At 68.4% G+C, this 55,021-nt stretch carries 55 protein-coding genes and 1 pseudogene; 36 read left to right on the top strand and 20 right to left on the bottom strand.

The window, feature by feature from the left end:
• The 3 genes from MRY84_RS18405 to MRY84_RS18415 all read left to right on the top strand — a co-directional run.
• Positions 1 to 439: PfkB family carbohydrate kinase (locus MRY84_RS18405; protein ID WP_291507146.1), on the top strand; the 439-nt coding region annotated here is incomplete at its 5' end.
• A complete protein-coding gene (rbsD, locus tag MRY84_RS18410) occupies positions 436 to 825 on the top strand; it encodes a D-ribose pyranase (protein ID WP_291507147.1) in 390 nt (129 codons plus the stop codon). The genes MRY84_RS18405 and rbsD, both read left to right, overlap by 4 nt.
• A 108-nt stretch (positions 826 to 933) precedes the next feature.
• On the top strand, positions 934 to 1,866 hold the full coding sequence (locus MRY84_RS18415; RefSeq protein WP_291507148.1) for an MBL fold metallo-hydrolase: 933 nt from the start codon (positions 934 to 936) through the stop codon (positions 1,864 to 1,866).
• 137 nt (positions 1,867 to 2,003) lie between these two features.
• Here MRY84_RS18415 and MRY84_RS18420 read toward each other — a convergent pair whose 3' ends face one another.
• Both MRY84_RS18420 and MRY84_RS18425 read right to left on the bottom strand, forming a co-directional pair.
• Positions 2,004 to 2,579 (bottom strand): DUF4124 domain-containing protein, encoded by a 576-nt coding sequence (locus MRY84_RS18420; RefSeq protein ID WP_291507149.1) that lies wholly within the window; start codon positions 2,577 to 2,579, stop codon positions 2,004 to 2,006.
• A 101-nt stretch (positions 2,580 to 2,680) separates the two neighbouring features.
• Positions 2,681 to 4,666 (bottom strand): annotated as a pseudogene (locus MRY84_RS18425) (transglycosylase SLT domain-containing protein).
• 14 nt (positions 4,667 to 4,680) lie between these two features.
• Between MRY84_RS18425 and MRY84_RS18430 the strand changes: the two are divergent.
• Positions 4,681 to 5,253, top strand: a complete 573-nt coding sequence (locus MRY84_RS18430) for a 5-formyltetrahydrofolate cyclo-ligase (protein WP_291507150.1) — start codon at positions 4,681 to 4,683, stop codon at positions 5,251 to 5,253.
• 363 nt (positions 5,254 to 5,616) lie between these two features.
• Here the strand turns inward: MRY84_RS18430 and MRY84_RS18435 are convergent, their stop codons facing one another.
• On the bottom strand, positions 5,617 to 7,443 hold the full coding sequence (locus MRY84_RS18435) for a diguanylate cyclase (RefSeq protein WP_291507151.1): 1,827 nt from the start codon (positions 7,441 to 7,443) through the stop codon (positions 5,617 to 5,619).
• 223 nt (positions 7,444 to 7,666) lie between these two features.
• Here MRY84_RS18435 and MRY84_RS18440 point away from each other — a divergent pair, with 223 nt between their 5' ends.
• Together MRY84_RS18440 and MRY84_RS18445 are read left to right on the top strand one after the other, a co-directional pair.
• Positions 7,667 to 8,356, top strand: coding sequence for a glutathione S-transferase family protein (locus MRY84_RS18440; protein ID WP_291507152.1), 690 nt, complete (start codon positions 7,667 to 7,669; stop codon positions 8,354 to 8,356).
• 30 nt (positions 8,357 to 8,386) lie between these two features.
• The gene (locus tag MRY84_RS18445) at positions 8,387 to 8,692 is read left to right on the top strand and encodes an NIPSNAP family protein (protein ID WP_291507202.1); all 306 of its coding nucleotides are present in this window, start codon (positions 8,387 to 8,389) and stop codon (positions 8,690 to 8,692) included.
• 62 nt (positions 8,693 to 8,754) lie between these two features.
• On the opposite strand, the gene MRY84_RS18450 is transcribed toward MRY84_RS18445, so the two are convergent.
• Positions 8,755 to 9,210, bottom strand: a complete 456-nt coding sequence (locus tag MRY84_RS18450; protein ID WP_291507153.1) for a hypothetical protein — start codon at positions 9,208 to 9,210, stop codon at positions 8,755 to 8,757.
• Positions 9,211 to 9,259: 49 nt separating this feature from the next.
• On the opposite strand from MRY84_RS18450, the gene MRY84_RS18455 reads away from it, so the two are divergent.
• Positions 9,260 to 10,513: a multifunctional CCA addition/repair protein gene (locus MRY84_RS18455; protein WP_291507154.1), complete on the top strand. Its 1,254-nt coding sequence runs from the start codon at positions 9,260 to 9,262 to the stop codon at positions 10,511 to 10,513.
• A 32-nt stretch (positions 10,514 to 10,545) separates the two neighbouring features.
• Here the strand turns inward: MRY84_RS18455 and MRY84_RS18460 are convergent, their stop codons facing one another.
• Positions 10,546 to 11,187, bottom strand: coding sequence for a DUF1109 domain-containing protein (locus tag MRY84_RS18460; protein WP_291507155.1), 642 nt, complete (start codon positions 11,185 to 11,187; stop codon positions 10,546 to 10,548).
• A 1-nt stretch (position 11,188) separates the two neighbouring features.
• Positions 11,189 to 11,818 carry a sigma-70 family RNA polymerase sigma factor gene (locus MRY84_RS18465; RefSeq protein WP_291507156.1) on the bottom strand — a complete coding sequence of 210 codons (630 nt, stop codon included), beginning with the start codon at positions 11,816 to 11,818 and terminating at the stop codon, positions 11,189 to 11,191.
• A gap of 210 nt (positions 11,819 to 12,028) precedes the next feature.
• On the opposite strand from MRY84_RS18465, the gene MRY84_RS18470 reads away from it, so the two are divergent.
• Genes MRY84_RS18470 through MRY84_RS18485 form a run of 4 tightly spaced genes read left to right on the top strand, consistent with a single transcriptional unit; the run spans position 12,029 to position 14,439 of the window.
• Positions 12,029 to 12,328, top strand: coding sequence for a DUF2282 domain-containing protein (locus MRY84_RS18470; protein ID WP_291507157.1), 300 nt, complete (start codon positions 12,029 to 12,031; stop codon positions 12,326 to 12,328).
• A gap of 3 nt (positions 12,329 to 12,331) precedes the next feature.
• Entirely contained in the window at positions 12,332 to 13,192 is an 861-nt protein-coding gene (locus tag MRY84_RS18475; protein WP_291507158.1) for a DUF692 domain-containing protein, read from the top strand.
• The gene (locus MRY84_RS18480; protein ID WP_291507159.1) at positions 13,183 to 13,944 is read left to right on the top strand and encodes a DNA-binding domain-containing protein; all 762 of its coding nucleotides are present in this window, start codon (positions 13,183 to 13,185) and stop codon (positions 13,942 to 13,944) included. Before MRY84_RS18475 ends, MRY84_RS18480 begins: the two co-directional genes overlap by 10 nt.
• Positions 13,945 to 13,965: 21 nt before the next feature.
• A complete protein-coding gene (locus MRY84_RS18485; RefSeq protein ID WP_291507160.1) occupies positions 13,966 to 14,439 on the top strand; it encodes a DoxX family protein in 474 nt (157 codons plus the stop codon).
• A 12-nt stretch (positions 14,440 to 14,451) separates the two neighbouring features.
• Here the strand turns inward: MRY84_RS18485 and trxC are convergent, their stop codons facing one another.
• On the bottom strand, positions 14,452 to 14,892 hold the full coding sequence (gene trxC / locus MRY84_RS18490; RefSeq protein ID WP_291507161.1) for a thioredoxin TrxC: 441 nt from the start codon (positions 14,890 to 14,892) through the stop codon (positions 14,452 to 14,454).
• A gap of 143 nt (positions 14,893 to 15,035) precedes the next feature.
• Between trxC and otsB the strand changes: the two genes are divergently transcribed.
• Positions 15,036 to 15,779, top strand: coding sequence for a trehalose-phosphatase (gene otsB, locus MRY84_RS18495; protein WP_291507162.1), 744 nt, complete (start codon positions 15,036 to 15,038; stop codon positions 15,777 to 15,779).
• Between the two features lie 252 nt (positions 15,780 to 16,031).
• Positions 16,032 to 17,411 (top strand): alpha,alpha-trehalose-phosphate synthase (UDP-forming), encoded by a 1,380-nt coding sequence (gene otsA, locus MRY84_RS18500; protein WP_291507163.1) that lies wholly within the window; start codon positions 16,032 to 16,034, stop codon positions 17,409 to 17,411.
• A gap of 33 nt (positions 17,412 to 17,444) precedes the next feature.
• On the opposite strand, the gene MRY84_RS18505 is transcribed toward otsA, so the two are convergent.
• On the bottom strand, positions 17,445 to 17,639 hold the full coding sequence (locus MRY84_RS18505) for a DUF2905 domain-containing protein (protein ID WP_142148752.1): 195 nt from the start codon (positions 17,637 to 17,639) through the stop codon (positions 17,445 to 17,447).
• 128 nt (positions 17,640 to 17,767) lie between these two features.
• Between MRY84_RS18505 and MRY84_RS18510 the strand changes: the two genes are divergently transcribed.
• The 3 genes from MRY84_RS18510 (at position 17,768) to MRY84_RS18520 (ending at position 20,678) form a co-directional block, all read left to right on the top strand.
• Entirely contained in the window at positions 17,768 to 19,177 is a 1,410-nt protein-coding gene (locus tag MRY84_RS18510; RefSeq protein WP_291507164.1) for an ethanolamine ammonia-lyase subunit EutB, read from the top strand.
• Entirely contained in the window at positions 19,174 to 19,959 is a 786-nt protein-coding gene (eutC, locus tag MRY84_RS18515; RefSeq protein ID WP_291507165.1) for an ethanolamine ammonia-lyase subunit EutC, read from the top strand. Before MRY84_RS18510 ends, eutC begins: the two co-directional genes overlap by 4 nt.
• Before the next feature lie 263 nt (positions 19,960 to 20,222).
• The gene (locus MRY84_RS18520) at positions 20,223 to 20,678 is read left to right on the top strand and encodes a GFA family protein (protein WP_291507166.1); all 456 of its coding nucleotides are present in this window, start codon (positions 20,223 to 20,225) and stop codon (positions 20,676 to 20,678) included.
• Positions 20,679 to 20,790: 112 nt separating this feature from the next.
• On the opposite strand, the gene MRY84_RS18525 is transcribed toward MRY84_RS18520, so the two are convergent.
• Positions 20,791 to 21,912: an SAM-dependent methyltransferase gene (locus MRY84_RS18525; protein WP_291507167.1), complete on the bottom strand. Its 1,122-nt coding sequence runs from the start codon at positions 21,910 to 21,912 to the stop codon at positions 20,791 to 20,793.
• A gap of 17 nt (positions 21,913 to 21,929) precedes the next feature.
• Here MRY84_RS18525 and MRY84_RS18530 point away from each other — a divergent pair, with 17 nt between their 5' ends.
• Complete coding sequence (locus MRY84_RS18530; protein WP_291507168.1) at positions 21,930 to 22,715, top strand: SDR family oxidoreductase; 786 nt, start codon at positions 21,930 to 21,932, stop codon at positions 22,713 to 22,715.
• 28 nt (positions 22,716 to 22,743) lie between these two features.
• Positions 22,744 to 23,115, top strand: a complete 372-nt coding sequence (locus tag MRY84_RS18535) for a dihydroneopterin aldolase (protein WP_291507169.1) — start codon at positions 22,744 to 22,746, stop codon at positions 23,113 to 23,115.
• 33 nt (positions 23,116 to 23,148) lie between these two features.
• Here MRY84_RS18535 and MRY84_RS18540 read toward each other — a convergent pair whose 3' ends face one another.
• Positions 23,149 to 24,297 carry an esterase-like activity of phytase family protein gene (locus MRY84_RS18540; protein WP_291507170.1) on the bottom strand — a complete coding sequence of 383 codons (1,149 nt, stop codon included), beginning with the start codon at positions 24,295 to 24,297 and terminating at the stop codon, positions 23,149 to 23,151.
• Between the two features lie 117 nt (positions 24,298 to 24,414).
• Between MRY84_RS18540 and ttcA the strand changes: the two genes are divergently transcribed.
• The 5 genes from ttcA to MRY84_RS18565 all read left to right on the top strand — a co-directional run bounded on the left by ttcA (position 24,415) and on the right by MRY84_RS18565 (position 29,787).
• Entirely contained in the window at positions 24,415 to 25,359 is a 945-nt protein-coding gene (ttcA, locus tag MRY84_RS18545; protein ID WP_291507171.1) for a tRNA 2-thiocytidine(32) synthetase TtcA, read from the top strand.
• 67 nt (positions 25,360 to 25,426) lie between these two features.
• On the top strand, positions 25,427 to 26,116 hold the full coding sequence (locus tag MRY84_RS18550; RefSeq protein WP_291507172.1) for a DUF4136 domain-containing protein: 690 nt from the start codon (positions 25,427 to 25,429) through the stop codon (positions 26,114 to 26,116).
• Positions 26,117 to 26,153: 37 nt separating this feature from the next.
• Positions 26,154 to 26,804 (top strand): histidine phosphatase family protein, encoded by a 651-nt coding sequence (locus MRY84_RS18555; RefSeq protein WP_142148769.1) that lies wholly within the window; start codon positions 26,154 to 26,156, stop codon positions 26,802 to 26,804.
• Positions 26,788 to 27,957, top strand: coding sequence for a DSD1 family PLP-dependent enzyme (locus MRY84_RS18560; protein WP_291507173.1), 1,170 nt, complete (start codon positions 26,788 to 26,790; stop codon positions 27,955 to 27,957). The genes MRY84_RS18555 and MRY84_RS18560 overlap by 17 nt, the downstream gene beginning before the upstream one ends.
• A gap of 36 nt (positions 27,958 to 27,993) precedes the next feature.
• Positions 27,994 to 29,787 (top strand): lysoplasmalogenase family protein, encoded by a 1,794-nt coding sequence (locus MRY84_RS18565; protein ID WP_291507174.1) that lies wholly within the window; start codon positions 27,994 to 27,996, stop codon positions 29,785 to 29,787.
• A gap of 15 nt (positions 29,788 to 29,802) precedes the next feature.
• Here the strand turns inward: MRY84_RS18565 and MRY84_RS18570 are convergent, their stop codons facing one another.
• From MRY84_RS18570 to ruvA, 4 genes are read right to left on the bottom strand one after another with little or no spacing between them, the layout of a single operon-like run.
• Positions 29,803 to 30,663, bottom strand: a complete 861-nt coding sequence (locus MRY84_RS18570) for a hypothetical protein (RefSeq protein ID WP_291507175.1) — start codon at positions 30,661 to 30,663, stop codon at positions 29,803 to 29,805.
• 30 nt (positions 30,664 to 30,693) lie between these two features.
• Positions 30,694 to 31,755, bottom strand: a complete 1,062-nt coding sequence (gene ruvB / locus MRY84_RS18575) for a Holliday junction branch migration DNA helicase RuvB (protein ID WP_291507176.1) — start codon at positions 31,753 to 31,755, stop codon at positions 30,694 to 30,696.
• A gap of 34 nt (positions 31,756 to 31,789) precedes the next feature.
• Positions 31,790 to 33,334 carry an endoproteinase ArgC gene (locus MRY84_RS18580; protein WP_291507177.1) on the bottom strand — a complete coding sequence of 515 codons (1,545 nt, stop codon included), beginning with the start codon at positions 33,332 to 33,334 and terminating at the stop codon, positions 31,790 to 31,792.
• 43 nt (positions 33,335 to 33,377) lie between these two features.
• Positions 33,378 to 33,953, bottom strand: coding sequence for a Holliday junction branch migration protein RuvA (gene ruvA, locus MRY84_RS18585; protein WP_291507178.1), 576 nt, complete (start codon positions 33,951 to 33,953; stop codon positions 33,378 to 33,380).
• A gap of 82 nt (positions 33,954 to 34,035) precedes the next feature.
• Between ruvA and MRY84_RS18590 the strand changes: the two genes are divergently transcribed.
• From MRY84_RS18590 to MRY84_RS18600, 3 genes are all read left to right on the top strand, one after another.
• The gene (locus tag MRY84_RS18590) at positions 34,036 to 34,992 is read left to right on the top strand and encodes a PhoH family protein (RefSeq protein WP_291507179.1); all 957 of its coding nucleotides are present in this window, start codon (positions 34,036 to 34,038) and stop codon (positions 34,990 to 34,992) included.
• A 71-nt stretch (positions 34,993 to 35,063) separates the two neighbouring features.
• Positions 35,064 to 35,522 carry an rRNA maturation RNase YbeY gene (gene ybeY, locus MRY84_RS18595; protein ID WP_291507180.1) on the top strand — a complete coding sequence of 153 codons (459 nt, stop codon included), beginning with the start codon at positions 35,064 to 35,066 and terminating at the stop codon, positions 35,520 to 35,522.
• Between the two features lie 138 nt (positions 35,523 to 35,660).
• On the top strand, positions 35,661 to 36,401 hold the full coding sequence (locus MRY84_RS18600) for a sulfite exporter TauE/SafE family protein (RefSeq protein WP_291507203.1): 741 nt from the start codon (positions 35,661 to 35,663) through the stop codon (positions 36,399 to 36,401).
• 132 nt (positions 36,402 to 36,533) lie between these two features.
• On the opposite strand, the gene MRY84_RS18605 is transcribed toward MRY84_RS18600, so the two are convergent.
• The 3 genes from MRY84_RS18605 to MRY84_RS18615 form a co-directional block, all read right to left on the bottom strand.
• The gene (locus tag MRY84_RS18605) at positions 36,534 to 37,790 is read right to left on the bottom strand and encodes an MFS transporter (RefSeq protein ID WP_291507181.1); all 1,257 of its coding nucleotides are present in this window, start codon (positions 37,788 to 37,790) and stop codon (positions 36,534 to 36,536) included.
• A gap of 181 nt (positions 37,791 to 37,971) precedes the next feature.
• Positions 37,972 to 38,454 (bottom strand): D-aminoacyl-tRNA deacylase, encoded by a 483-nt coding sequence (dtd, locus tag MRY84_RS18610; RefSeq protein WP_291507182.1) that lies wholly within the window; start codon positions 38,452 to 38,454, stop codon positions 37,972 to 37,974.
• Positions 38,451 to 39,389, bottom strand: coding sequence for a cation diffusion facilitator family transporter (locus MRY84_RS18615; RefSeq protein WP_291507183.1), 939 nt, complete (start codon positions 39,387 to 39,389; stop codon positions 38,451 to 38,453). The genes dtd and MRY84_RS18615 overlap by 4 nt, the downstream gene beginning before the upstream one ends.
• Positions 39,390 to 39,498: 109 nt before the next feature.
• Here MRY84_RS18615 and MRY84_RS18620 point away from each other — a divergent pair, with 109 nt between their 5' ends.
• From MRY84_RS18620 to MRY84_RS18635, 4 genes are all read left to right on the top strand, one after another.
• Entirely contained in the window at positions 39,499 to 41,067 is a 1,569-nt protein-coding gene (locus MRY84_RS18620; protein WP_291507184.1) for an ATP-binding protein, read from the top strand.
• Positions 41,064 to 41,705 carry a response regulator gene (locus MRY84_RS18625; RefSeq protein ID WP_291507185.1) on the top strand — a complete coding sequence of 214 codons (642 nt, stop codon included), beginning with the start codon at positions 41,064 to 41,066 and terminating at the stop codon, positions 41,703 to 41,705. Before MRY84_RS18620 ends, MRY84_RS18625 begins: the two co-directional genes overlap by 4 nt.
• A gap of 258 nt (positions 41,706 to 41,963) precedes the next feature.
• Complete coding sequence (locus MRY84_RS18630) at positions 41,964 to 42,458, top strand: heme-binding protein (RefSeq protein WP_291507186.1); 495 nt, start codon at positions 41,964 to 41,966, stop codon at positions 42,456 to 42,458.
• Positions 42,459 to 42,518: 60 nt separating this feature from the next.
• Positions 42,519 to 43,214: an ankyrin repeat domain-containing protein gene (locus MRY84_RS18635; RefSeq protein WP_291507187.1), complete on the top strand. Its 696-nt coding sequence runs from the start codon at positions 42,519 to 42,521 to the stop codon at positions 43,212 to 43,214.
• A 105-nt stretch (positions 43,215 to 43,319) separates the two neighbouring features.
• On the opposite strand, the gene dbpA is transcribed toward MRY84_RS18635, so the two are convergent.
• Together dbpA and MRY84_RS18645 are read right to left on the bottom strand one after the other, a co-directional pair.
• Positions 43,320 to 44,738: an ATP-dependent RNA helicase DbpA gene (gene dbpA, locus MRY84_RS18640; RefSeq protein ID WP_291507188.1), complete on the bottom strand. Its 1,419-nt coding sequence runs from the start codon at positions 44,736 to 44,738 to the stop codon at positions 43,320 to 43,322.
• Positions 44,739 to 44,774: 36 nt separating this feature from the next.
• Entirely contained in the window at positions 44,775 to 46,046 is a 1,272-nt protein-coding gene (locus MRY84_RS18645; protein WP_291507189.1) for a DUF4010 domain-containing protein, read from the bottom strand.
• 161 nt (positions 46,047 to 46,207) lie between these two features.
• On the opposite strand from MRY84_RS18645, the gene MRY84_RS18650 reads away from it, so the two are divergent.
• The 4 genes from MRY84_RS18650 to MRY84_RS18665 all read left to right on the top strand — a co-directional run bounded on the left by MRY84_RS18650 (position 46,208) and on the right by MRY84_RS18665 (position 52,190).
• Positions 46,208 to 48,280, top strand: a complete 2,073-nt coding sequence (locus MRY84_RS18650; protein WP_291507190.1) for a GGDEF and EAL domain-containing protein — start codon at positions 46,208 to 46,210, stop codon at positions 48,278 to 48,280.
• A 44-nt stretch (positions 48,281 to 48,324) separates the two neighbouring features.
• Complete coding sequence (locus MRY84_RS18655; protein ID WP_291507191.1) at positions 48,325 to 49,806, top strand: AMP nucleosidase; 1,482 nt, start codon at positions 48,325 to 48,327, stop codon at positions 49,804 to 49,806.
• A 100-nt stretch (positions 49,807 to 49,906) separates the two neighbouring features.
• Positions 49,907 to 51,043, top strand: coding sequence for a GGDEF domain-containing protein (locus MRY84_RS18660; protein WP_291507192.1), 1,137 nt, complete (start codon positions 49,907 to 49,909; stop codon positions 51,041 to 51,043).
• A 205-nt stretch (positions 51,044 to 51,248) separates the two neighbouring features.
• Entirely contained in the window at positions 51,249 to 52,190 is a 942-nt protein-coding gene (locus tag MRY84_RS18665; RefSeq protein WP_291507193.1) for an ATP-binding cassette domain-containing protein, read from the top strand.
• 86 nt (positions 52,191 to 52,276) lie between these two features.
• Here the strand turns inward: MRY84_RS18665 and MRY84_RS18670 are convergent, their stop codons facing one another.
• Positions 52,277 to 53,014 (bottom strand): TetR/AcrR family transcriptional regulator, encoded by a 738-nt coding sequence (locus MRY84_RS18670; protein ID WP_291507194.1) that lies wholly within the window; start codon positions 53,012 to 53,014, stop codon positions 52,277 to 52,279.
• Positions 53,015 to 53,102: 88 nt separating this feature from the next.
• Between MRY84_RS18670 and MRY84_RS18675 the strand changes: the two genes are divergently transcribed.
• Complete coding sequence (locus MRY84_RS18675) at positions 53,103 to 54,083, top strand: VOC family protein (protein WP_291507195.1); 981 nt, start codon at positions 53,103 to 53,105, stop codon at positions 54,081 to 54,083.
• Positions 54,080 to 54,988 (top strand): cytochrome c, encoded by a 909-nt coding sequence (locus tag MRY84_RS18680; RefSeq protein ID WP_291507196.1) that lies wholly within the window; start codon positions 54,080 to 54,082, stop codon positions 54,986 to 54,988. Before MRY84_RS18675 ends, MRY84_RS18680 begins: the two co-directional genes overlap by 4 nt.
• Positions 54,989 to 55,021: the final 33 nt, after the last annotated feature.

The following is a 55,021-nucleotide window of genomic DNA, read 5'->3' on the forward strand; positions in this document are numbered from 1 at the left end:
CCCCATCCAGCCCCTGCCCGAAGCGATGTGGCCGCTGGTGCACACGCTGGTGGTGAACGAGGTGGAAGCCGCCGCGCTGGCGGGCCAGAACGTGACCACGCCCGCCCATGCCGCGCAGGCCGCACAAGCCCTGCGCGCGAAGGGCCCCGCCCAGGTGGTGGTGACGTTGGGCGCTGCGGGCGCCGTGGCCGCCGATGCCGCAGGCAGCCGCTACCACCCCGGCCTGGTCGTGAAAGCCGTGGACACCACAGCCGCTGGCGACACCTTCCTGGGTGCACTGGCCGTGGCCCTGGCACGCGGTGAGCCGCTGGATGCCGCCGTGCGCGAAGGCATCCGCGCATCGGCGCTGTGCGTCACCCAGCCGGGCGCCCAGCCCTCCATCCCCACCCGCGCCGCCGTGGCGCAAAGCCCCCAACCGCCCGCCTGGAGCCCCCTGTGAAACGCACCGCCCTGCTGCACGCCGAACTCTCCCACGCCATCGCCACCCTGGGCCACGGCGACATGCTGGTGATTGGCGACGTGGGCCTGCCCATCCCCAACGGCCCGCGCCGCATCGACCTGGCGCTCACGCCCGGCATCCCGGCCGTGGCCGATGTGCTGCGGGCGGTGCTGGAAGAAATGCAGGTCGAGAAAGCCGTGATCGCCACCGAAGCCGTGGAGCGCAACGGCGGCCAGTTGCCCGCTTGGTGCGGGCTGCCAATGCAGCCCAGTGCCGTGCCGCACGAGGACTTCAAGCGCCTGACTCAGCAAGCCCGCGTGATGGTGCGCACAGGCGAGTGCACGCCGTATGCCAACGTGATCCTGGTGGCGGGCGTCACGTTCTGACGTTTTGATACAGGCCGGGCCCACGGCAGCCACGGCCTTGCGGGTTTTGGAGAACGCGTTGCGGTGCGCTCCTGCGGTACGCTGGGCTGTTAGCGCTTTGACCGCCTCATGCCCAGCTCTTCCCCGCACGACTTGCTCCCCCCCGAAATCACCGTCCTGGAACGCGGCTGGCTGTCCGCCAACAACATCCTGTTCCTCGGCCAGCGCGACACGGCCATCGTGGACACCGGCTACTGCAGCCACGCCGGGCAGACCGTGGAACTGGTGCGTAGCGCACTGCGAGGCCGTCCGCTGGACCGCGTCCTCAACACCCACCTGCACAGCGACCATTGCGGGGGCAACGCCGCGCTGCAAAAGACTTGGCCGGGCGTGCTCACTGCCATCCCACCGGGGCAGGCAGACCACGTGCGCCAGTGGGATCCGTATGCACTGAGCTACACCCCCACCGGCCAGGAGTGCCCGCGCTTTCGTGCCGACACGCTGCTCATGCCCGGCTCCTGCGTGCTGCTGGGCGACAAGCCCTGGCAGGTGCACGCCGCGCCAGGGCACGACCCGCATTCGGTGGTGCTGTTCGAGCCCCAGGGCCGGGTGCTGATCTCGGCCGACGCGCTGTGGGAGAACGGCTTTGGCGTGGTGTTTCCCGAGCTGGAAGGCGAGGACGCCTTCGCCGCCGTCGCGGCCACGCTGGACCTGATCGAGCGGCTCGCGCCCCACGTGGTGATCCCCGGCCACGGCCCGGTCTTTGCCGATGCTCCCCGAGCCCTGGAGGGAGCCCGCCGCAGGCTGGATGGCTTCGTGCGCAACCCGCCAAAGCACGCGCTGTATGCCGCCAAAGTCTTGCTCAAGTACAAGTTGCTGGAATGGCAGCAGATCCGCATGTCCGACCTCACGGCCTGGGCGCAGGCCACCCCGTACTTCGGCATGCTGCACGAGCGGCATTTCGGGAATCAGGAAGAAGGGGAATGGTTGCAAAGCCTGGCGGATGACCTCGTGCGTTCCGGCGCAGCCGTACGCGAAGGCGACGTGCTTCACAACACATAGGCTTCAGGACATTCGGCCCCGGGAACGCCCGGCGCACAGGCAAACCCCAGACCCGTGCCATCGCGGAACGGGCTCCGCCAGGCCGTGACGGCGTTGGAGGGAGGGAAGGCGCGAAGCGCCTCAGGGAGGAACCTCTTTCAGTGCTTGTGCTGCTTGTCGCAACCCATCACATGGTTGTTGCTGCTCGACATGCACTGGTAGAACGATTTCTTGCCGCCCGATGCGCCCTGGCAGTCCGACACGCTGTACTTGCCTTTGGCTTCGCGGATCTTGGGCGCCGCCTTGTCGAAGTCCGCCTGGACCATGTAGCCGTCGCGCACGTTCTTCTGGCCCACCTCCAGCATCTGATCTGCCTGATAGTGGATGTTGTCCACGGCAGCGGCGCAGTTCAGCGGCACCTGCTTGCTGTCCACCGTTTCCAGAGCCTTCTTCATGCCCTGCCCAAACTCTTCCACGTCTTTGGGGATCTTCTTGGTGCCGTCGGCGTTGTACTGCTGGGTGGACTTGCTGGCGCCGGAGGTGCTGCGCGTGCTGCCGTTGTTGCTCTGGAGCTTGAGCGGCTCGGCGTCAGCCTTGGAGGGCGGAGGCTGCGAGCCATAGTGGGTCTTGCCATCCGCGTCCACCCATTTGTAGACCGGTTGCGCCTGCGCGTCCCAGCCCAGGATGCACACCAGGCCGGCGATCGCCAGCCACGACAGCGTCTTGCTCATCATCTCTATCCCTCTCCATAATGGTCAAAATGCAAGCTACCGCTTGATGAGCAAGCGGTAGCAGCTATTATTTTTATAGTGAATGAGCCCCGGGGCAGTGCGGCTCAAGGCAGATCTTTGTTCACCTCCGGCGCCGCCGCATCGCGCGGGCCGATGGTACCCAGCCGGCTCTTGAGCGACTGCGGCAGGCCGGTGAGCATGGCCGCGTAGTTGGTGGTGTTGGCCAGCACCTTCTTCACGTAGTCGCGCGTCTCGGCGAAGGGCACGTTCTCGGCCCAGATGGCCGCGTCGAGCACCGGACCGTTGCGCCAGCTGCGCGGACGGCCGGGGCCTGCGTTGTAGGCGGCGGCCGCCATGGGCATGGAGCCCGCGAAATCATCCAGCGCGAGCTTGAGGTACGCCGTGCCGATGGTGATGTTGGTGTCGCGGTCGTTGAGCTGGTCGGGCGTGAAGTTGGACAGGCCAATCTTCTTGGCCGTCCAGCGCGCAGTGGCGGGCATGACCTGCATGAGGCCTGACGCGCCCACGTGGGAGCGCGCGTCCATGATGAAGCGGCTTTCCTGCCGGATCAGGCCATACACGTAGGCCGGGTCCAGGCCGATGCCGTTGGCACGCTCCAACACCGTGTTGCGAAACGGCGTGGGGAAGCGCTGCGCGACATCCACCACGCTCTTGGTGCGTTCGCTGGTGTTGATGCAGCGGTCCCACACCTCGCGCTGGCAGGCAAAGTCGGCGGCGGCCAGCAGTTCGCGGTCGCCCATGCCGCCGCTCTGATGCAGGTTGGTGGTGTAGTTCCATTCGCGCACGCCTTCGCTGCGCAGACCGAGCAGGATGGCGTAGAGCGCCCGGTTGAGGCCCGGGTTGGCGCGGGCAGCCGCCTTTTCTTCCGCCGTGAGCGGCGCGGGCGCGGGGGGCACGGTGATGCGCTGGCCTAGCTCTTCGAGCGCGAGCTGCTCGTAGAAACCGCGCGTGCTGGCGATGCCTTCGAGCAGCTGGCGTGCCTCGGCGCGTTCGGCATCGGTCACGCGGCCTGCCAGCAGCGAGCGCGCCTTCCAGTACACCCAGGTGCTTTCCTGGCGCGCTTCGGGGCTCATGGCGTCCACCGCCTTGCCCACGGTCTTCCATTGGCCGGCGCGCAGTGCGGCCCGAACCTTCCAGCCCAGCAGGTCGTCATTGAGGTCGCTGTCCTTGGTGACGTTGGCAAAGTAGCTGTGGGCGTTGCTCGCCAGCTTCTGTGCGGCAGTCTTGCCAATCACGGCCCAGGCCCAGTTGCGCTCTTCGGCCGAGAGGTGCACGCCCCATTTGTTCTCAAGCTGGTTGGCCGCGCCGTCTGGGTCACCGGTGGCCAGCTTCAGGAGGGCTAGCAGCACCAGTTCCTGCCGGGCCTTGCCAGCCGCCGTGGCGCGCTAAACAAGGTACTGGCTGGGCGCGTCCAGCACGTCCTTGAGCAGGGGCAGCGACTCGGGCGACACGATCTCGACGGCATTGCGCACCACGCGGGGGCGGTTGGCCTCCACGCCCAGCCGGGCCTTTCGCCAGATATCCAGGGCCGAGAGCTTTTTGTAGCCGTACAACTCGCGCGCGGCATGGGTGCAGCCATCGTCGGCGTCGCGGATCGCATACCAGTTGCCGCGCACATCTTCGGCGACGGTGGGGGTAGCCGTGCCCTTGATCTGGTCGATCAGCAGCGCATAGCAGCGGACCTCGCGATCGTCCGACATGCGGTAGTGGGGGTGCTGTTCGGAAAATTGGGACCAGTCGCGCCGCTGGCCCAGCAGCAGCAGCCAGTCGTTGCGCAGGCGATCTTCCTGGTAGCTGCCGGCGTAACGCTGCAGGAAAGCCTGGATTTCCGCCGGCTGGGCCTCGCCCAGGCGGGCCCGCAGCTCCCAGTAGGCGGCCCAGGGCTCCAGCGCGTGGCCGCGTGCGGCGGGCAGCAGCTGCGCGAGCTTGTTGCGATCGCCCTTGCGGAACGCTTGGCTCATCTCCAGCAAGGTATCGTCACCCCGGTTTTGCGCCAGGGCCAGCGGTGCCTGGCCTGCCAAAACGGCAGCGGCCACAAGGGGTGTCAGAATCGCTCTGAGAAATTGCATGGGGGAATTATCTGATGGACAAAGCAGCTCTGCGGCGCGCATTGATTGAAGAACGCCTCAACCTGCCCGACCGCCTACAGCGGGCAGACCTGTTACAGCAGGTCATGCGCATCTGGCTCGTGAACCGGCCCGATACCGTCATCGGCGCCTATTGGCCCATCAAGGGCGAGTTCGACCCCCTGCCCGCCCTGCACCGGTGGAAGGAGGACGGCGAATTGCTCGATGAACCCCTGCGCCGGCGCATTGGCCTGCCCGTGGTGAACAAGCAGCACAAGACCCTCACCTTCCATGCGTGGTACCCCGGCTGCCCCATGGAAGAAGACGCGTACGGCATTCCCAAGCCCAAGGACACCGAAGTCATCTTGCCCACCCTGCTGTTCGTTCCCTGCGTGGGCTACGCCGCTGGCGGCTACCGGCTGGGGTACGGGGGCGGGTTCTACGACCGCACGCTGGCCACGCTGCAGCCCAAGCCGTTCACCGTGGGCCTGGGGTTCACCAACGGCTACCTCGACGAGTTCGAGCCCGACACCTTTGATATGCCGCTGGATGCCATCCTGAACGACAACGGGGTGGTCTGGCCGGTGTAGGGCCTGCTCACCCTGTTTTTGCCAGTGCGAAGGCTGCTCCCGCCACGCCAATCCAGGCGCGTGACGACGCCGGGACCGGGGAATCGGCCAGGAGCGCAACGACGAGTGGCGTGACGGGAGCAGCCTTCCCTTCGGGTTGCGATGCCCAAGGGCCCGCGGCGTTGCCAAGCCTCGCTGGGGCCGCACCCCAGCTTCGTTTGGCGCCTAGCGCCTGGCCTCGGGCATTGCAACGCATCTGGCAAAAACAGGGCGAACAGGCCCTAGCCCCCCGAAGCGGCCGCGCCGCTTCCCCCGGAGGCGCGACGCCGCCAGCGCGGCGGTGGCCGGCCTGGGGGGCGCCGGTTTCAGCGGCCGCTGGCAGTGTCAGCCTTGCAGCTCTGAAGCAAATGCAAAGCACTCCGCGCCGGCTGCGCGGCGCTTGCAGGCATACATGGCGCGATCGGCGGCGCGCAGCAGGTCGGCCAGGGTCGCACCATCGCCAGGGTGGCAGGCGATGCCCAGGCTCATGCCGACGGTGAGCGAGCGGCCTTCGAACACCACGGATTCGGCCGCACCGGCGGCCATGCGGCGTGCCATGCCCGCAATCACCTCGCGCGGGGGGGATCCGGCGACCAGCACGGCAAACTCGTCACCGCCCAGGCGCGCCACCAGGTCTTCGGCCCGGGTATGGGCCCGCAGGCGGCGCACCATGGCGGCCAGCACGGCATCGCCGGCTGCGTGCCCATGGGTGTCGTTCACCCCTTTGAAGCCATCCAGGTCCAGCAGCAGCAAGGCAAACGGCTGCCCGTCGCGGATGGCAGCCTCGGCCCGCTGCGTGAGGCCGGCACGGTTCGCAGCGCCGGTGAGCGCGTCCGTGCCCAGCGCCTCCACCAGTTCCTGCGTGCGCACGGTCAGCGCCTCTTCCGAGTTGCGCAGCAGCCGCACGCGCGAGGCCATGGCCGCGGCAAACACCACGGATTCGGCCACCAGCACGGTCTGGGTGAGATCCATCTGGCCCGGCGTCCAGACCACCCAGCCCCAGCTGGCCACGATGATGGCGCAGATGCCCACCAGCAGCAGCGCCACGCCTGCGCAATACAGCACAGCCGGCCAGTAGCGCCGGCGCATGGCCATGACCGCCCCGGCCGCCAGCACCACAGTGGCCAGCACCACCGACGCCTGCACCATGCGGAACAGCCACAGCGGATTGGCGCCCACCAAACCGTACACCGTGGCAACAGCCAGGGCCGCCACCATGGCCAGGACGACCTTGTCCAGCCGCGGCGCAAAGTACGAAAGACGCAGAAGGCTGCGGCCGAACATCAGCTTGGAGATAGCCCACAGCGGCGGAGCCACGGCATAGAAGAATCCCGCCGCCGCGGGCCAGTACGCAAAGGGGTAGCGCAGCGTATGGCCGTTGAACCCCGCCAGCGCCAGCAACGCCCCCAGGCACGACACCAGGTACCAGACGTAGATGCTCTCGCGAAACACCAGCAGCATCACCGTGCTGAACACCACCAGCCCCATCAGCAGGCCATAGCACACGCCGTCAAACATGCGCTTGTCCTGCGTGGACTGCAAGTATTCCGGCAAGTCCCAGACCCGGGCGGCATAAAACCGCGCGAAGGTGGACTCCACCCGGAAATACACCGTGTACACGCCCGCGTCGGGCAGTCGAAAGCGCCAGGCCATCTGCTCGGAGCCCGCGGGCCGCGTGGCCCAGGGGTGGCGCATGCCGGTTACCACCGGTTCCGCCAGCGGCTGGCCCTTTGCATCGTAGGGCCCATAAAAGCGCAGCTCGTGCGTGGACACCGTGGGCACCAGCAACAGCCACTCGCGCCGGGCATCGGCCGGGTCCGCCAGCTGCAGCTTCAGCCGGAACCACAGCACACGGTCGGACTCGGCGCCCTTGAGGGGGTTGTCGGGGTACGCAAAGCGCGCTTCGTTCTCCGGCTGGCGCACGGCGCCGATGTCCAGGTGGCGGGTGGTGTCTTCAAACATGCCCATGTAGGGCACTACCAGCATGCCGCCCGCCTGCGCAGCCACCGGTGCCGGCACATCGCCCCCGGCCACCGGGGCGCCAGGCACCGCCGCCGCGGCTACCTGCGCGGCGCAGAGTACGGCGGCGGCCCACCAGGCCACTGCACATTGGCGCAACCACCGGGACTCCAGGGTGCGCAAGAACGAGCAGAGAGGAAAAAACAGCGTCATCGGGCGCGGGCACGTACGGCCGAGGGCGGCGGGAAAAGTCGCCCGGCGAAAGCGGCCGATTGTGCCCCACCAGCCCCGCGCCCTCGGCCCATCGGCACGCTGTCGCCGCCCTTTGATGCGCTGCCCGCATCAAAAGGCGCTGCATCCAGCATTGGCGAAGTCCGGGGCGGGCGGTAGCATGCGGCGTTTCGTCCCAGACGGGCTGTTAGAACCCCCTTCAACCATGCTCAAGCTCTACATCGGCAACAAAAATTATTCGTCCTGGTCCATGCGCCCCTGGGTACTGCTGCGCCAGGCCGGCATCGCCTTCGAGGAAGTGCGCGTGCGTTTCGACAGCTTCGAAGCCAACTCCGAGTTCAAGCGCGCCATCGGTGCCGTCAACCCCACGGGCAAGGTGCCCGTGCTGGTCCATGGCGACCTGGTGGTGTGGGACACGCTGGCGATCGCCGAGTACGTGGCCGAAACCCACCCCGACAAGAAACTCTGGCCCACGGACCCCAAGGCCCGCGCAGGAGCCCGGAGCATCTGCGCCGAGATGCACAGCGGCTTTACCGCCCTGCGCAGCAACTGCCCCATGAACATCGAAGCCCACCTGCCCGACACGGGCGCGCTGCTCTGGCGCGACAAGGCCGGGGTGCGCGCAGATGTGCAGCGCCTGGTGGACATGTGGACTGCCCTCCTGGACGAGCACGGCGGCCCGCTGCTGTTTGGCGAATTCACCGTGGCCGACGCCTACTTCGCGCCCGTCTGCATGCGCCTGCACACCTATGGCCTGCCGGTGCCCACGCACATCGCCGCCTATGTCGACCGCGTGCGCGCCCTGCCCGGCGTGAAGGCCTGGATTGACGAAGCCCTGGCCGAGAAGGACTTCCTGGCGTTCGAAGAGCCCTACCGCCTGCGCCCCCAGAACTGAACTCCAAGACCAAGACTGAACCCGGCCATGATCGTCACCATCTACCTGCGCTACGTCCTGAACCCCAGCAAGCTCAAGGAGTTCGAACACTACGGAAAACTTTGGATTCCGCTGGTCGAGAAATTCGGCGGCAAGCACCACGGCTATTTCATGCCCAGCGAAGGCGCCAACAACATTGCACTGGCGCTGTTCACTTTCGAGAGCCTGGCGGCCTACGAGGCGTACCGCGAGCGGTCCATGCAGGACGCGGAATGCCAGGCGGCTTTCCGCTACGCCGAGGAAACGGGCTGCATCCTGAGCTACGAGCGCAGCTTTTTCCGGCCGGTGTTTTCCTGAAGGGGCTGCGCCGCTGCAGCCCACACCGTTCGGGCTGAGCCTGTCAAAGCCCCACGCGGCGTTTATCGGAACTGCTTGCGCAAGAACGGCTTGTGCCGCGCAATGTGCGCCAGCTGGGCCGGCGCCACGGTGCCGCCCAGGTCTTCGTCTTCCACGTTGAGCACCTGATTGGCGTAGGCCAGCGCACGCGCCACCACCTCCTGCTCGCTCACGCCCTGCTGGGCGGCCAGGTCCAGCGCCACGCGCTTCATGGCGCGCTGCGACAGCATCCACATGGCGCCAAAGGCGTCCCACGCGGCGGCGGCCTCCTTGAACTTGTCGCGGTCGGCCAGGATTTCGTTGAGCGGCTTGGCCAGCACCTCCTGCAAACCCTCCACCTGGGCCTTCAGGGCCTCGAACTCCGCCTCGCGCTGCAGGGCTTCTGCGGCCGCGTTGGCGGCCGCGTCCGGCGGCGCAGGCACGGGCACGCTGCCGTCGGGGTTGAGCTGGGCGATGGTGAGGGAGGATGACAGGGACATGAGAAAGACTATACGGCGGCCGCCGCCGGTCGCTGCGTACACTGCCCGCATGCAAATCTACATGGTTGGGGGCGCCGTCCGCGACAAGCTGCTAGGCCGCCCGGTGAATGATCACGACTGGGTGGTCGTGGGGGCCACGCCCGAGCAGATGCAGGCCCAGGGCTACCTGCCCGTGGGGCGCGACTTCCCCGTCTTTCTGCACCCCGAGACCCGCGAGGAATACGCGCTGGCCCGCACGGAGCGCAAAAGCGGCCGGGGCTACCGCGGCTTCGTGGTGCAGAGCTCGCCGGACGTGACGCTGGAAGAAGACCTCTCGCGCCGCGACCTTACTATCAATGCGATAGCTGCCAGCGCTGATGGGATAAGCGCCGAGGCACTTTTTGACCCTTATGGTGGCGCCCACGACATCGCCGCACGGGTGCTGCGCCATGTGACCGACGCCTTCCGAGAAGACCCGGTGCGCATCCTGCGCGTTGCGCGATTCGCGGCGCGCTTCACCGATTTCACGGTGGCACCCGAGACGATGCAACTGATGCGCGAGATGGTGTCGCATGGCGAGGCGGACCACTTGGTTCCCGAACGCGTGTGGCAGGAACTCGCGCGCGGCCTGATGGAAGAAAAGCCCTCTCGCATGTTCGAGGTGCTGCGCGAATGCGGTGCGCTGGCCGTTCTGCTGCCCGAAGTCGCGCGCTTGTGGGGCGTGCCCCAGCGCGCCGAATACCACCCCGAGGTGGACACCGGTGTGCACCTGATGATGGTGCTGGACATGGCCGCGCGGCTCTCGGCCCCCCTGACCGTGCGATTTGCCTGCCTGGCGCACGACCTGGGCAAAGGCACCACGGCCGCCGACGTGCTGCCGCGCCACATCGGCCACGAGGAGCGCAGCGCCGATCTGCTGAAAGACGTGGCCGAGCGCCTGCGCGTGCCGGTGGACTGCCGCGAGACCGCCGAAGTGGTGGCGCGCGAGCACGGCCACATCCACCGCAGCGGCGATCTCTCGCCCGCAGCGCTGGTGCGTCTGCTGGAACGCTGCGACGCGCTGCGCAAGCCCGCGCGCTTCGCCGAGGTGCTGCTGGCCTGCGAGTGCGATGCGCGAGGGCGACTGGGCTTTGAGGAAGCGGCCTACCCCCAGCGCCCGCGCCTGCTGGCGGTGCTGGCGGCGGCCCAGTCGGTGGTCACGCGCGACATTGCCGCACAGGCGGCCAGCCGGGGCCAGGCCGGGCCGCAGATTGGCGCGCTGATCCACCACGCCCGCGTGCAGGCGGTGGCGCAGTGGGTGCAGACCTCTGCGCAGGTGCCCTGACGACGACGGGCTGGAAATCTCCCCCGCAGCACCTACCAGCGCAACAGCCGCGGCCCCAGCATCGCGCCCAGCGCCGTGGGGATCGCCATGCCCGCCAGGTACCACACCGCGAGAAAAGGTGCGGCCATCTCGGGGCAATGCAGCGCGTACACCAGAGCCCCCAATGCGCCGGCCAGCAGGCCTGCACCGGCGCCCGTCCAGGCCAGGCGGGTGGGTGCGGCACCCCGCAGCGCCCAGAAACCCGCGACAAACGCAGGCACCGAGAGCGCCGCAATGTTGAACGGGCAGCTGCGCCAGGTGCTGCCCAGGATCAACGGCACCCGCTCTGCCGCGGGCGCCTGCGACAACGCGATCAACGCCAGGGCCCACAGCACCGCGGGCGGCACCGCCAACAGCAGGGGCGCATGGCCGATCGCCATGCCGGGCCGGGCCATGCGCCGCAGCAGCATCAGCCCCGCGGCAGCCAGCGCAGCCGCAAACACCAGCTTGCCCCAGAACATGGGCAACGCCATCGTTGCGCGCAAGTCGGGCCTGAGGCCAAACAGGGCGAGCATCAGCACCGCGGCGCCGGCCACGCCCGCAGCGGCGGCCACGGCAAAGCGCTGCTCGATCGCGGTGGCCGACACCGGCCGCTCGTCGGCAGCCAGCAGGTGAATCAATTCATCGGTTTTCATGTCATTCCCCTTGAGACTCGCGCACGCCCGGTGGCGCCAGCGCCGAGCCTTCCCGGCCCCCCGATGGGCCGGCGCCCCGCGGGGCAGGCGCCATGTTCCGGATCCTGGCGGCGAGGGCCTTGAGCCCCCGGTGCACGCCGACCTTGACGGCCGACTCCGACAGCCCCGTGAGGCGCGCCGTCTCGACCACCGAGAGGCCCTCCAGCTTCACATATTCGATGGGCAAGCGCTGCTTGTCCGGCAAGGTGCGCAACAGCTGCCCCAGGTCTCGCCGGGCTTCGGCGGCCTCGCTGTCGCTGGCGGCAAATAGTTCGTCGGCTTCATCGAGCGGGTCGTTGCGCGCCTCCTTCACGGCGTGCGCACGCAGCCAGTCGATCAGCTTGTAGCGTGCAATGGCATGCACCCAGGCCGTGACCGGCATGTCGGGCCGATAGGTATGGCGCTGGTTGTGCACCGCCAGCAAGGTTTCCTGCACAAGGTCCTCCACTTCATCGGGCCGCTGCGCCAGGCGGCGGCGCAAGAAAGCGCGCAGGTGCGCGCTCAGTTCCCGCAGAAAGCGCTCGTAGGCAGCCGCGTCGGGCTGCAGCCCCTGCAGCAGCAAGCCGCGCAGGCGCTCTTCCACTATCTCCATGGTGTCTCCCTGCAGGGAATTCGTACGCCGGGGCCAGGGGGTTACAGCCATCGCAAAAAAATCGCGGCATGCCGCCCCAGGTTTTTTGCACGGCGCTGTAACCAGCCCGCTGCACTGCGCGAATTACAACGCAGATCGGGCAGTTCCACACGGCCTCTGTGCGGCACCCCGGTCGGATCCAACCCTTAACAACCTTCGGAGAACCGTACCATGACCACGCGTACCCTCAGCCTCGGCGCCCTGGCCCTTGCAGCCCTCACCTCTGGCGCCGCCATGGCACAGACAGCCCCCATGGACGGCGCCAAGCCTGCCATGGAGAAATCGATGGAGAAGTGCTACGGCGTCTCGATGGCCGGCAAGAACGACTGCGCCGCTGGCCCCGGCACCACCTGCGCGGGCACGTCCAAGATGGACTACCAGGGCAACGCCTGGAAGCACGTGCCCGCAGGTACCTGCACCACCATCAAGACGCCCAAGGGCATGGGCTCGCTGACCCCCATCAAGGCCTGAGCCATGGCGCTGGTGCCTCTCACCGCAGGCCTCGGCCTCAAGCCCCAGCACTACGGCGAGGCACTGCACTGCAGCGCCCCCGGCCTGTGGTGGGAGGTGCACCCCGAGAACTATCTGGCCGACGGCGGCCCGCGCCTGGCCTGGCTGGAGGCCATCCGCGCGCGCCACCCCGTGGCACTGCATGGCGTGTCGCTGTCGCTTGCAGCCGATGCGCCGCCCGATGCCACACATCTGGCGCGGCTGGCCGCCCTCGCAAGGCGCGTGGAGCCCGCCATCGTTTCAGAGCACCTGGCCTGGTCCACCTGGCGCGGGCAGTACCTGCCCGACCTGCTGCCGTTTCCGCGCACACAGGCCGCGTTGCAGCGCATTGCCGACAACATTGCCCGCACGCAGGACGCGCTGCAACGCCCCATCGCCATCGAGAACCCCACGCACTACCTGCACATCGACGGCCACGACTGGGCCGAGACCGAATTTCTGGCCGCGCTGGTGCGCCGCACCGGCTGCCGCCTGCTGCTGGATGTCAACAACGTCCATGTCAGCGCCAACAATCTGGGCTTTTGCGCGCAGGCGTACATCGATGCTTTCCCCTTGCATGCCGTGGCCGAGATCCACCTCGCGGGCCACCATGCCGACCCGGCGCATGGCGATGCCTTGCTCATCGACAGCCACGATGCGCCCGTGGCGCCTGCCGTGTGGACGCTGTACGAGCAAGTGATCGCGCGCACCGGCCCCGTACCCACCCTGATTGAGCGCGACGAGCACCTTCCCGCGTTTGCCGAACTGATGGCCGAACGCGATCAGGCGCAACGCGCGCTCACGGCGGCGCGAGCAGCGCAGCCGAAGGAGGCCGCATGCAGCTGACCGCCTTTCAGGACGGCTTTTCCGCCGCGCTGCGCGGCCAGGCCGTGCATGCGCCGTGGCTGTCCGCATTGGAGGCCCAGCCCGGGTTTGCCGTGTACCGCAACACCGTGCTGAAGGGCTGCATCGACGCGCTGCAGGCCAGCTACCCCACGGTGTGCCAACTGGTGGGCACCGACTGGTTCCGCGCAGCGGCCGCCGTGTACGCGCGCACCCAGCCGCCCCAGGACGGTGTGCTGGTGGGCTACGGCGACGGGTTCGTTCGCTTTCTGGACCAGTTCGCACCGGCTGCCGAGCTGCCCTATCTCAGCGCCGTGGCGCGCCTGGACCGCTGCTGGACCGAATGCCACTTGGCGGCGGACGCCCCCGCTGTCGGCCGCGATTGGCTGGCACAGCAGGCGCCGCACACCTTGCCCCAGGTGCCATTGCGCCCCCACCCCGCCGCGCGCTGGGCCTGGTGCGATGCGCATCCCGCGTATGCCCTGTGGCAGCACCACCGCGCGGGCCTGGCGCTGCCCGATGCGCTGGACTGGTCTGGCGATGGGGCCTTGCTCACCCGACCCCATGCCGAAGTGACCTGGCGCCCCTTGCCCCGCGCAGGGATAGCGTTTCTGGACGCCTGCACCCAGGGCCTCCCGCTGGAGGCCGCAGCCACCTGTGCCCTGGAGACCGACCCCGGCACCAACTTTGCTGCCCTGATCGGCAGCCTGCTGGACGCAGGCGCGCTGACCCTCACCGATTCATGCGCAGGCTGAGAACCTGTTCAAAGGAGCCCCATGCACACCACCACCCACTTTCCCACCGCCCCCACCAAAGGCCCGCGCGTGCTGCTGGCACGCCTGGCCGATGCCGCCACCTGGCTCACGCCCCACAGCCTCCTGGCCCTGGTGAACCGCGTGGCCATCGCGGGCATCTTCTGGCTGTCGGCGCGCACCAAGGTCGAGGGCTGGTTCACCGTCTCCGACAGCGCCTATGCGCTGTTCCGCGATGAATACAAGCTGCCTCTGCTGCAGCCCGAGCTGGCGGCCCAGATGGCCACCGTGGCCGAGCACCTGTTTCCGGTGCTGCTGGTGTTGGGCCTGTTCACCCGCCTGTCGGCACTGGCCCTGCTGGGCATGACCCTGGTGATCCAGGTGTTTGTGTACCCCGACGCCTGGCCCACCCACCTGTCCTGGGCGGGGCTGATGCTCTACCTGGTGGGGCGCGGTGCGGGCAACGTGTCGCTGGATCGGGCACTGGGGATTCGCTGAGGCACTGGTGGCTTACCCCTGCGCCGTCCTCGCCCAGCGCACGATGTCCGCCGCGCCCAGCGCGCCTGAAATGCGTGCCACTTCGCGCCCCTGCTGGAACAGGATCATGGTGGGGATGCTGCGGATGGCATAGCGCGCCGCCAGAGCCTGGTGGTCCTCGGTGTTGAGCTTGGCCAGGCGCACGCGCGGCTCCAGCTCTCGCGCGGCCTGCGCGAAGGCGGGCGCCATCTGGCGGCAAGGGCCGCACCACGGCGCCCAGAAGTCCACGAGCACCGGAATGTGGCTGCGCCCCACGTGCTTGTCGAAACTGGTGGCATCCAGTTCCAGCGGGCCTGCGCCGAACAGGCCCTGGTGGCATTTCCCACAGTCGGGGGCGCGGGCGAGGTCGGCGCTGCGCACGCGGTTGGTCGTGTGGCAATGGGGGCAAACGATGTGCAGGGCTTCGTCGGTCATGGCTCGGCAGGCTGGTAAGTGGGGGGCAGGGATGTCTGCAGGGCATCTGGCGCCAGGAGCGCGGTCTTTCAAGATCCCCAGGGGCTGGTGGCGCAACACTCTTTTACATCGCCCGTTTGGCTCCCTCTGCTAAGGTTCCACCCATGCAGCTGCTCCCCCTTCTGACACCTGCCCACGCCCTTTTTCTCGACTTTGACGGAACGCTCACCGAGCTGGCGCCGCGCCCCGAGGCCGTGCGCATCGCATCGGGTCTGGTCCCCACGCTGTCCGCGCTGTACACCCACCTGGGCGGTGCGCTGGCCATTGTGACGGGGCGGCCCGAAGTCGACATCGATGGCTTCCTGGCCCCGCTGCAACTGCCGCTGGCCAGCGAACACGGCGCGCAATACCGCCTCACCGACACCTCGCACCCCGCAGTGCTCCCGCCCGACCTGGACCCCGTGCGCCGGACGGCAGAGACCCTGGCCGCGACCCACCCCGGCGTGCTGGTCGAACACAAGCGAGCCAGCGTGGCCCTGCATTACCGGCTGGCGCCGCACCTGGAGGCGCTGTGCCACGATGCGCTGCTGAGCGCCATGCGGGGCGTGGAGGGCGTGGAACTGCTGCGCGGCAAGTGCGTGTTCGAGGTGAAGCCACGCGGTGCCCACAAGGGGCAAGCCATCCTCGACTTCATGACCCAGGCGCCCTTTGCCGGCCGCATGCCGGTGTTCGTGGGCGATGACGTCACCGACGAAGCCGGCTTCGCCGCCGTGCAGTCGCTGGGCGGCTGGGGCATCAAAGTGGGCGAAGGCCCCACCATGGCTCAGCACCGTTGCATGACGCCTGCGGCGCTGCGAGGCTGGCTCTCGGCCGCACGCACGTCGCTTCAGCCGCAGCAACGCCATTAAGGATGGCCTGCAAGAGCCCCTGCGGTCCGTGATGGCGCAGCCTCGGGCGGTCCGCAGCATTGCTTTTCCCAATAGCCGGGTTATTGGAAAGAAAAGGTGCTTGCAAACCATCCCGATCCAACTGCCACGGACCCGCGAGGGTTGTGCAGGACATCCTGAACGCGAGAGCGGGCAGGCCAGGCCTGCCCGCACACAGCGTTTTGAGGCCGTGTCTGACAAGTTGACACACCCTGGCGCCCGGATGATCCATGGATGAGCAGACTTGTCGTGATCTCCAACCGCGTGGCGGACCCGCGCAAACCCGCCGCCGGCGGGTTGGCCGTGGCACTGGGCGAAGCCCTGAACAAGACCGGGGGCCTGTGGTTTGGATGGAGCGGCACCGTCACCGAGGATGGCGCCCCCGGTGAGACCGAACTGCACATGCGCCAGGCCGGGCCGGTGACGCTGGCCACCGTGGACCTGTGCCGCGAAGACCACGACACCTACTACCACGGCTACAGCAACAGCGTGCTCTGGCCGGTGTTCCACTACCGCCTGGACCTGGCGGATTTTGACGCCAGCTACATCGCGGGCTACCGGCGCGTGAACCAGATGTTCGCGCGCAAACTGATGCCGCTGCTGCGCGACGACGACATCATCTGGGTGCATGACTACCACCTCATTCCCCTGGCCGCCGAACTGCGGGCCATGGGCTGCAAGCACCGCATCGGCTTCTTCCTGCACATCCCCATGCCGCCGCCGCTCATCATGGCCGCCATTCCGCAGCATGAGTGGCTCATGCGCTCGCTGTTCGCTTACGACCTGGTGGGGCTGCAAAGCGAGGCCGACGTGGCGCATTTCACCCACTATGTGCGCAACGAGGGCAGCGCCGAAGAGCTGGAAAACAAGCGCGTGCGCGCGTTTGGTGCCACGGTGGTGGTTCGGGCCTTCCCCATCGGCATTGACGTGGACGAGTTCACCCGCCTCACCCACGCCAGCGATGCGATGGATACGTTCCTGGGCATGCGGGCCGAGTATTCGCGGCGCCGACTCTTGCTGGGCATTGACCGGCTGGACTATTCCAAGGGCATCCCGCACCGCGTGCGCGCCTTCCGCGAACTGCTGGACCGGTACCCCGAGAACCGCGACAGCGCCACGATGATCATGATCGCCTCGCCCAGCCGCGACGACGTGCACGCCTATGCCGACCTGCGCCAGGAACTGGAGGGGCTGTGCGGCTCCGTCAACGGCGACTATGGCGAACTGGACTGGATGCCCGTGCGCTACATCCACCGCATGGTGGCGCGCCGGCGCGTGCCGGGCCTGTGCCGCGCCGCTGCCGTGGGCCTGGTCACGCCGCTGCGCGATGGCATGAACCTGGTGGCCAAGGAGTTCGTGGTGGCGCAGGACCCGGACGACCCCGGAGTGCTGGTGCTGTCGCGTTTTGCCGGAGCGGCCGAGCAGCTCAAGGAAGCGCTGCTCGTCAATCCCTACGACACCGCCGGCATGGCCAGCAGCATCCAGCAGGCGCTGCAGATGCCGCTGGCGGAGCGCAAGGCCCGCCACCAGCAACTGATGGCCCGCATCCGTGAACACGACGTGCATTGGTGGCGCAAGACCTTTCTGGAGGCGCTGGAGAAGTCGCAGGAATAAGCGGAGGCGTCGCCTGCGAGCGCCGTCACAGCGTCACAGCCACTTGGCCAGCAGGCTGGCGACAAAACTCAGCAGCAGCGTGGATGCGAGGGGCACATCCCAGTCGCGCCCCAGCCAGCGAAAACGCAAATCCCCCGGCAGGCGTCCGAAGCCCATGCGCCGCAGCAAGGGCGACAGCCAGCTGATGAGCATGAGCGCAAGGAAGATGACGAGGAACCAGCGGAGCATGCAGGCAGTGTAGGCGCAGCGCCAGGGGGGCGGACGGGCCGCGGTTGACACCTGAGCGCTGGGTCAGTAGAACACTTCAGCCCCTTTCGCTGTCCAGGAACTCCCGCCTCCATTTCCCCCGCGACAACATGGCGTACCAGCACACCATCGCCGGCCAGCGCTGGCAGTTCGACGATCTGCGCGACCTGCTGGCCAAGGCCACGCCCCTGCGCTCGGGCGACGCACTGGCGGGCATCGCAGCCGCGTCTGCGGTGGAGCGCATGGCCGCGCGCATGGCGCTGGCCGAGGTACCGCTCAAGACTTTCTTGAGCGAAGCATTCATCCCCTACGAGAGCGACGAGGTGACGCGCCTCATCCTGGACACGCACGACGCAGCGGCGTTTGCGCCCATTGCCCACCTCACCGTGGGCGACCTCCGCAACTGGCTGCTGGACCACGCCACCACCAGCGCCGTGCTAGCCGCCGTGGCGCCCGGCATCACGCCCGAGATGGCTGCCGCCGTGAGCAAGCTCATGCGCAACCAGGACTTGATCGCCGTGGCGCGCAAGTGCGGGGTGGTCACGCGGTTTCGCAACACCATCGGCCTGCCGGGCCGACTGGCAGTGCGGTTGCAGCCCAACCACCCCACGGACGACCTGCGCGGCATCGCGGCCTCGATGATCGATGGCCTGCTGTACGGCGCGGGCGACGCGGTGATCGGCGTGAACCCTGCCACCGACAGCATTGCCGCGCTCATGGGGCTGGTGCACATGCTGGGCGACGTGATCGAGCGGCTGCAGATTCCAACGCAGTCGTGCGTGCTCACGCACGTCACCAACACCATCCAGATGGTCGAGCAAGGCGCACCGGTGGATCTGGTGTTCCAGTCGATCGCGGGCACCGAGGCAGCCAACGCGGGCTTTGGAATTTCGCTGGCGCTGCTCAAGGAGGCGCGGGAGGCTGCCCTGTCGCTGCGCCGCGGCACGGACTTTGGGGATGGCATTGGCGACAACGTGATGTATTTCGAGACAGGCCAGGGCAGTGCTCTCTCTGCCAACGCGCACCACGGCGTGGACCAGCAGACCTGCGAGGCGCGGGCCTACGGCGTGGCCCGCGCGTTTGCGCCGCTTTTGACCAACACGGTGGTCGGCTTCATCGGGCCGGAGTACCTGTACGACGGCAAGCAGATCATCCGCGCGGGCCTGGAAGACCACTTCTGCGGCAAGCTGCTGGGCGTGCCCCTGGGCTGCGATGTCTGCTACACCAACCACGCCGAGGCCGACTCGGACGACATGGACACGCTGATGACGCTGCTGGGCACGGCGGGCCTGACCTTCATCATGGGCGTGCCGGGGGCGGACGACATCATGCTCAACTACCAGAGCACCTCGTTCCACGACGCGCTGTACCTGCGCGAGGTGCTGGGCCTGCGGTGCGCGCCGGAGTTTGCGGCGTGGCTGGAGCGCATGCAGATCACCGATGCCAGCGGCCGCCTGTTGCCCGCGAGCGCAAACCACCCGGCGCTGAACCAGATGCGGCAATGGAGGATCGGCCCATGACCCACAAGCCGCCGGCGCCGCACGGCATTGCCCCGGACCCGTGGGCCGACCTGCGTGCCCACACGCAGGCCCGCCTGGCCTTGGGCCGCGCGGGAGCCGCGTTGCCCACGGCTGAGCTGCTGCGCTTTGGCATGGCCCATGCGCAAGCGCGCGATGCCGTGCATATCCCGCTGGACGCCGACGCACTGGCCGCGCAGCTGCAGGCCTTGGGCTGCGCCACGCGGCTTGTGCACAGCGCTGCGCCCGATCGGGCCACCTACCTGCTGCGCCCTGACCTGGGCCGGCGGCTGAGCAATGCGGATGCAGCCGTACTGCGGGACATGCCTGCGGAAGGCGGTGCGCCCATCGACCTGCTGGTGGTGGTGGCCGACGGCCTCTCGTCGCTGGCCGTGGCGCGGCAGGCGCCGCCGCTGGTGCAGGCCATCCGCCAGCAAGCGCCCGCAGGGTGGCACGTTGGCCCGGTGGTGATAGCGCAGCAGGCGCGCGTGGCGCTGGGCGATGAGGTGGGCTCCCTGCTGGAAGCGCGCATGGTGGCGGTGCTGATCGGTGAGCGTCCGGGCCTGAGTTCGCCCGACAGCCTGGGCATCTACCTGACCTGGCATCCGCAGGTGGGGCGCAGCGACGCAGAGCGCAACTGCATCTCCAACGTACGGCCCGAAGGGCTGGAACCCGCTCGGGCCGCCGCGCGGCTGTGGTGGCTGTGCCGGGCGGCGCGGCAACTGGGCCTGACGGGCGTGGGACTCAAGGACCGCAGCGATGGACTATCCCTCAGCAACCCCTAGCGATCCTCCGCACGAATCGTCGGGGGCTCGGGCGGTCTGCGGCGTTTCAAATCCTCGCGATAGTTACGGCTGTTGCTGTGGCGGCTATTGCTGCGTTTTGCGCTTAGCAGCCTTCTCTATCCGCAGCGCACACCTTCTGCTCGATGCGTGCAGAGGATCCATGGACGTGCCATCGCTGGCTGGGCGTCCGTCAGCGCGGCACGGGATCCTGCCCTACGCTACCCATCAGTGCCAGTACCAGACGATCCGTCAAAATCACCGCTATGAGCGAAACACCCCCCGAACACCGTCCCATCCATCATGCGGCCTGCCACTGTGGCACCGTCAAATTCACGCTCCGATTGGCCGATGGTGTGCGGACTGCGCGGCGGTGCAATTGCTCGTATTGCCGCATGCGTGGGGCAGTGGCGGTCTCTGCGAACCTGCAAGACATCCACGTGACCCAGGGGCAGGAGGCTCTCACGCTCTACCAGTTCAACACCGGCGAGGCCAAGCATTACTTCTGTGCAAAGTGCGGCATCTACACGTTTCACCAGCGCCGATCCCAGCCTCACCAGTATGGGGTGAATGTCGCGTGCATCGAGGGCATGAGCCCTTTCGATTTCGCGGAGGTTCCGGTTTCCGAAGGCCGCAGCCATCCCAAGGACCGTGCCGATGGCATTGCCATCACCGCGGGCTGGCTGCGCTATGAAGTGAATCCGCAGGCGCCAGAGATGTGAAAGGCCTGCTTGGGGTGCCGAGCCTCCTGCCGGGCCGACGCCCCTCCTCGGAGGATTGAAGAACCGGCGAGGGCCTGCGGAGGATTGAAACAACACGGCCCGCAGCGCGGCATCACAGCCGGTGCGACCGGTCGCCGTGCGCAAAGCCCACCGGTTCCCACGGCGCGCCCGCGCCCAGGGCGAGCACCTTGAACAGCTCGCCCATCTCGTGCTCCATGATCAATTTGGCTGCTGTCGCCCGCTCTGCCTGCGGCAATTGCTCCATTTTTGGTAGCAAACCGCAGTTGATGAGGAAGTGCGCCTGCGTGGTGTAGCCCAGCACGTGCAGGCCTGCCTCCTGCGCGGCCAGGGCCATGGCGGTGAAGTTGACGTGGGCGGTGATGTCCTTGCGCCCCACCGCCACCAGCGGGTCGCCATCGGCCAGGTGCCCCTGGTGGCACATCACCGTGCCCATGTGGCGCTGCGGGTGGTAGTACTCGTCCTCGCCAAAACCGTAGTCCAGCAGGAAGGCCGCGCCGCGTTCCAGCCGGTCAGCCAGCATGCGGATGAAGCCTTCGCCCTGGGGGTGGATCTCGGTCAGGTAGTCGTGCGGGCCTTCGATGTCCACGGGCGGGCGCAGCTGCGTGGGACGATCGGACCAGGCAAAACTGCCGTCGTCCTGCACCACCACGCCGCGCTCATGCCACGCACCTTCCGCATGCCCGCCGTGGCGTGCCAGCAGCTGCACGGGCATGGCATCGAGCACCTCGTTGCCCACCACCACGCCGCTGAAATTTTCCGGCAGCGCATCCACCCAGCGCAGCTTGCGCGCGTGTGCCACCAGCTTCGCCTGCTGGCGCGCGCGCAGGCTGCCGGAGAGGTCCACGATGGTGTAGCGGCTCACCTGGTCGCCCAAAGCGTCCAGCAGCTGCAGCGCCAGCGCGCCCGAGCCGGCGCCGAACTCCCACACCTCGTCGGTGGCGGTTTGCGCCAGGGCCTCGCCCACCTGCGCGGCCAGGGTCTGGCCGAACAGGGGCGTGAGCTCGGGGGCGGTCACGAAGTCGCTGCCCGAGCCGGGCATGGCGCCAAACTTGGTGGAATCGTTGGCGTAGTAGCCCAGGCCCGGGGTGTACAGGGCCAGCGCCATGAAGCGGTCAAAACCGACCCAGCCGCCCTCGGCGGCAATGGTCTGGCGGATGTGCGCCGCGAGGGCGGTCGTTAAACTGTCGGGTTGTTGTCGGGTCACGGCCCGCATTGTCCCACCCTGCCACCATGTCCACGCCCTCCAGCCCCCGCACCGTCCTGGTCACCGGCGCCGCCAAGCGCCTGGGCCGCAGCATTGCGCTGGCGCTGGCGGCGGGCGGCTGGCAGGTGGCGGTGCACTACCGTTCGTCCGAGCAGGATGCTATTGAAACAGTAGCTGCCTGCGCAGTTCTTTCGGGCGCCAGCGCCCATTTTGATGCGGACTTTGATGACGAAGCCGCCGTGCGTGCCCTGCTTCCCCGGGTGGTGGCGCACTTCGGCAGCGTTCATGCCGTGGTCAACAGCGCCTCGCTGTTCGAGCACGACACCGCCGCCACCCTGGGCTTTGCCGCGCTCGAAAAGCACCTGCGCAGCAACACGGCTGCGCCCATCCTGCTGGCGCAGGCGCTGCACCAACATGTGGCCGACCGCGCCGCTGCGGGCGAAGCCGATGCCCAGGGCGCCGTGGTGAACCTGCTGGACCAGAAGCTCTGGAACCAGAACCCCGACTTCATGAGCTACACGCTGTCGAAGGCGGCGCTCGAAGCCGCCGGCACCATGCTGGCGCTGGCGCTGGCGCCGCGCGTGCGGGTGGTGGGCGTGGCGCCGGGCCTCACGCTCACCAGCCATATGCTGAGCGACGACAAGTTCGCGCAGCTGCACGCCCTCTCGCCGCTGGGCCGCTCGTCCACGCCCGAGGACGTGGCCGCCGCGGTGAAGTTTGCGCTGGAGAACCGTTCCATCACTGGCACCACGCTGCTGGTGGACGGCGGGCAGCACCTGATGAAGTTCGAGCGCGATTTTTCAATGATGTGAGCGCAGGCTCCTGCAGAAAGCACCTTTCATGGACACCGCCGCCGGCACCCAGATCCTCACGCTCACCGGGCTGCGCTTCGATGCGAACCTGGGCATCCTGGACCACGAGCGCACCGCCCCCCAGCCCATCCAGGTGGATGCGGAGCTGAACCAGGGCCTGCAGCCCCTGCTGCCGCATGACGACGACATCAGCCACGTGCTGGACTACCGCAAGGTGCGCCAGATCATCATCGACGAGTGCACGGCCGAGCACGTGAACCTGCTGGAGAGCCTGATCGGCAAGCTGGCCCACCGCCTCATGCAGCTGCCCGGCGTGCTGGGCGTGCGCGTGAAGATCGCCAAGCTGGAGATCTTTGACGACTGCGAAGTGGCGATCCGCGTCGAGACAGGGACCTGGTAGCCCCTGCCACGGCACGGCACGGTACGTCGACCGTCAGGGCAACACCTCGAACGCCAGGAACTGCGTGACCTGGTTGTCGGCAAAGTTGTTGTCGGCCACCAGCACCAGCGTGCGGTTGCCATTGGGCAGGCGCGGCCCCCAGGTGGCGCCTTCGATGTTGTCGATCTTGACGCCCTGGTAGGTGATGGGCATCTCCAGCAGCAACTGCTTCTTCATCGGCTTGTAGCTCGCGCCCTGCAGACTCTTGAGCGACTGCACGTTGGTGGTGTCGGCCTCGATGGTGGCCAGCACCAGGCGGATGGTGTTGCCCACCCCGTCGGCAAAGGCGCGCTCCATGGCCACGAATTCGTTGTTGGACAGCGCCAGCAGCTCGGGCAGGCCGTTGTCCGGGGTGAAGGTGCCGCTGGGCGCCTTGTCCACTGGCACCGGGGGCAGCGGGTAGGCGTATTGCGCCACGGGCTTGCCACTGGCCGGGTCCAGTTCCACCACGCGCACCACGCTGCCGTTCTTCAGGCTGGTGATGGGGCCATCTTCGATCAGCGCGTCCTCGTTGGCGGTGAACACGCGGCCGTTCGGGGTGACGGCCAGGGCCTCGAACAGCTTGTTGCTGCGCCCGCCGGTGGTCTTGTTGTCCACATAGTTGAAGCCGCTGGGCGTCTCGAATTCACGCACGAAGCCGCCATCGGTGCGCACCTCGCGCACAAAGGGCTGGAACAGCGCCGCGCCCGTGCCGAAGTTGCCTTCGCTGGAGATGTAGAGGTTGCCGTTGGGCGCCACGCGGATGCCCTCGGGGTCCACCGTGCGCGCGGTGCTGGACAAGGGATTGCCGTCCGGCCCCCGCAGAGAGACCATCTTCTGGATGCTCACGCCCTTGAAGCGCGTGGCATCAAAGTCGATCGACAGTGCATAAAAGCGCGGAGTCCCGCGCTCACCGCCCCGCTCGTCGGAAATCGCCCAGTAGGTGCCATCCGGCGCGCGGTCGATGCCCGAGATGCCGCCGAACTCCACGCCCTCGAACATCGTCTTGGTCTTGATCGCGTAGTCCCCGATCAGCCGCAGCCCGCCGATGCGCTCGCCGCCATCGCTGCCGCCGCACGCGGCCAGCGCACCGAAAAGGACCAGGGCACCCGTGGCACGGGCCATGCGTGAAAGGGCGCGGGGAAGGGATTGCAGGAGTTTCATGTGCTGTTTCGCCAGGTCTGTCGCCAAAAGCCCCGCAGTGTGGGTGGCCTGTATGACAGCGCGGTGAAGCGGCTTGGCCGACGCGCCTGCCGCGACGGGAATGAGACAATTGGGTCCATGAGTACCGTCTGGACACCCGATGCCGAAAAACCCGCCGTGGCCGCGGGGCGCAGCGATCTCAAGATCGAGCGCGAAACCCACAAGCTGGAAAAGCGCCTGTGCCGCGAGGTCGGCAAGGCCATCGTCGACTTCAACATGATCGAAGAGGGCGACAAGGTCATGGTGTGCATGTCCGGCGGCAAGGACAGCTACACCCTGCTGGACATCCTGCTCAAGCTGCAGGCGCGCGCGCCCATCCATTTCGACCTGGTCGCCGTGAACCTGGACCAGAAACAGCCCGGCTTTCCCGAGCACGTGCTGCCCGACTACCTGCGTGCGCAGGGCATCCCGTTCCACATCGAGAACGAGGACACCTACAGCATCGTCAAGAAGCTCATCCCCGAGGGCAAGACCACCTGCAGCCTGTGCAGCCGCCTGCGCCGGGGCATCCTCTACCGCGTGGCCGACGAGCTGGGCTGCACCAAGATCGCCCTGGGCCACCACCGCGACGACATCCTGCAGACGCTGCTGCTGAACATGTTCTTTGGCGGCAAGATGAAGAGCATGCCCGCCAAGCTGGTGAGCGACGATGGCCGGCACGTGGTGATTCGCCCGCTGGCCTATGTGCCCGAAAAGGACACCGCCCGCTGGGCCGCGCACCGCGACTTCCCCATCATCCCCTGCAACCTGTGCGGCAGCCAGGAGAACCTGCAGCGCAAGCAGGTGGGCGAGATGCTGCGCGAGTGGGAGAAGAAATTCCCTGGCCGCGTGGAGAACATGTTCAACGCCTTGCAGAACGTGGTGCCCTCGCACCTGCTGGACGGCGGTCTGTACGACTTCAAGAACGCCCGCGCCACCGGCGTGGCCGACGAGAACGGCGACAAGGCCTTCGACAAGGAAGAGTTCTCCGCGCCGCAGCAGCCCGGCCTGCCCGGCGGCGTGCAGGTGGTTCAGCTCTCTTGAGAGATGGACGATGAACCTCCGGCGGGCATGGCGGTCACACCGGTATCTCTTTATTGAGGAGTCACCTATGACACGCCGATGGATCCCCGCCCTGCTGCTGTGCGCTGCCGCGGCCGGCCTGGCCGGCTGCAGCACCCAGCGCCTCGTGGACGGCCGGGTGCAAAGTTTCTCCACCCTGGCCGCCGTGCCTTCCCCTGCCACCTACCGCATCGAGCGGCTGCCCTCCCAGCAGATGCCGTCGTTCGAGCCCATCGCGGCGCTGGCCGACCAGGCCCTGGCGCGCGCAGGCCTGCGGCGCGACGACGCCGCGCCCCGGCTGCTGGTGCAGATCGGCGTGCAGGCGGACACCGTACCGCGCTACGACCCGTTCGGCGGCCCCTATGGCCCCTACCCCTGGGGTTTTGGGGGCTGGTACGGGCGCGGCTGGGGCGTGGGCGGCATCTGGCGCATGGGCGAACCCACGCCCTTGCACCGCCGGGCCGTCAGCGTCGTGATGCGTGATGCACAGACGCAGGCCGTGGTGTACGAAACCTCGGCCGTGCACGAGGACGTGTGGGTGAGCGACCCCGCCGTGTATGGCGTGCTGCTGGACGCGGCGCTGCAGGGCTTCCCGCAACCGCCGCAGGGCCCGCGCCAGGTGCGCCTGCCGTTGCCCACGGCCACAGGGAACGCACCGACGACAGGGGCTTCAGCCCCAGCCTCCACCTCCACACCTGCCCAGCCGGGCGTGGTCGTGCCCGCTGCGCCGGCCCGCTGACCCCGACCACCGAGCCCCACTTTCGCCGACCACCTGCATGCACGCCACCCGCATCGTTGCCATCCGCCACGGCGAAACCGCCTGGAACGTCGATACCCGCATCCAGGGCCATCTGGACATTCCGCTCAACGACACCGGCCTGTGGCAGGCCGCCCGGGTGGCGCAGGCCCTGGCGGGCGAGCCCATCGCGGCCATCTACACCAGCGACCTGCAGCGCGCCCACGCCACCGCCCAGGCCGTGGCGCGCGCCACCGGCGCCCCGCTGACGGCCGAGCCTGGCCTGCGCGAGCGCAGCTTCGGCCACTTCCAGGGCCGCACGTTCGCCGAGATCGAAGCCGAGCTGCCCGAAGATGCGCTGCGCTGGCGCAAGCGCGACCCGCACTACGCGCCCGAGGGCGGCGAGTCGCTGGTCACCCTGCGCGAGCGCATCGAACGCACGGTGGCCACGCTGGCGCAGCAGCATGTGGGCGAGCAGGTGGTGATGGTGGCGCACGGCGGCGTGCTCGACGTGCTGTATCGCCTGGCCACCCGCCAGGACATCCAGGCGCCACGCACCTGGCAGCTGTCCAATGCCGCCATCAACCGCCTGCTGTGGACACCCGACGGACTGACCCTGATCGGCTGGGCGGACACCCAGCACCTCGAAAACGACAACAACACCACCCTGCGCGATGAAGCCCATTCCTGAGCTCCTGCAATCCACCATCGGCCAACGCGTGGACCAGATCGATACTCCCGCCCTCGTGGTGGACCTGGACGCCATGGAGCGCAACATCCAGCGCATGGCGGACTTCGCCCGCAAGCACCAGGTGCGCTGGCGTCCCCACGCCAAGCTGCACAAGAGCGCCGAGCTGGCCCTGCAGTTGCAGCGCGCGGGCGCGCAGGGTGTGTGCGTGCAGAAGGTGTCCGAGGCCGAGGCGCTGGCCGCGGGCGGCGTGGATGACATCACCATCACCAACCAGGTCATCGCCATGCCCAAGCTGTACCGCGTGGCACGGCTGGCCGCACGGCTGGCCGCACGCGGCGGCCGGCTGGGCGTGGCCGTGGACCACGCCGACGGCATCGAGCGCCTGGCCGAAGCCATGGCGCAACACGGCAGCGATGCCGGCATCGATGTGCTGGTGGAGATCGACGTCGGCCAGGGCCGCTGCGGTGTACCGCCCGGCGAAGCCGCCGTGCCGCTCGCGCTGGCGGTGTCGCGCACTCCCCGCCTGCGCTTCGCGGGCCTGCAGGCCTACCACGGCCGCGCCCAGCACCTGGCCAGCAGTGTGGGCCGCAAGGAAGCCATCGCGCAGGTGGTGAACGCGGCCCACCACACACGCCAGCTCATCGAGGCCGAAGGCCTCACCGTGCCCCTGATCACCGGCTCGGGCACCGGCACGCTGGTGCACGAAGCCGCCAGCGGCGTGTTCGGCGAACTGCAGGCCGGCTCGTTCCTTTTCATGGACGCAGACTACGCGCGCAACGAGCGCGAGCCAGCGCAGCCCGCGTTCGAACACGCGTTGTTCGTCAAGACCCAGGTGGTGTCGGTGCGCGACACCCACGCCGTGTGCGACGCAGGCCACAAGAGCCACGCCATCGACTCCGGCCTGCCCCAGGTCGCCCTGCTGCCGCCCGAGCGCACCTTGCGCTACGCCAACGGGGGTGACGAGCACGGCCTGCTCTACGCCGACGCCCCCGAAGCCCGCCTGCCCAGCCTGGGCCACATGCTGTGGCTGATTCCCGGCCACTGCGACCCCACGGTGAACCTGTACGACTTCTTGATCGGCGTGCGCGGCGGACTGCTCGAAGGCGTGGTGGAGCGGATCATCCGGGTTGATGCCAGGGGTGCGCTGACCTGATTGGGACAAGAATCGGCGGACATTCCGGTGCCGCCCATGAGCCCCAGCCAGATCATCGTCCTTGCCACCCCCGTTTTCCTGCTGCTGATCGCCATCGAACTGGCGGTAGGCTGGCGGCGCCAGCGCAACACCTACCGGCTGGCCGATGCGGTGAGCAGCATCAGCCTGGGGATGCTCAGCCAGACCAGCGCCGTGTTCACGCGGCTCTTGCGCATCGGCATTTACACCGCGTTGTTCGAGCATGTGGCGCTGTGGCGCAATGACGCGTTCTGGACCAGTGTGCCTGGCTGGCTGCTGGCGCTGCTGTTCTACGACTTCTGCTACTACTGGCTGCACCGCATGGGGCATGAGTCGGCTGTGCTGTGGGCGGCACATGCGGTGCACCACCAGAGCCAGGACTACAACCTCAGCACCGCGCTGCGTCAGACGAGTTCGGGGGCGCTGCTGGGCTGGATCTTCTACGTGCCGATGGCGCTGGCGGGGGTGCCGCCGCTGGTGTTTGCGGTGGTGGGGCTTGTCGATTTGCTCTACCAGTTCTGGGTGCACACCGAGCACGTGCCGCGCCTGCAGGGGCGCTGGGCGTGGTTTGACCGGTGGTTCTGCAGCCCCAGCAACCACCGCGTGCACCATGCCGTGAACGATGCGTACCTGGACAAGAACTACGGCGGCATCCTGATCGTGTGGGACCGCCTCTTCGGCACCTTCCAGGATGAAAACCCGGACGACCGCTGCGTTTACGGCACGCGCGGGCTGCTCAACAGCTGGGATCCGCTGTGGGCCAATGCGCAGGTGTATGCGGGGCTGGCGCATGACAGCTGGCACGCCCGCAGCTGGGCGGACAAGCTCAGGGTCTGGCTCAAGCCGCCCGGCTGGCGGCCGGCCGATGTCGCCGCGCGCTTTCCCAAACCGGCTTTCAGCATGGCGCAGATGCAGCGCTACCAGCCGCCGATGACGCGCCCGGTGCTGTGGTTTGCGCTGGCGCAGTTCGCGCTGCTGCTGGCCGGGGTGACGGTTTTTCTGTGGCAGGCCGACGCGGCGCCGCTGGCGCACAACGCCGTGTGGTTTGGTGTGCTGCTGGTCAGCCAGTGGGCCTTGGGCGCGGTGATGCAGGGCCGCATCGGCATGCTGATGGCGCTGATGCTGCAAAGCGCGGCGCTGGCCACGGCCACCAGCGCACTGGGATTCACGGCCTGGCACTGGCTGTTCAAGCCGTTGACGATGGTTTTTGCTCTTGTTTTGGTAGCTGCCAGCGCATATTCAGAAAGCGCCAGAGGCCGATTGGACTCTAGGGCGTTCATGTGTCTGGCGGCCGCGCTGGCCGGGTCGCTGGCGGGGGATGTGTTCCTCATGTTCCAGGGCTTTTTTATCGCGGGCCTGGTGAGTTTTCTGGTGGCGCACCTGTTCTACGTGGCGCTGTTCAAAAGCGGGCAGCGGTGGTTTGCACACCGGGGCGCACTGCTGGGCACGCTGGGGATTGGCGCGGCCATGTACACGTTCTTGTGGGTGGGGGGGCTGCCGCTTGCGCTGCGCGCGCCAGTGGCGGCATATGTGCTGGTGATCGCCTTGATGGCGGCCCAGGCCATGGGCCGGGCCTCGGAATTGCGCGATGCGCCGTCGCGGCTGGTGGCCGTCGGCGCGGGGTTCTTCATGCTCAGTGATGCGCTGCTGGCCACGAACCGCTTCGTTCAGCCGCTGCCCTGGGCACAGGTGGCGGTGCTGGGCACGTACTACGCGGCGCAGGCGCTGATTGTTGGCGGCTGGCTTCTGGGGCAGAAGGCGCCTCGCGCCGCGGCACCCCTGGCCGCGCCCCAGGTGGCGGCCGCGGCCTGACGGGGTAGCGCGGGCTCAACGCTGCTGCTGGAAGGCCAGCAGCGCGGCACGCGGCAGGTGAAAGATGCCCGCAGCCGCCATGGCAGCGGCCAGCCACAGCAAGACGCCCGTCCACCACAGCGCCCAGACCCAGGCATCGAAGTCGGCAGGCGCCGCCAGGGCCTCGGCTCGCAGCGCGGGCAGAGTCACGCCCGCCAGCGACCGTGCACCGGCAAACCGCACGCAGGATTCGCCCCAGGCCAACGCGGCAAACGCCGCCAGGCACGCGGCCAGCAGGATCAGGAACACCCGCGGCAGGCCCAGGAGCTTGAGAGCGCCCACGCTCACCATCAGCGTCGCAAACGCCGCTGCGATGAGGAACCCCGAGAAAGGCTCGCGCGCCAGCGGCAGGCACGCCGGCAGGGCCGCCTGCACGGGCCACAGCAGCCACGGCGCCGACGCCGCCAGCCCCGGCCACATCGGTTGCCAGGCGCCGGCAATGGCCAGTGCCACGGCGGTGGCCGCGAGGCACGCGCCGATCCCATAGCGCCAGGCCGATCGCGGGTCCGCCGGCACCACGCGCAGGGGCCCCCAGCGGCGGCGGATGGTGCACCCCAACGCCCAGGCCCAGACAGCGTCCGCCGCCAGCCATGCCAGCGCGGGAAAGCCCACCAGACTAACGGGTACGCCCAGAAAAACCGGCGCAACGCCCAGGCAAAGGGTGACCACGGCATGGGAGACCAGACTGGCCAGCGCGAGGATCAGCCCCGCCTGCTGCACGGTCCACTGGAAGGGACTCAGGCCCTGGAGCGCTTGGGCATCAACTTGCGATGTGGCGCGCTGTGCCGCACGCAGCGGCCTGCGGCGCCGGCCAGCCCGCCGTGGGTTTCGCGCCATTGCCGTGCCCCGCGCAGCAACGACGGGCCGTCAGGCCCCGAACAGCCCCGGCGCACCCGCGCTGGGCGGGGCCACGCCCAGGTGCCGGAACGCCGCCAGCGTGGCAATGCGCCCGCGCGGCGTGCGCTGCAAAAAGCCCTGCTGGATGAGGTAGGGCTCGATCACGTCTTCGATGGTGCCGGCCTCTTCGCCAATGCTGGCGGCGATGTTGTCCAGCCCCACGGGGCCGCCGTCAAAGCGGTGGATCACGGCTTCGAGCAGCTTGCGGTCCATCACGTCGAAGCCCTGCGGGTCCACGTCGAGCATGGCCAGCGCCTTGTCGGCAATGGGCTTGGTGATGCGGCCGTTGCCCTTGACCTCGGCGTAGTCGCGCACGCGGCGCAGCAGCCGGTTGGCAATGCGCGGCGTGCCGCGCGAACGGCGGGCGATCTCGAAGCCGCCATCTTCATCCATGGGGGCATTGAGCAGGCCGGCGCTGCGCTGAACGATGCGCGCGAGTTCTTCGGAGGTATAGAACTCCAGCCGCGCGACGATGCCGAAGCGGTCGCGCAACGGATTGGTGAGCATGCCGGCACGCGTGGTGGCGCCCACCAGGGTGAAGGGTTGCAGGTCGAGCTTGATGCTGCGCGCGGCGGGCCCTTCGCCGATCATGATGTCGATCTGGTAGTCCTCCAGCGCGGGGTAGAGGATTTCCTCGACCACGGGCGAGAGGCGGTGGATCTCGTCGATGAAAAGAACGTCGTTCTTTTCCAGGTTGGTCAGCAGCGCCGCCAGGTCCTTGGGCTTTTCCAGCACCGGGCCGCTGGTCTGGCGCAGGTTGACGCCCAGCTCGGCCGCAATGATGTGGCTGAGCGTGGTCTTGCCCAGGCCCGGCGGGCCGAACAGCAACACGTGGTCCAGCGCCTCTTCACGCTTCCTCGCCGCGCCGATGAAGATCTCCAGCTGCTCGCGCGCCTTGGCCTGGCCCACGTACTCCTGCAGGAGCTTTGGGCGCAGGGCGCGTTCAATGGCCTCTTCCTGCGGCGAGGCCGGGTTGGCGGAGATGACGCGTTTGGCGGGTGCTGGTGCGAAGTCGTCGGTCTGGATGGTCATCGTATTGCTGCGTATGCACTCACCGGCCCGCGCCTCAGGAGCCGGGCATCAGCCACGTCTTGAGGGCGGACTTGAACGGCCGGTCGAAGCGGCCGTAATGGTCCCGACCGGTAGGCGCCTGGCAGCTGGACGAGCCGCCATACAGCGTGCCGACCAGATAGCGGGTAGAGCCGATGGTTAAGAACAGGCCCGAGCCGCTGCTGCCGCCTTCGGTGGTGCCCGAATTCCAGCTCACGGTGTAGAAACCGCCATCCTGCTGCGTGGCGGGGAAGCACTGCTCGTTGCTGCAGTGGCTGAACTGCAGCACCGAGCCCGCGCTGGTCTTTTGCAGGTCGCCACGCGGGTGGTGGATGCCCACCACGGGGACCTCGGGCGTGACGGAGCCAAAGTAGCTGCCGGCAAACACGCTGCCCTGGGGCGCGGGGCTGTTCAGGCGCATGAAGGAGGTGTCGGTCTGCGAGTCCGCAAACAGGAGCTGGGCACCGCCCGCCACCCGTTGCGTGCCCGCGTTCACGGCGCCGCTGTTGCACGCTGTGGAGCGGTAGAACCAGTCGGTGGTGAGCGAGGACGCCACAGTCTGGGTTGAAATGCAGTGGTGCGCCGACAGGAAGTGGGGGGCCTTGCTCGACTGGCTGTCGTTGAGCAGGGTGCCGCTGCACAGGTAGCTGCCGCCTTCGATCACGAAGATCATGCGGGCGACGGAGCGGCTTTCGGCGCTGAGTTCGGGCTTGCAGGAGACATCGATGTTGCAGGTGCCCGCTTCGCCCACCTTGGAGAAGGAGGCCGCAGCGGTGGCCTGGTCGGGCGAGATGAAGAAGTGCGAGAGGGTAGGCACCGCGATGTCCAGCTCTTCCAGCCGCGCGGCCACGGGCGTCTGCAGCTCCAGCGTGGTTTCAGCACCACCAAAATCCGGACCCCAGTAGGTGCGCGCAGCATCGCCCTTGTCGCCCGCATCCAGGTTGCGCTGGATGGTGCGCAGCACCTCTTCGCCCGTCACCTGCACCACTTCGCCGCCCGCCTGGGCGTAGAAGCGCAGCACGGTGCCGGCCGGCAGCTGGCGCACCAGCACCCCCAGGCGCACGCCCTGGGCACCGTCGGCCGTGAAGCTGATGGCGGCACGCTGCAAGCCACCGCCCACGGGCTGCCATTGGAGCTGGCCCATCAGGTCGCGCGGCTTGGCCGTGGCGCTGACGGGGCGGGACACGCCGATCTGCTGGGGATCGCCTTTGGTCAGCGGTGCCTGCGTGGCCTTCTTGACCAGGGCCTGCGCGTTGTCCAGCGGCCCCAGGCGTACGGACGCGGCGGGCACGGTGGCTGCGCGCGCAGTCGACTTGGCGGCGGTGTCGGCCGCCGATTTGGGCACGCCCGTGTCGAGGGGCTCGATCCGCTCGGTGTTTCCCGGGCTCGGCGCGGGCGCGGGGGCCGGAGCAGGCGCAGGCGCGGGTGCGGGCGGCGTGGGCTCGGGCGCAGGGGCAGGTGCAGGTGCGGGCGTAGGTGCCGGCGTTACCGTGTTTTCACTGCCACCGCCGCCGCCACAGGCGGTCATCGCCACCGCCATGAAGAGGCCGGCCAATTTCATTGAAGCGTGATACGTCATTCAGGACTCCCTCTGTTTCGATCCATTACCGGGCCAGCGACTTCAGCGCCAGCTTGATCCCGTCACTCACTCCCACATCCGCAGGCAGCGCCTTGAGCGCTGCCGCGGCCTCCTTGTCGTTGTACCCCAAGGCCAGCAGGGCCTGAAGGATATCCGCCTGCGCGTCGCTGGTGGCCCCGCCGCGCACCGCGCCGATGTCGGCCCCGAGCTTGCCCTTGAGCTCCAGCAGCAGCCGCTCGGCCGTCTTCTTGCCGATGCCCGGCACCTTGACCAGGCGCCCCGCCTCCTGCAGCGAAACCGCCTGGGCGAGGTCCGCCACGCCCATGCCCGACAGGATGGACAGCGCCGTGCGCGGCCCCACGCCTGAGATCTTGATCAGTTCGCGGAACGCCTGGCGCTCCGGCGCGGTGGCAAAACCATACAGCAATTGCGCGTCCTCGCGCACAATGAACTGCGTCAACAGGCTCACACGCTCTCCCAGGGCGGGAAGGTTGTAGAACGTGCTCATGGGCACATACACCTCGTAGCCGACGCCGTGGCAGTCCACCAGCACCTCGGGGGGGTTCTTCTCCAGCAGCGTGCCGGTCAACTTGCCTATCATTGATGTCCTTTGCTGGCGGCCGCACCCACGGCAGCGCCATCGTTCGTGCCGTGATTTCGGCAGCCTGACGGGAATTATCCGCGTGATCCTGCGCCACACTTTCATCCCCCACAACAACACCCGGCTCACCCACCTGTGCGGGCCGGCCGATGTCCATCTGCGCACCATCGAGGTGGCCCTGGAGGTGAGCATTGCGCACCGGCACGAGCAGTTCAAGGTGGATGGCCCCAAGGCCAAGGCGACGCAGGCCATGGAACTGCTGCAGGCCCTGTATGAGATGGCCGACCACCCCATTCCCGAGGACCACCTGCAACTCATGCTGGCCGGCGATACCGAGCTGCTGGAGGCGCCCGACGACGCCATCGTGCTGAACACGCGCCGGGCCGACCTGCGCGGCCGCACCCCCACGCAGGCCCTGTACCTGCAGAACATCGCCACGCACGACATCACCTTCGGCATCGGCCCGGCGGGCACCGGCAAGACCTATCTGGCGGTGGCCAGCGCCGTGGATGCGCTGGAGAGGAGCGCCGTGCAGCGCATCGTGCTCACCCGCCCGGCCGTCGAAGCGGGCGAGCGCCTGGGCTTCCTGCCCGGCGACCTGGCGCAGAAGGTGGACCCCTATCTGCGCCCGCTGTACGACGCGCTGTACGAGCTGATGGGCTATGACAAGGTGCAAAAAGCCTTCGAGCGCAACGCGATCGAGATCGCGCCGCTGGCCTTCATGCGCGGGCGCACGCTGAACAACGCGTTCGTCATCCTCGACGAGGCGCAGAACACCACGCCGGAGCAGATGAAGATGTTCCTCACCCGCATCGGCTTTGGCGCCAAGGCCGTGGTGACCGGCGACGTGAGCCAGATCGACCTGCCCAAGGGCGCGCTGAGCGGGCTGATCGACGCCGAGCGCGTTCTCAAGCGGGTGAAGGGCATCTCGATCACCCGGTTCACCAGCGCCGATGTGGTGCGCCACCCGCTGGTGGCGCGCATTGTGGATGCGTACGACGCGCCGCGCCGCGCCCCGGCGGCACGGGCGCGCGACTAGGCCCGCCCATACTCCTAATTTGATAGCTGCTTACGCTTTCCCATCAAGCGCCAGCAGCCCAGAACACCCCCATGCCCCTGAACCAACTCTCCCTGTCGCTGCAGTTCGGCCAGTTCGATGGCGCGGCCGCCCATCGGGCAGCGCTACCCCGCCACAAGGTCACGCGCTGGATCCGCCATGCCCTGGCCACCGACGCCGAGATCACCGTGCGCATCGTCGGCACCGACGAGGGCCGGGAGCTCAACCGCGAGTACCGTAAGAAGGACTACGCGACCAACGTGCTCACCTTCGACTACACCCAGGAGCCGGTGGTGACCGCCGATCTGGTGCTGTGCGCCCCCGTGATCGAGCGCGAGGCGAAAGAGCAGAACAAGACCCTGGAAGAGCACTACGCCCACATGCTGGTCCATGGCACGCTGCACGCGCAGGGGTGGGACCACGAGACCAGCGAAGCGGATGCTCAGGAGATGGAAGCCTATGAAACGGCCATCTTGCAAGAGCTGGGGTTTGCGGACCCGTATGCGGCCTGACTCGCGCACCAGGGCATCGCGCAAATCACTTTCGCCTTTCATCCACTCAATTCAACCCAAAAGCCGCAGTTTCTCCACCTAAGATCAACCCAATGATCACAACGGCCCGGTCCACCTGACCGGCGAGGAGACATGCTGCTGTTCGAAACCGCCCTGCTGCTGGCCGCCGCCTTCGTGGCCGGCGCCCTGAACGCTGTCGCTGGCGGCGGCAGCTTTCTGACACTGCCCGCCCTTGTGTTCACCGGCGTGCCCCCTGTCGTGGCCAATGCCACCGGCACCGTGGCGCTGCTGCCGGGCTACATCGCCGGGGCCTGGGGTTTTCGCGAGGACACCGCCCCGCCGCCGGGCCTGTCGATGCGCCTCTTGGTGGTGCTGTCGCTCATCGGTGGCGCGGCGGGGGCGGCGTTGCTGCTGGTCACGCCCGACGCCACCTTCCGCCGCGTGGTGCCCTGGCTGCTGCTGGCGGCCACGGCGCTGTTTGCGTTTGGGCCGCAGCTGCGCCGGATGCTGGCGGGCGGCAAGCCGTCCACCGCCAAGGCCACCGCAGGGGTGCTGGCGGTGGCCGCGTACGGCGGCTACTTCAACGGGGGGCTGGGCATCTTGCTGCTGGCGCTGTTTGGCCTGCTGGGGCAAACGCAGCTCAATGCCATGAATGGCCTCAAGAACTGGGTGTCGGCCCTGCTCACCGCCATTGCGGTGGCCATCTATGCAGCGGGCGGCGTGGTGCTATGGCCGCAGGCGCTGATGATGGCCTTGGCAGCCACAGCGGGCGGCTATGGGGGAGCGCGCGTGGCGCGGCGCATCCCGGCCGACTGGCTGCGCGGCGGGATCGTACTGACAGGGCTGGTGATGGCGGCGCTGTTTTTCTGGCGCCAGTAGAGTCGGCCGCCCAGCGCTCATGCATCAAAATTGGCTCCAGCGCTTATCCATCAAGCGCTGGCAGCTATCATTTTTTTATCATTCATAACTGCCCACTGCCCGCCCGGTGCGATCCGACCCGCCCCGCAGGCCTCAGGCTTTGCGCCCCAGCAGCGGCGACCGCGGCAGCCATCGAAACGCCGTCGATGCCGCCGCCAACATGCAGGCGATGCACACCATGACCGCCTGGTAGGGCTCAACGCCCTGCCGCTGCGCCCACGCGGCCAACAGGCCCGTGAGCGATTGCATCAGCGCCACGCCCAGGAACATGGACATGGTGTACAGCGACAGCGCGCGGCCCGTCATCTCGGGTGGATAGGACGAGCGCACGTCCGCGTACTGCAGCACGCCGTAGCCCGACAGCAGCCCCATGAGGAAGATCAGCACCACGTTGGCAGTGGCGTGGTGCCAGAAGGCCAGCAGCAGAAACAGGCTGCCCATGAGCAGGGAGAAGTGGGTGATCCAGCGCCGCCGCCGTGTAGGCCCGGGGTCCATGCGGCCAAACGCGGCGGGCACGAACAGCGCGAGCATCGACAGCACCAGGGCCACGTTGCCGCTGTCGATGAGCGAAAAACCATACCGCCCCATCAGCAGGGGCCCAAGCCACAGGCCGCGCAGGGTCAGGAAGGCGGCGTAGCAGGTCATGCCCAGAATCAGGATGCCCCAGGTGTGCGGCACCTTGAGCAAACTGCCAAACCGGCGCGCCGCCTGCGCCCACGACTCGCGCGGACCCTGGGGTGCTTGCGCCAATGCGGGCTCGTGCACACGCAGAAAAATCAGCAGCCACGACAGAAGCGACAACACCGCCAGAACCGCGAACCCCGCACGCCAGCCGCCGTGCTGCACCATCCAGGCCAGCGGTGTGCCGGTGAACAACAGCCCCAACCCGCCCACCCCCATGCCCACGCCCGAGAAAAAGGCGAAGCGCTGCGCAGGAAAGTGGCGCGCAACGAAGACGGTGCAAGCCAGGAACGCCGGAGAGCAGCCCACACCGATCAGCAGCTGGCCCAGCATCAGCCAGCCATAGCTGGGCGCAAGGGCCGATACCGCGGCCCCCAGCCCCGCCAACGGAAAAGCCACTAGCACCGTGCGGCGCAGGCCGTACAGGTCCATGCCGATGCCCATGAGGAGCTGGGTCACGCCAAACGACAGGCCAAACAGGCCTGCAAACGCGCCCAGCGAGTCTGGCGAAATGCCAAAGTCCGCCTGCAGCCCCGCGGCGATGATGCTGGTGACGGAGCGGTAGGCCTGGCTCAGCGCAAAGGCCGACAGCAGGCACAGGTACATCACCCACAAGGCGCGGGGTGGCGAGGGCGGATCAGGCAGGACAGCGGGGGCGGTTTGGGTCACGGGTGAAGCAGGGCTGGCAGGGGGCGCGCGGCGGGTGGACGGCGGAGCGCGCGCCGCATCAGAAGAAAAAAGAGCAGAAGAACGGAACGCGCGTGCCCGAGCCTACAGAATTTGCTGCCCGCGCGCCGTCGCCGCGCGGACAACCCCACGGCCGGCTGCGGGCCGAACCGAGGTCACGCGTTCAGCCAGCCGCCGCTGCCGCCGGCACAGGCGCCATCCGCAGCGGGATCGTCACCGGTCCGTCGTTGACCAGGTGCACCTGCATGTCCGCCGCGAACCGGCCCGTGGCCACATCCGGGTGCACCTTGCGCGCCTGGGCCACCAGGTATTCGTACAGGCGCTGGCCTTCCGCGGGTGGTGCAGCGTTGGTAAAACTCGGGCGGTTGCCGCCCGTGGTGTCCGCGGCGAGGGTGAACTGGCTCACCAGCAGAATGCCTCCGCAGGTTCCGCGGCCGTCCACGTCCTGCACGCTCTGATTCATCTTGCCGGCAGCGTCCGAAAAGATGCGCAGCTTCAGGATCTTGGCCAGCAGCTTGTCGGCCTCGGCTTCGGTGTCGCCGCGCTCCGCGCACACCAGTACCAGCAGGCCCGCGCCGATGGCGCCCACGGTCTGTCCTTCCACCTCCACGCGCGCCTCGCGCACGCGCTGCAATACGCTGATCACTTCAATTCATCCTTCGGGTCGTCAAAATGCGCCTCCACGTCGGTGGGCAGCAGCTCGATGGTGGCGCGCAGGCCGGGCACGGCGGCCATCAGGGCGCGCTCCACCTGGCCGCGCAGTTCGGCGGCATGGCGCAACGTCCAGTGCGCGGGCATGTGCAGGTGCATGTCCACGAACTGGCGCTGGCCCGCGCGGCGAGTGGACACATGGTCAAAGCGCAGCGCGCCCGGCGGCTGGGCCTGCACGAACTGCTGCAGCGTGGTGTCGATGGCGGCTTGCACTTCAGGCTCCACGGCGGCGTCCATCAAGCCTTGCGAAGAGCGCCAGACCAGCTCCACGCCCTCCTTCAGGATGTTGAGCGCCACTGCGATGGCCGCCAGCGCGTCCAGCCAGAGCCAGCCGGTAAGGGCTGCCCCGGCGATGCCTACGAGCACGCCGGCTGAGGTCCACACGTCGGTGACCAGGTGGCGCGCGTCGGCCTCCAGCGCAATGGAGCGGTGCTCCCGTGCCGAACGGAACATCACCCAGGCCAGCAGCCCGTTGAGGGCGGAGCTGAGGACGGACAGGCCCAGGCCCCAGCCCACCTGCTCGAGCGGCTGCGGGTCCACCAGGCGGTGGCCGGCGGCCCACAGGATGCCCGCCGAAACGCCCACGATGAGGATGCCTTCGAAGCCCGAAGAAAAGTACTCGGCCTTGTGGTGGCCGTAAGGATGGTCATCGTCGGCCGGGCGCTGCGCCACGGTGACCATGGCCAGGGCGAACATGGCGCTGGCCAGGTTCACGAACGACTCCATGGCGTCGGACAGCAAGCCCACCGAACCCGTGACCACCCAAGCCAGCGTCTTGAGCGCGATGGTCACCACCGCCACGGCCACCGAGGCCCAGAGCAGGTTGCGCGGCGAAAGCCAGGGATGGGCGGCGGATGGGGTGGAGGGCATGGGCAAAGGCATGGACCGGAGCAGAAAACAGGCCGGCCATTACACCAGCGCCATCTTAAGCGGGGCTTTCTCCACATCAGCGGCTGCGCGCCCATGCCAGAATCCGCGCATGCCTCCGGCCTGGCGCCATCGCCGTTTTCCGCCCCCGCTCGCCAGCCTGCTGCTGTGGGCAGTGGTGGCGTGCGCGGGGGCGCTCGGGCTGGCTGCCACGCGGCTGCAGCAATTGCACGCCGCTTTCGAGACCGACGCGCGCATCGTGCACCGGCTGCTGAGCCAGCGCGTGGTGCAGCACGACGCCATCATGGCCACCCTGGCGCTGCTGCAGCCCGGCGCCGCTGCTGGCGATGCCGCTTCTGCGGCTCCCCTGCCCCGCCTGCCCTCGGTGTACCCGCAGATCCTGGCCGTGCTGCAGCGCACTGGGCAGGACCCATGGCCCGTCCCGCTGCAGGCCGAGCTGTCGGCCGCCGAGGCCGCTTCGCGCCGCACCGGCCATGCGGCCATGGCGGCACTGGACCTGCCCGCGGGCCGCTACCACCTGGTGCTGGCCGGCACGCCCGCCAGCTATGCGCTGCAGATCGACCTGCGCGCCACCATCCCGGCCGAGGAGTGGCCCATGGACCGGGACCGCAGCCCCGTTCGCGTGACGCTGGAGCACGGCGGCAAGGCCTTTGTGGTGCAGCCCGGCCGCGCAGGCGACGACGCTGGCGCCAGCCGGCTCCGCTCTTATGACTTTCACAAGCAGCTGGCCGCCGCCAGCCAGCCGCTGGAGGTGGTGGCGCTGCGCAGCGTGGGCCTGAGCGAGCTGCCCTGGTGGGGCATGCTGGGCTGGTGCGTGCTCACGGCCGGGCTGTGGGCCGCGGGCCATGCCCTGTGGCGCCAGCGCGCCGCACGCCAGCGGGCAGAGGAACTGCTGCGCCTGGGCCAGGTGGCGCGGCTGAACACGCTGGGCGAACTCGCGGCCGGCATGGCGCACGAGCTGAACCAGCCGCTGACCGCGCTGCTGTCCAGCACCCAGGCCGCGCAGCGCCTGCTGGACGATGACCCGCCCGATCTCGGCACCGCCCAGTCCGCCCTCGCGCGCGCTGTGGAGCAGGCGCGCCGCGCCTCGGCCGTGGTGGGCCGCCTGCGCCGCCTGGTGGAGCGTCCCGACCTGGGCGGCCAGGTGCAGCCCCTGCCGCTGCCCGCCGTGGTGCAGGATGCCCTGCGCCTGCTGCAGCCTGACCTGGCGCAGCACGGCGTGGCCGTGGAAGTGGATGCCGCCGTCCCCGACCTGCCGCCCGTGCTGGCCGAGCCCGTGGCGCTGCAGCAGATCCTGCACAACCTGCTGACCAACGCCTTGCAGGCGCTGGAGCAGATGCCGCCCGCCGAGCGCCGCCTGCGCATTGGCCTGTCGCTTCCGGACGCCGCGCACGTGGCGCTCTCGGTGCGCGACGACGGCCCCGGCATCCCGCCCGAGGCGCGCCAGCGCCTGTTCGAGCCGTTCTTCACCACCCGCCGCGGCGGGCTGGGCCTGGGCCTTACGCTGTGCGAAAGCCTGGCCCAGGCGATGGGCGCCCACTTGGCGCTGGCGCCCGAGGCCCCGGGTTCACAAGGCCGGGGCGCGGAGTTTGTGCTGACCCTTCCCACGGCGCCCGCTGCTCCCACCGCCACGTCCTTCACCACCCCCACCCGGCCATGACCGACACCGCCGCCCCTTCCCTCTCGCCTTTGATCCACCTCGTGGACGACGACGCCGCCGTGCGGGACAGCCTGGGCCTCCTGATCGGCACCGTGGGCCTGCGCGTGCAGACCTGGGCCGACCCGCAGTCGTTCTTGGCCGGGTTCGACCGCGTCAGCATCGGCGCCATCGTGCTGGACGTGCGCATGCCAGGCACCAGCGGCCTCACCGTGCTGGAGCAACTGCTGGCGCAGGGCGTGGACCAGCCCGTGATCCTGCTTACTGGCCACGGCACAGTGGAGATGTGCCGCCGCGCCTTCAAGACCGGCGCCGCCGAGTTCCTGGAAAAGCCGGTGGACGACGAGGTGCTGATCGAAGCCCTGCAGAACGCCGTGCGCCAGCTTGTGCGCTCGCGCGAGCGCCACCAGGCCGACCAGCAGGCGCGCGAGCGCTACGCGCAGCTCTCGGCCCGCGAGCGCGAGGTGCTGGGCCTGATCGTCGAAGGGTTGACCAACAAGGAGATCGGCCGGGCGCTCGAACTCTCGCCGCGCACGGTGGAAACCCACCGCGCCAACCTGTTTGGCAAGCTGGGGGCGGAGTCGCTGGCGCAGCTGATCCGGCGATATGCGGCGCTGGTGGATTCCGTCCCTGGCGCGTAAAGCCGCGGTTTCGCCAGCGGCCGCCTTGCAAGGGCCGCCAAATCAACGTGCAGGCACTGGCGGCGTCCCTCTTCCCGGCCCGCGCAGCGGGGCGAGAGAAGGGGGAAGGCGCGCAGCGCCTCCGGGGGATGCGTCGATTCAGTAGTTCTACGGAGCCGTTCGCGTAGCCGCACGAATGTTCCAAAACACCGGCAATTTCTACAGTTCTCCCACGGCGCCACAACGGGTGGCACCGAACCAGAAACACCGGAGAACACCATGCAAAACCGCCTCGCTACCGTCGCCGCCCTCACCCTGTCCCTGATCGCCACCGCCGCCAGCGCCGAAGGCGTGCGCACCGAAAAGAACATGTCGCTGGACCTGGCCACGCAGATCGCCGCCCAAACCGTGGCCACCTGCACCGCCAACGGCTATGCCGTGACCGCCACCGTGGTGGACCGCGCCGGCACCGTGCGCGCCGTGCAGCGCGCCGACAACGCCGGCCCGCACACGCTGGAAGCCAGCCGCCTCAAGGCCTACACCTCGGCATCGGCCAAGAACACCACGCTGGCCATGATGGAAGGCGCACAGAAGAACCCCGCAGCGGCCAACCTTGTCAACATCCCCGGCTACCTGCTGCTGGGCGGCGGCGTGCCCGTGAAGGTGGGCAACGAGGTGATTGGCGCCGTGGGCGTGGGCGGTGCGCCCGGCGGCCATCTGGACGAGCAGTGCGCCGCGGCGGGTATCGCCAAGGTCGCTGAACTGCTGAAGTAATTGATCGCGCGCAGCCGCCACCCGCGCCCTCACCCGCAACCCACGCCATCGGAGGCCCCCATGAAGCCCTGGAACCTAGCATTCGCCCTGGCCGCCGCACTGGCCTGTGCCACCCCGGCCCAGGCCCAGGTGCCGCCTACGGCGGCAGAAACTGCGGCCTACCAGGGCCTGCATGCGGCTGCGGCGCGGGGCGATGTGCCCGCAATCTCCAAACTGATCGCGGCACGGGCCGACGTGAACGCGCGCGATGGCTACGGCCGCACGCCGCTGCATGTCGCCACCTTTGCCCGGCAGGCCGATGCCATCCGCGCCCTTGCCCAGGCTGGTGCCGACCTGAATGCGCTGGAGAACGACCGTTACGACGCAGTGACCATCGCCGCCGTGGCCGACGACGAGGCCACGCTGCGCCTGCTGCTGCAGCTGGGCGCCAGCGCCAAACAGGTGACCAGCCGCTACGACGGCACGGCCCTGATCGCCGCTGCCCACCTGGGGCACGACGGCGTTGTGCGGCAGCTGATCGCCGCCGGGGCGCCGCTGGACCATGTGAACAACCTGCACTGGACGGCGCTCATCGAATCCATCGTGCTGGGCAACGGCGGGCCCCGCCACCAGGCCACGCTGCAGGCACTCTTGAAGGCGGGGGCGAGCACCGCGCTGACTGACCGGCAAGGCAATACGCCGCTGCAGCTGGCGCGCCAGCGGGGCTTTCGCGAGATGGTGCGGATGCTGGAGGCTGCGGGCGCGGCGGGGCGGTGACTCTTGGAGTTTTTGCGAGGGCGCCGGATTACGCTTCGCCAATCCGATATACGCTACACAATTAATAGCTACCAGCGCTTTTCAAGTAAGCGTTGGAGCCCAATTTCATTCAAACTCCTGATAGCCCGTCACCAGTCGGGCCTTCACGCTCTTGCCCTTGACGCGCCCGCTGTTGAGCCGCTGCACGGCCTGGGCGCCAATCGCGCGATCCACCGCCACGTAGGTGGAGAAGTCGTTCACATTGATCTTGCCCACCTGCTCGCGGGTGTAGCCCATGTCGCCAGTCAGCGCGCCCAGCACGTCGCCGGCGCGGATCTTCTCCTTGCGGCCGCCGATGATCTGGAGGGTGACCATGGGCGGCACCAGCGGGCCGCTGCCGGTGGGCTTGAGTTCGGTGATCGGGAACCAGCGCGACTCGCGGCCCTGCAACTGCTCGATCTTGCCCACGTGGCCCATCTCGTCCATGCTGGCCAGGTTCAGCGCCAGGCCCTCGGCATCGCCCCGGCCGGTGCGGCCGATGCGGTGGATGTGCACTTCGGGGTCGGGCGTCACGTCCACGTTGATCACGGCGGCCAGGTTGGCAATGTCGAGACCCCGCGCGGCCACGTCGGTGGCCACCAGCACCGAGCAGCTCTTGTTGGCAAACTGCACCAGCACCTGGTCGCGCTCGCGCTGCTCCAGCTCGCCAAACAGCGCGAGCGCGCTGAAACCCTGGGCCTGCAGCACGCCCACGAGATCGCGGCACTGCTGCTTGGTGTTGCAGAACGCAATGGACGAATCCGGACGGAAGTGGTTGAGCAGTTGCGACACCACATGCAGGCGTTCGCTGTTCTTCACCTCGTACCAGCGCTGCTCGATCTTGCCTTCGGCATGCTGCGCCTGCACGGTGATCTGCTGCGGGTTCTTCATGAACTGCGCACTGAGCTTGGCAATGCCTTCGGGGTAAGTGGCCGAGAACAGCAGGGTCTGGCGCTCCTTGGGGCACTGGCGCGCCACGGTCACGATGTCGTCGAAGAAGCCCATGTCCAGCATGCGGTCGGCTTCGTCCAGCACCAGGGTGTTGAGCGCTTCCAGCGTCAGGTGCTGGCGCTCCAGGTGGTCCATCACGCGGCCAGGCGTACCCACCACGATGTGCGCGCCGTGTTCCAGGCTCAGCATCTGGCCGCGCAGCGGCACGCCGCCGCACAGGGTCACGACCTTGATGTTCTCCTCAGCGCGCGCCAGGCGGCGGATCTCGGTGCTCACCTGGTCGGCCAGCTCGCGCGTGGGGCACAGCACCAGGGCCTGCACCGCAAACCGGCGGGGGTTGAGGTTGGCCAGCAGGGCCAGCGCAAACGCGGCCGTCTTGCCGCTGCCGGTGCTGGCCTGGGCGATCAGGTCCTTGCCCAGCAAGGCGGGCGGCAGGCTGGCCGCCTGGATGGGCGTCATTTGCGTGTAGCCCAGCTGCTGCAGATTGGCCAGCATGGCGGGGCTCAGGGCCAGCGTGCTGAACGCGGTGCTGGCGGGGGTTTCTTTGGAAGTCATCGGCCGATTATCCGGGTCCGCCCGCGGCAACCCTCATCACTGCAGGGCCAGCACCCCCGCAAAAGCCAAGGTGTGTGCAAGGACGCCCGGCGCCACGGCCAGCGCGTAGCGCCACCCGCCACTGGCCAGCGCCACCGCACACTTGCTGCCGGCATGCACCAGCAGCGCGGCCATCAGTGCCGAAGCGATGGCGGGCCCCGACGGACTTTGCGGCTCGCCCTGTACCAGCACCGCCGCGGTGGCCGCATGCACATCGGCCAGGGCCGCCAACAGGGCGCCGGCGAGCATGCCGGCGTCGCCCTGCCAGGCCGTCAGCAGGTGCACCCCCACCTGGATACCCGTGAGAAGCGCGGCGATCAGCAAGGCGTCGCGCAGCTTGAACATGGGCGTGTCGGGCGGCAAATGCATCGGCTCCCGCAGCCCCTGACCGGCGTCCTGGCGGGCCGACCCGAGCCCCACGCCCCACCAGCCCAATGCCGCCGCCACGCAGCCGCCGGCCAGCGCAGGCAGCCACAGCCGGGTGATCCACTGAGGCTGCACTGTCGCCGCCACCACGACAATCTGGACCATGGTGGCCACGCACGACAGCACCGCCGCCCCCGCGTGGGCGCGCGCCGTTGCATGTCCTGCCCGCACCTCCATGCCCAGGCTCCCGATGGTGGCCGTGCTCGACACGAATCCCGAAGCCACGGCCGAGAGCGCCACTGCGTGGCGCGCCTGCATGAGACGCCGGGCCAGGTGCGCGAGCGACTGGATCACCAGCAGCACGATGACCAGCCGGACCACCACCTTCGGGTTCAGCACGCCATGCCACAGTGGCGCATCGGGCGCGAGCGGATACACCAGCAAGGCCAGCGCGGCCAACACCAGCCCGCTGCGCACTTCGCCGGGCTGGAGCCACTGGTTGGAGAACTGGTGCAAGGCATCGCGCAGCGCCAGCAGTGCCGTCACCACCACCGCCAGCGCGGCGGCCAGCAGTTGGTCGCGCGCGCATGTCACCCCGATCAGGTAGGCCAGCAGCAAGGCGATCTCGGTGGTGACCCCCGGGTCGCCGGAGCGGTCACGCGCGTAGGCCACCACCGCCAGGGCAGCCACGAAGGCCGCTCCCAACACGACCAATGCGGGCATCGCGGCCAGTGCGGCGGCTGCGCCGCTGAGGGAGGCCAGCGTGAACGAGCGTACGCCGGCCAGCGCCCGATCCGGCCCATCCCCCTTGCGCCGCTCACGCTCGATCCCCATCAACAGGCCGCACCCCGCGGCACTGGCCAGCACGGCCATCGCCGTGGAAAAGCCCTCGAACTCTTGCATCGCCCCCGCACACCTTTCTGGGTCATCCGCTCGCACCAGGACCGCATGGTGACAGAAGAAGGAGCCCAAGGCATTCCCTCTTGCCGGGCAACACCATGCTGACTAACCCCAAGGCTCGCGTCAGGTGCATCGGCTATAACGAAATGGTCCCGTTCCCTGCCATGCAAGAACTTTCCACCGCCCTCCCAAACCCTGAGCCGCGCGGCACCAGCGATGCGCTGCTGCGGCTGATCGCGGACTCGGTACCGGCGCTGATCGCCTACTACGACCTGCCAGGGCTGCGCTGCCAGTTCGCCAACCAAGGGTATGCCGCCTACAACGGCCACAGCACCGAGTCCATCCAGGGCTTGACGGTGAAGGAAGCCATTGGCGAGAAGGCGTGGCACGCGATCGAACCCCACGTGCAGCGCTGCGTGCGCGGCGAACACGTGAAGTACACCCGCGAGCAGACCTTGCCCAATGGCGAGGCGCGGGTGATCGAGGTCAACCTGATTCCGCACTTTGGCGCCGCTTCGCTGCAGCTGGGCGCATTCGTGCTGATCACCGACATCACCGAGCGCTGGCGCTCGGAACGGCAGGTGCGCCAGAGCGAAGAGCGCATGCGCAAGTTCACCGAGGCCACGGATGAAGCCATCGTGTTCCACCGTGACGGCCTCATCACCGATGGCAACGAGGCGCTGACCCGGCTCACAGGGTTTGCGCTGCCGGAAGTGGTTGGCCTGTCGATCTTCAACTTCATCAGCCCCGAATGGCGGGCCGTGGCGCTGGACTACACCCGCAGCGGACGCGAGGATCCCTACGAGGTCACGATCCGCCACAAGGACGGCCACACGATTCCCGTCGAAGTGGTGGGCAAGACCATGCCCATGAACCACGCGGACTACCGGATCGTGGTGGTGCGGGACATCACGGCCCGCAAGCAGGCCCAGCAGCGCGAGGCGTTCATTGCGCTGCACGACCCGCTCACGCAGCTGCCCAACCGGCACTTCCTGATGGAGCAGCTGTCACAGGTGCTCTCGCTGGCGCGCCGCCGGCACGGCCAGGCGGCGGTGCTGTTCGTGAACCTCGACCACTTCAAGACCGTGAACGATTCGCTGGGACACCACGCGGGTGACCAGCTGCTGTGTCAGGTGGCCGAGCGGCTGCGCCAGGGTGTGCGTGACGCCGACGTGGTGGCGCGCCTGGGCAGCGATGAGTTCGTGGTGGTGCTGACCGACGTGCAGGGGGGCCATGACGCCGCCACCGTGGCCGACAAGCTGCTGCACGCGATGCACGGCGCATTCACCGTGGATGCGTTGCCGCTGACCATCTCGCCCTCCATCGGCATCGCGCTGTTCCCTGAGCACGCGGCCACCGCGGATGCCCTGCTGCGCTGCGCCGACGCCGCCATGCACCACGCCAAGGACAACGGCCGCGGCCACCGCCAGTTCTACGACCCCGGCATGGAGGCCAGCGCCATGGACGTGCTGCAGCACGAGCGTCTGCTGCGCGAGGCCATCGCCCACAACGGCTTCGTGCTGCATTTCCAGCCGCAGATGCGGCTGCAAGACGGGGCGCTGCAAGGGTTTGAAGCGCTGGTGCGCTGGCGCCATCCCGAGCGGGGGCTGGTGGGGCCCGCCGAGTTCATCCCGTTTTGCGAATCGCGCGGCCTCATCACGCCCATCGGCCGCTGGGTGCTGCGCGAAGCCTGCCGCCAGCTCAAGGCTTGGCAGGACCAGGGCCTGGCCCGCGTGCCGGTGGCGGTCAACCTCTCGGCCCTGGAGTTCCGCCAGCGGGACGTGGCGGGCGAAATCGCCGCGGTGCTGCAGGAAACCGGTTTGGCGCCGCAATACCTGGAGGTCGAGCTCACCGAGTCGGTGCTCATGCACCAGAGCGGCCAGACCCTGGAGACGCTCAACGCGCTAAAGGCGCTGGGCATCGGCATCTCCATCGATGACTTCGGCACGGGGTATTCCTCGCTGGCCTATCTCAAGCGCTACCCCATCGACAAGCTCAAGATCGACCGGTCATTCGTGGCGGACACCCCGGGCAACGCGGACGACGTGGCCATTGTGACGGCGATCATCCAGATGGCCCGCAGCCTGCAGATCCAGACGGTGGCAGAGGGGGTGGAAACGCGGGAGCAGGTGGATCTCCTGCAGCGCCTGGGCTGTCATTTCATCCAGGGGTACGTGGTGGCCAAGCCGCAGGATGCGCAGGAAGTCCTGCGCTGGATGCGCGAGAGACCGGCGTGAGCGACCGTCATAACGGCCACCGCAGGCTTGTGGACAATAGCGCCATGCCCCTCATCCCTGATTTCATCGCACCCACCCGCCATACCGACCCCGCCGATGCCCTGGCCCAGGTGCAGCGCATCTACCAGCAACAGATCGGCCACCTGCGCGACGCCATGCAGCGCTTCGTGGCGGGCGAGACTCCGGCGAGCGCCGTGCGGGCGTTCTACCCCTTCGTGCGCGTGCACACCACCACCGTCGCGCGGGCCGACACCAAGCTGGCCTACGGCTTCGTGGAAGGGCCGGGCCGCTACGAGACCACGCTCACCCGGCCCGACCTGTTCGCGCGCTATTACCTGGAGCAGTTCCGCCTGCTGCGCGCCAGCCACAACGTCGAGCTCGAAGTGGGCACCAGCGCGCACCCCATTCCGATCCATTTTTCGTTTGCCGAGCACGACCACATCGAAGGCACGCTAAGCCCCGAGCGCCGCATGCTGATGCGCGATGTGTTCGACCTGCCCGACCTGGCCGCCATGGACGATGGCATCGCCAACGGCACCTGGCAGGCGCGCCCCGGCGAAGCGCAGCCGCTGTCGCTGTTCACCGCGCCGCGCGTGGACTACTCGCTGCACCGCCTGCGCCACTACACCAGCACGGCGCCCGAGTGGTTCCAGAACTTCGTGCTGTTCACCAACTACCAGTTCTACATCGACGAATTCGTGCGCCTGGGCCACGCCGAGATGGCCAAGCCGGACAGCGAATACATCGCCTTCATCGAACCCGGCAACGTGATCACGCGCCGCACCGGCCTGCCGGCCGAGGCCAACGACGAGCTGGGCGTGGCCCCGCCGCGCCTGCCGCAGATGCCGGCCTACCACCTGGTGCGCAAGGACCATAGCGGCATCAGCATGGTGAACATTGGCGTGGGCCCGTCCAACGCCAAGACGATCACCGACCACATCGCCGTGCTGCGCCCCCACGCCTGGATGATGCTGGGCCACTGCGCGGGCCTGCGCAACAGCCAGCAGCTGGGCGACTACGTGCTGGCCCACGCCTATGTGCGCGAGGACCATGTGCTGGACGAAGAACTTCCGCTGTGGGTGCCCATCCCGGCCCTGGCCGAGATCCAGCTCGCGCTGCAGCAGGCCGTGGCCGACGTGACCCAGGTGCCCGAGGCCGACCTCAAGCGCTTCATGCGCACCGGCACCGTGGCCAGCACCGACAACCGCAACTGGGAGCTGCTGCCCGACAACATGCCCCAGCGCCGCTTCAGCCAGAGCCGCGCCGTGGCGCTGGACATGGAAAGCGCCACCATCGCCGCCAACGGCTTCCGCTTTCGCGTGCCCTACGGCACCCTGCTGTGCGTGAGCGACAAGCCCCTGCACGGCGAGATCAAGCTGCCCGGCATGGCCAATCACTTCTACCGTGAACGCGTGGACCAGCACCTGCGCATCGGCATGCGGGCCATCGAGATCTTGCGCAAGGGAGGCGTGGACCGCCTGCACAGCCGCAAGCTGCGCAGCTTTGCCGAGGTTGCGTTCCAGTAAAAGACCGTCGAAGAGAACCCAAGGAAAAAGGCCCAGGGGACGCGCGGCGGCGCCGTTCGCCCTCCCCACGCACTGGTACTTTCCCCGCCCCGCTCCATTCATGCCCTTGGACTTTTTCACGCTCATGACCGTCATGGCAGCGAACCTGTTCATGATCTCGGCCGCCCTGCCGCTGATCATGGGCCGGGACGTGAGCCGCGCGGCCCGCAACGTGCAGGCAAGCCTGTTGCTGCAAGCGGTGGGCTGGTCGGCCATCATCGCGTCGTCCTCGCTGTGGGACCAGGCCCTGTCGACCGTCGCGATGGTCTGCCAGGCGACCGCGCAGTGGGCGCTGTACCGTGCGCTGGAGGAGTGGCTGGGCCCGCGGCCGCTGCGGCGCACGCTGCTGGTGCTGGTGGTCGCGATGCCGCTGGGCTACACGCTCGGATTCGACCACTACGCCTGGCGGGTGGGTTGGGCCAACGGACTGCAGGCGGCCATCCTGTGCATCGTGGCCCGCGCCACGATGCACCCGGTGACTCCGTCCGACGGCCGCTGGCGCGCCCTGCTGCTGGGCTGCCTGCTCACGTCGGCCTGCTTCACCCTGGCGCGCGGCCTGCTGGGCGCCTTCACCGACCAGTACCCCACCTTTCGCACGCCGCACCCCGTCAATCTGGCGGCAGCGGTGGCCACCAACGTGAGTCTGGTGCTGGGCACGGTGGCGGTGCTGGTGGCTTGGCGCGCGGAAGCCGAACAGAAGCTGCACGCCCTGGCCATGACCGACGGCCTCACGGGCCTGCTCAACCGCCGCGGCTTCGACACCCAGGGCGAAACCCTGCTCTCGCACGCATGGCGCCATCGCCTGCCAGTGACGGCCCTGATGCTGGACCTGGACCATTTCAAGCAGATCAATGACTCCCACGGGCACGACATGGGCGACCGCGCCCTGCAGCTGTTTGCGCGGCTGCTGACCGACACGTGCCGCACCGGGGACATCATCGCCCGCCTGGGCGGCGAGGAGTTCGGCGTGCTGCTGCTGCACAACGGCACGCCCGCAGGCAGCGCCTTCGACAAGCGGCTGCGCCAGCGCCTGCTCGACGCGAGCGCCGCCGAACTGGGCTTCATCCTGGACTACAGCGCGGGCATGGCGCAGTTGCGGCCCGGCGAATCGTCGCTGGCCGCGTTGATGACCCGGGCCGACGAGGCGCTCTACAACGCGAAAACGCAGGGCCGGGGGCGGCTGATCTCGGCCACCTGAGGCTGCCCTGGGCAAGCCTCTCCACGGGCATCAAATGCTACATATTTGATAGCTATCAGCGCTTTCTGCACAAGCGCCAACGGCCGTTTTCATCCAGACCTCCAGCCACAAAGCCCTCGCGTCCCGGCGCAGGCCCGAGCCCCGCTGCCCCCGCCTTGCGCGCCCGCACGCGCCGTGCCGCACCGCCATGGCACACAATCAGCCCATGACCGCACTTTTTGAAGCGCTGAACCTGCGCAAAAGCTACGGCGGGACCACCGTTGTCGACGACGTTTCGTTTTCCATCGCCCCCGGCGAGTGCCTGGGTGTCATCGGCCCCAACGGTGCGGGCAAGACCACCACCATCCGCATGTGCCTGGGCCTCACGGTGCCCGACGGCGGCGCCGTGCACTTCCACCCGCCGGGTGCGGCTGCACCGCTGCACATGCCGCGCGACGCGCTCGCCATCAAGGCACAGCTGGGCGTGGTCACGCAGTTCGACACCTTGGACCCGGACTTCACCTGCGCCGAAAACCTGCGCGTGTTCGGCCGCTACTTCGGCCTCCAGGGCTCGGTGATGGACGAGCGCGTGCCCCAGCTGCTGGAGTTCGCGGCGCTCACCCACAAGGCCGACGCCAAGCCCGGCGAGCTCTCGGGCGGCATGAAGCGGCGCCTGTCGCTGGCCCGCGCTTTGGTCAACAACCCGCGCCTGCTGCTGCTGGACGAACCCACCACCGGCCTGGACCCGCAGGCCCGCCACCTGATGTGGGAGCGGCTGCAGTTGCTGCTGCAGCAGGGCAAGTCGATCTTGCTCACCACCCACTTCATGGACGAGGCCGAGCGCCTGTGCTCGCGCCTGCTGGTGCTGGACCACGGCAAGAAGATCGCCGAGGGCCGCCCGCGCGAGCTGATTGCCCAGCACCTGGAGCCGGATGTGGTGGAGGTGTTCGGCATGGGCGCCGTGGCCCTGGCGGAAGACGCTGCCCTGCGCCCGCTGGCTGCGCGGGTGGAGATCAGCGGTGAAACGGTGTTCTTCTACACGCAAGACGCCCAGCCCCTGCTGCGGGCTTTGGGCCAGCACCCGCACCTGCGCACGCTGCACCGGCCGGCCAACCTGGAAGACCTCTTCCTCAAGCTCACGGGGCGGCAGATCCGGGAGGATGGTTGAGGCTGCGTCGGGTTACGCTGCGCTAACCCGACCTACCAAAACGATAGCTACCCGCCCCGGCCCGCAGATGCACACGGCGCGGTGGTTCATGCCGAGGATCCCGGGGCCCTGCCGGCCCGTGCCCCCGCGCGGCGCGGCGCGGGGGCAGCTTCTGTCGGCGCGTGCGTGGCAAAGGGCGGCAAGGGGCGCGCCATGACCTCAGCGGCATCGGCGGGCGACATGCCCAGCCCGCGCAGCACCATCTGCAACAGGGCCTGCACATACGCGGCGGAATCCGGCACTTCGCCCTGCGCGATGCGCGCCTGCGCCCGCATGCAGGTGCCGAACACCATGTCGATCGCGGCCTCCTCGTCCGCCACGTGAAAGCGGCCTTGCGCCTGGGCCATCCGCAGGTCGGCACGCGAATAGGGCTTGATCAGTTCAATGGCTTCTGGATAAGCGCTTGCCAGCTGGATGAGCAGCAGGGCCCAGGGCGCGCTTTCCTCGGCCAGCCAAAGGAAGCGCCGCATGCCAATGCTCATGCGCTGCGCGCCGTCCTCGATGTGCTGGTAGCTCTGCACCACCCGCTCGTTGAGCGTGGTGGAGAGTGCGACAGCCAGCGCTTCAAAGATCTCTTCGCGCGTGCTGAAGTGGTTGTACACCGTGCCCGGCGCCATGCCGGCCACGCGCGCGATCTCCTGGATGCTGGTCCCCGCCACGCCCCGCGAAGCCACCACCTCCACCGTGGCGTGCAGCAGCTGCCGCCGCGTGCGGTCGCGCTTGGACGGACGCTCGCCTTCGCCCGGCAACAGAAAACGCGCCAACGGCTGCGGCAACGGAGGCATTGACGGCGCCCCGTAAATTGATTCAGAATTCATTTTTGAATAGTCTATTCAATTTTCATTGGATCAATCAATTCTGAAGGATAACCCCATGTCCCCTCCCCTCCGCCTCGCGTACCTGGTGTTTGAGGTCCGCAAGCCTGTCCGATGGCACCGCTTCATGCAAGAAATGCTGGGCCTGCCCGAGCCGATAGCGCACCCGGGCGGCGGCACGGGCTGGCGAGTGGACGGGGCACGCCAGCGGCTGGTGGCGCTGCCCGGCGCCGCCGACGATCTTCTCGCGCTGGGCCTGGAATGCGCCACCGAGGCCCATCTAGCGCAACTGGTACACCGCTTGCAGGCCGCCGGCCACGCGGTGGTACAGGCCGACGCCGCGCTGTGCCGCGAGCGCGCGGTGCAACAGCTGTGGTGGCTGCGCGATCCGGCGCAAGGCCGTGTGGAGCTGTGCGCGGGCCTGGAGCAGGCGCCCACGCCCTTCGCCAGCACGGCGTTTCCCGACGGGTTTGAAACGGGCGCGCTGGGCCTGGGCCACGTGGTCCTCGCGACCCAGGACCTGCCCGCCATGGAGGCCTTCTACACCGACCTGCTCGGCTTTGGCGTGACAGAGCGGCTGGCCACGCAGGTCGGGCCGGTGCACCTGCGCGGCACCTTCCTGCACTGCAACCAGCGCCACCACTCGCTGGCGTTGTTCGACCTGCCCTCCTCGCACCGCATCCACCACTTCATGCTGCAGGCGCGCAGTCTGCGTGACGTGGGGCGCGCGTTCGAACGGGCCGAGGCCCTTTCGGTGCCCATCGACCTCGGCCTGGGCCAGCATCCGGACCCGGACGGCACCTTCTCGTTCTACGGCGAGACGCCCTCGGGCTTTGCCTTTGAAATCGGCGCGCAAACCCGGCAGATCGACCCCGGTGCCTGGCGCACCATGCACACGCACGAAACCAGCGCATGGGGACACCGGCCGCGGCTGCGCCTGAAGCTGAAGATGGCGCGCGAACTGCTCAAGGCGCGGCTGCGCACCAGGCGGGCCCCGCGCCCGGTCGCCCAGGCTGCCGCGCTGGGAGACGCACTGTGAGCCGCGCACTGCGACGCACGCTGTCGGCGGGCGCCATATTGGCGGCCGTGGTGGCGGCGACGACCGCGTTGGGGGCACTGTGGGCCGAACGCAAGATGCAGCGCCAGTTGGTGCTGGACGTGCCCGCGGTGCCGGCGCGGGCGGATGCCGCCAGTATTGAGCGCGGCCGCTACCTGTTCGCTTCGCGGGGCTGCGTGGACTGCCACGGCGCGAACGGCGCGGGCCGCACGTTCATTGACGACGCGAACGGACTGCGGGTCCGCGGCCCCAACCTGACGCCGGGCGCATACGGCGTGGTGGCGGGCTATGCAGGTGCGGACTGGGACCGTGTGGTGCGCCACGGCATCAAGCGGGATGGTCGCCCGGCCCTCATCATGCCCAGTGAAGACTACAACCGCCTCACCGACGATGACCTCGCGGCGCTGGTGGCCTATGTGCAGCAGTTGCCTGCAGTGGCCGGCGAGCCCGGCGAAGTGCGGCTCCCGCTGCTGGTCAAGCTGCTCTATGCGGCGGGCGTTGTTCAAGACGCCTACGAGAAGATCGACCACACCTTGCCGTCGCAGACACCGGTGACCGAGACAGTGAGTGCGGAGCACGGCGCCTACGTGGCCAACATGTGCATGGGCTGCCACGGTGCCAAGCTGGCGGGCGGCAAGATTCCGGGCGCGCCACCGGACTGGCCCGCGGCCTCCAACCTCACCGCGGCCGTAGACGGCGCCATGCACCGCTATGCCAGTGCGCAGCAGTTCCGACAAATGCTGGCCACCGGCAAACGCCCGGACGGTTCGCCCGTCAGCACGGTCATGCCGTTCAGTTCGCTGCAATCCCTCAGCGAGACCGACGCGCACGCCCTGTACCTCTACCTGAAGGCCCTGCCCCCCGTGCCCACGGGCAGCAACCGTTAGGGGCTGAGGCCCGCGCGGCGCAGGCCCCCGGCG

Origin of the sequence: Acidovorax sp., from assembly GCF_022763525.1 — a bacterium.
Lineage (GTDB): Bacteria > Pseudomonadota > Gammaproteobacteria > Burkholderiales > Burkholderiaceae_C > Acidovorax.

Bases quoted from the DNA above. Each gene is read 5' to 3' on its own strand.
- MRY84_RS18415 (WP_291507148.1), top strand. From the start codon at position 934: ATGCCCAGCTCTTCCCCGCACGACTTGCTCCCCCCCGAAATCACCGTC.
- MRY84_RS18420 (WP_291507149.1), bottom strand. From the start codon at position 2,579: ATGATGAGCAAGACGCTGTCGTGGCTGGCGATCGCCGGCCTGGTGTGC.
- MRY84_RS18430 (WP_291507150.1), top strand. From the start codon at position 4,681: ATGGACAAAGCAGCTCTGCGGCGCGCATTGATTGAAGAACGCCTCAAC.
- MRY84_RS18435 (WP_291507151.1), bottom strand. From the start codon at position 7,443: ATGACGCTGTTTTTTCCTCTCTGCTCGTTCTTGCGCACCCTGGAGTCC.
- MRY84_RS18440 (WP_291507152.1), top strand. From the start codon at position 7,667: ATGCTCAAGCTCTACATCGGCAACAAAAATTATTCGTCCTGGTCCATG.
- MRY84_RS18450 (WP_291507153.1), bottom strand. From the start codon at position 9,210: ATGTCCCTGTCATCCTCCCTCACCATCGCCCAGCTCAACCCCGACGGC.
- MRY84_RS18455 (WP_291507154.1), top strand. From the start codon at position 9,260: ATGCAAATCTACATGGTTGGGGGCGCCGTCCGCGACAAGCTGCTAGGC.
- MRY84_RS18460 (WP_291507155.1), bottom strand. From the start codon at position 11,187: ATGAAAACCGATGAATTGATTCACCTGCTGGCTGCCGACGAGCGGCCG.
- MRY84_RS18465 (WP_291507156.1), bottom strand. From the start codon at position 11,818: ATGGAGATAGTGGAAGAGCGCCTGCGCGGCTTGCTGCTGCAGGGGCTG.
- MRY84_RS18470 (WP_291507157.1), top strand. From the start codon at position 12,029: ATGACCACGCGTACCCTCAGCCTCGGCGCCCTGGCCCTTGCAGCCCTC.
- MRY84_RS18475 (WP_291507158.1), top strand. From the start codon at position 12,332: ATGGCGCTGGTGCCTCTCACCGCAGGCCTCGGCCTCAAGCCCCAGCAC.
- MRY84_RS18480 (WP_291507159.1), top strand. From the start codon at position 13,183: ATGCAGCTGACCGCCTTTCAGGACGGCTTTTCCGCCGCGCTGCGCGGC.
- MRY84_RS18485 (WP_291507160.1), top strand. From the start codon at position 13,966: ATGCACACCACCACCCACTTTCCCACCGCCCCCACCAAAGGCCCGCGC.
- trxC (WP_291507161.1), bottom strand. From the start codon at position 14,892: ATGACCGACGAAGCCCTGCACATCGTTTGCCCCCATTGCCACACGACC.
- otsB (WP_291507162.1), top strand. From the start codon at position 15,036: ATGCAGCTGCTCCCCCTTCTGACACCTGCCCACGCCCTTTTTCTCGAC.
- otsA (WP_291507163.1), top strand. From the start codon at position 16,032: ATGAGCAGACTTGTCGTGATCTCCAACCGCGTGGCGGACCCGCGCAAA.
- MRY84_RS18505 (WP_142148752.1), bottom strand. From the start codon at position 17,639: ATGCTCCGCTGGTTCCTCGTCATCTTCCTTGCGCTCATGCTCATCAGC.
- MRY84_RS18510 (WP_291507164.1), top strand. From the start codon at position 17,768: ATGGCGTACCAGCACACCATCGCCGGCCAGCGCTGGCAGTTCGACGAT.
- eutC (WP_291507165.1), top strand. From the start codon at position 19,174: ATGACCCACAAGCCGCCGGCGCCGCACGGCATTGCCCCGGACCCGTGG.
- MRY84_RS18520 (WP_291507166.1), top strand. From the start codon at position 20,223: ATGAGCGAAACACCCCCCGAACACCGTCCCATCCATCATGCGGCCTGC.
- MRY84_RS18525 (WP_291507167.1), bottom strand. From the start codon at position 21,912: ATGCGGGCCGTGACCCGACAACAACCCGACAGTTTAACGACCGCCCTC.
- MRY84_RS18530 (WP_291507168.1), top strand. From the start codon at position 21,930: ATGTCCACGCCCTCCAGCCCCCGCACCGTCCTGGTCACCGGCGCCGCC.
- MRY84_RS18535 (WP_291507169.1), top strand. From the start codon at position 22,744: ATGGACACCGCCGCCGGCACCCAGATCCTCACGCTCACCGGGCTGCGC.
- MRY84_RS18540 (WP_291507170.1), bottom strand. From the start codon at position 24,297: ATGAAACTCCTGCAATCCCTTCCCCGCGCCCTTTCACGCATGGCCCGT.
- ttcA (WP_291507171.1), top strand. From the start codon at position 24,415: ATGAGTACCGTCTGGACACCCGATGCCGAAAAACCCGCCGTGGCCGCG.
- MRY84_RS18550 (WP_291507172.1), top strand. From the start codon at position 25,427: ATGACACGCCGATGGATCCCCGCCCTGCTGCTGTGCGCTGCCGCGGCC.
- MRY84_RS18555 (WP_142148769.1), top strand. From the start codon at position 26,154: ATGCACGCCACCCGCATCGTTGCCATCCGCCACGGCGAAACCGCCTGG.
- MRY84_RS18560 (WP_291507173.1), top strand. From the start codon at position 26,788: ATGAAGCCCATTCCTGAGCTCCTGCAATCCACCATCGGCCAACGCGTG.
- MRY84_RS18565 (WP_291507174.1), top strand. From the start codon at position 27,994: ATGAGCCCCAGCCAGATCATCGTCCTTGCCACCCCCGTTTTCCTGCTG.
- MRY84_RS18570 (WP_291507175.1), bottom strand. From the start codon at position 30,663: ATGGCGCGAAACCCACGGCGGGCTGGCCGGCGCCGCAGGCCGCTGCGT.
- ruvB (WP_291507176.1), bottom strand. From the start codon at position 31,755: ATGACCATCCAGACCGACGACTTCGCACCAGCACCCGCCAAACGCGTC.
- MRY84_RS18580 (WP_291507177.1), bottom strand. From the start codon at position 33,334: ATGAAATTGGCCGGCCTCTTCATGGCGGTGGCGATGACCGCCTGTGGC.
- ruvA (WP_291507178.1), bottom strand. From the start codon at position 33,953: ATGATAGGCAAGTTGACCGGCACGCTGCTGGAGAAGAACCCCCCCGAG.
- ybeY (WP_291507180.1), top strand. From the start codon at position 35,064: ATGCCCCTGAACCAACTCTCCCTGTCGCTGCAGTTCGGCCAGTTCGAT.
- MRY84_RS18615 (WP_291507183.1), bottom strand. From the start codon at position 39,389: ATGCCCTCCACCCCATCCGCCGCCCATCCCTGGCTTTCGCCGCGCAAC.
- MRY84_RS18620 (WP_291507184.1), top strand. From the start codon at position 39,499: ATGCCTCCGGCCTGGCGCCATCGCCGTTTTCCGCCCCCGCTCGCCAGC.
- MRY84_RS18625 (WP_291507185.1), top strand. From the start codon at position 41,064: ATGACCGACACCGCCGCCCCTTCCCTCTCGCCTTTGATCCACCTCGTG.
- MRY84_RS18630 (WP_291507186.1), top strand. From the start codon at position 41,964: ATGCAAAACCGCCTCGCTACCGTCGCCGCCCTCACCCTGTCCCTGATC.
- MRY84_RS18635 (WP_291507187.1), top strand. From the start codon at position 42,519: ATGAAGCCCTGGAACCTAGCATTCGCCCTGGCCGCCGCACTGGCCTGT.
- dbpA (WP_291507188.1), bottom strand. From the start codon at position 44,738: ATGACTTCCAAAGAAACCCCCGCCAGCACCGCGTTCAGCACGCTGGCC.
- MRY84_RS18645 (WP_291507189.1), bottom strand. From the start codon at position 46,046: ATGCAAGAGTTCGAGGGCTTTTCCACGGCGATGGCCGTGCTGGCCAGT.
- MRY84_RS18650 (WP_291507190.1), top strand. From the start codon at position 46,208: ATGCAAGAACTTTCCACCGCCCTCCCAAACCCTGAGCCGCGCGGCACC.
- MRY84_RS18655 (WP_291507191.1), top strand. From the start codon at position 48,325: ATGCCCCTCATCCCTGATTTCATCGCACCCACCCGCCATACCGACCCC.
- MRY84_RS18660 (WP_291507192.1), top strand. From the start codon at position 49,907: ATGCCCTTGGACTTTTTCACGCTCATGACCGTCATGGCAGCGAACCTG.
- MRY84_RS18665 (WP_291507193.1), top strand. From the start codon at position 51,249: ATGACCGCACTTTTTGAAGCGCTGAACCTGCGCAAAAGCTACGGCGGG.
- MRY84_RS18670 (WP_291507194.1), bottom strand. From the start codon at position 53,014: ATGCCTCCGTTGCCGCAGCCGTTGGCGCGTTTTCTGTTGCCGGGCGAA.
- MRY84_RS18675 (WP_291507195.1), top strand. From the start codon at position 53,103: ATGTCCCCTCCCCTCCGCCTCGCGTACCTGGTGTTTGAGGTCCGCAAG.